Consider the following 57,671-nt stretch of genomic DNA (forward strand, 5'->3'; position numbering starts at 1 on the left):
TTTTCACATTTTATGCGTCGGCTGGTTTAGTATCAGGTGGGCGTTTGTTTGAAAACTCTTTCAACCTTGATTACAAAATTGGTTTATTTGTAACTGTCGGTGTCGTAGTTGCTTATACACTATTCGGTGGCTTTTTAGCAGTAAGTTGGACCGACTTTGTGCAAGGGTGTATTATGTTTATTGCGCTTGTATTAGTACCAATTGTTGCTTTTACAGATGTGGGCGGTGTAACAGAAACCTTCAATACGATTAAGCAAGTTGATGCATCGCGTTTAGATATGTTTAAAGGGACTACAATTCTTGGTATTATTTCATTTTTAGCATGGGGTCTTGGGTATTTTGGGCAACCGCATATTATTGTTCGCTTTATGGCAATTACCTCTATTAAAGATTTAAAAACTTCTCGTAGAATCGGTATCGGTTGGATGACGATTTCAATTATAGGTGCAATGCTTACTGGTCTAATTGGTATTGCTTATTACGCTAAAAATAATGAGACATTACAAGACCCAGAAATGGTCTTTGTAACATTCTCAAATATTTTATTCCATCCGTACATTACTGGGTTTTTACTATCAGCTATTTTGGCTTCGATTATGAGTAGTATTTCCTCGCAATTACTTGTTATTTCAAGTGCAGTAACGGAAGATTTCTATAAAACATTTTTCCGTCGGGACGCTAGTGATAAAGAACTTGTATTTATCGGTAGACTGTCAGTATTAGTAGTAGCTATGATTGCAGTTGTTTTAGCATATCATCCAAGTGATACAATTTTAACACTTGTCGGTTATGCTTGGGCAGGATTTGGTTCAGCATTCGGACCCGCTATTTTATTAAGTTTATATTGGAAGAGAACGAACAAATGGGGCGTTCTTGCTGGGATGATTGTAGGTGCAGTAGTTGTTATTACTTGGGTACAAATTCCAAGTTTAAAAGCCACTATGTATGAAATGGTACCTGGATTCTTCTGTAGCTTATTAGCTGTTATTGTTGTAAGTTTATTAACGAAAGAACCAGTGAAAGCAATTCATCGTGAATTTAATGAGATGGAAGCAGTGTTGGAAGAGGAAACGAAATAATTAGCGAAGAGAGTAAATGATAACTAGCATTTACTCTCTTTTGATTTAAAATGAAAATAAGTAACTTGTTGACAACTAAAAGTAAGTAACTTATAATAAATCTTAAGTTCAAGATAATTTATTTCCGAATAAAGATTTCAGATGGAGTAAATATTTTTTTGAAATTATCTCGAATTCGAGATGAATTCAGTGATATAGAAGATAATGCGTAATTTCACAGCTTATATCTCGAATTAAAGATAAAATCATAACGATGGATTTTACTTTGCAGTATGGACAAAATGAATAATGAATTTTAATGTATACAAGTTTTTAAAATGAAATAAAAAGGGGCGGAGAAAATGGAAAAGAAAACGATGGGAATTCATCACATTACAGCAATCGTAGGACACCCACAAGAAAATGTAGATTTTTATGCTGGTGTGTTAGGTTTACGTTTAGTGAAACAAACAGTGAATTTTGATGATCCAGGCACGTACCATCTTTATTTTGGTAATGAAGGAGGAAAGCCTGGAACAATTATTACGTTTTTCCCATGGGCAGGTGCTCGTCAAGGAATTATTGGTAACGGTCAAGTAGGCATTACGTCTTATGTCGTACCAAAGGGCGCAATGGAGTTTTGGGAAAATAGATTAGAAAAATTCGATATTTCGTATACAAAAATGACTCGATTTGGAGAGCTGTATTTAGAATTTGATGATCCACATGGTTTGCATATAGAATTAGTAGAAAGAGAAGAAGGCGAATTAAATAATTGGACTTTTGGAGAAGTTACGCCAGAAGTAGCAATTAAAGGATTTGGCGGTGCTGTTCTTTTATCTGCACAACCTCAAAAAACAGCTGAATTGTTAGAGCATGTTATGGGTCTTGAGAAAATTGGAGAAGAAGGTGAATTCGTTCGATTCCGTTCTTATGCTGATATTGGGAATATTATCGACTTGAGGCTATCGACAATCGGGCGTGGCCAAATGGGTGTTGGTACAGTCCACCATATTGCTTGGAGAGCGACTAACGATGATGATCAACTAGACTGGAAAGAGCATGTGTCTCGTTTTGGATATCACGTAACTCCTGTACAAGATCGAAATTATTTTAACGCAATTTATTTTAGAGAACACGGGGAAATCTTATTTGAAATTGCAACAGACCCTCCTGGTTTCGCTCATGACGAATCGTTAGAGACGATGGGTGAGGAATTAAAGTTACCGGAGCAATATGAACCACATAGAAAACAAATTGAACAAACACTTTTACCATTTGAAGTGAGAAATTTAGACGAAAAGTGATTGAAAGGGGAAAAGGATTATGATGAAACATATTTTTCAAAAAGGAAAAGATACGTCAAAACCAGTGTTGTTATTACTTCATGGTACAGGAGGTAATGAATTAGATTTATTACCACTTGCAGAAATAATTGATCGGGAAGCATCTGTATTAAGTGTTAGGGGGAATGTATTAGAAAATGGCATGCCACGTTTCTTCCGCCGATTGGCAGAAGGCATTTTTGATGAAGAGGATTTAATTTTCCGTACGAAGGAATTAAATGAATTTTTAGATGAAGCTGCAAAAACATATGAATTTGATAGAAATAACATTGTAGCTATCGGTTATTCAAATGGAGCAAACATTGCTGCAAGCTTATTATTCCATTACGAAAATGCATTAGAAGGTGCTGTGCTTCATCACCCAATGGTGCCTAGAAGAGGAACACAATTGCCTAATTTAGCAGGGAAATCCGTGTTTATCGCTGCTGGGACAAATGACCCGATTTGTTCATCAGGAGAGTCAGAGGAATTAAAGGTACTATTAGAAAATGCAAACGCTAATGTAACAATGCATTGGGAAAATAGAGGGCATCAATTAACAATGAGTGAAGTAGAAAAAGCAAAAGAATGGTATGACAAAGCATTTTAAAAAGAAGCATCTGCTAACAACTAGTAGATGCTTCTTTTTTTATTTACGACTGAATTGCAAGATGAGACGAAGAAAGTGGTAGCTGAATATCAACGATCGTACCTTTATTTAATTCGCTTGAAATGTGTAATTTACCATGATGTTCTTCAATTATTTTGTAACACATCATTAATCCTAGTCCTGTTCCCTTTTCTTTTAAACTATAAAATGGTTCACCTAGACGAGAGATACGATCTTCTGGGATACCGCAACCTTCATCGATAATCCGTATTAAAATGAAGGTATCATTTAATGGTTTTGTCTGGATGTAAATATTTCCGCCATTTGGCATCGCTTCTATCGCATTTTTTAATATATTTATAAAAACTTGTTTTAATTGGTTACCATCACATTGAATATCATGCTTGTAATCAAAATGATCCATAATAATATGAACACTATGCATAATAGCAGTTGGTAAAATAAATGTAACTACCTCTTCAATTAAAGTGTGTATGTTACAAGTTTGGATAGATAGTACTTGTGGTTTAGACATCGCCATAAATTGACTTGTGATAGATTCCATCTGTGAAATCTCACTTAACATAACATCGATATACCATTTCTGCTCCTCATTTATTTCAGGGAGTAGCAATGTTAGAAAACCTTTTAGAGAAGTGAGTGGATTTCGAATTTCATGTGCAATTCCAGCTGTCAGTTGTCCGACTACTGCGAGCTTTTCTGATTTCCGTAATAACTTTTCCGTTTCTTTTAGCTCGGTAACATCTCTTCCCATTACGATAAGACCTTTACGGGAGCCGTCAGAATGATAAAGTGGAACTTTCGATATACTTAAGATTAGATCGAAATCATCTCTATGAATAATAAATTCCTCGCCATGAAGAATTTGTCTTTGTTGCCATGCTAGTTCGTCGACTTCTTCACAATGTAAAAAAGCCTCTCGGTACGCTTCGTTATATTGAATGAGTTCACTATCTTTTTTCCCGTGGTAAGGTACATGATGGAAATTGAAACAAGAAAGTGCGTAGTCATTTGCCTCAAGCCAGCGTCCCTCATGATCCTTAAATATAACAAACGCAGGCATGGAGTTCACTAATGTACGTAACCTCTTCTCACTTTCTTTTAGCATATTCTCAATTCTTTCTGATTTTTCAAGAGGCTTCATAATGGCATATACGCCAGTTAGACGATTTTGGACAAAAATAGGAACTAGTTTTGTCACGACGTCTAATAAGAATCCATTTTTATGATAAATTGATAAGATATACTCTTGTTGATTATCCGCTCCAGTATTCTTTATATTTTGTAATACTTGCTCAGAAATACGAGCTTCTAAAATAGAGGTAATATTTTTCTGTTCTAATTCTAAAGAAGTGTAACCTAATATTTTTTCGGCAGAAGGATTTATATGTAGTATAACTCCCTCTAAATTTAATGAAATAATACTATCAGGATTGTGTTCGAACAGAGATGCGTACATTTCTGTTAATGAACGATTTTGTATATGGTTTCGCAAACGTCTAGAAATGTTCGGATGACGTTTTCTTTGAGTTGATGAATATTTTTTACGACTCATAATAGTTCCTCCGTACAAATAGCATCTAAAAAGATTTGTCTATTCATAACTATAATATAGATGTAATGTGTATTTCTATAAAAAATGGAAGTTATATAATAAATTTTGTTTTCTTTATTTTTTGCAAAGTGAGTACAAGGTGGTAATAAGGGGAGCTTATATTGTTTTATAAATCTTTTGTAAGTTACAAAAGTAGGTTTTCTTTATAACATTAGGGTAGAAGAGGGGGGAGAGAAAATGAGAAATTATATTCAAGGTATCGATCATGTGCAAGTAGCTGCGCCTGTAGGGTGTGAAGAAGAAGCAAGAGAGTTTTACGGTAATAAAATTGGTATGGAGGAAATACCGAAGCCAGAGAAATTAAAGAAGCGTGGTGGGTGCTGGTTTAAGTGTGGAAATCAAGAGATTCATATCGGAGTTGAGAAAAACTTCAATCCAGCTAAAAAGGCGCATCCAGCTTTTTATGTTTTAAAAATTGATGAATTTAAACAAGAGTTAATAAAGCAAGGCATTGAAGTAATAGATGATCATGCACGGCCAGATGTAATTAGATTTTATGTGTCAGATCCGTTCGGAAATCGAATTGAATTTATGGAAAATAAAAACTAGGTGGAAATCCACCTAGTTTTTTAACCTTTTCTAAACAATCCTAATACTTCAACCGTTTCGGTAATGTTTACGAATGCATGAGGGTCAATTTCGGAAATTGTTAATTTCATACTTGCTAATTCTTCACGAGAAACGACGGTCATAAGTACACGTTTTTTTTCGCTGGAATAAGCACCTTCGCCATCAAGTAATGTAATTCCACGTACAACAGTTGAAAGGAGTTGTTTTTTCATTTTTTCTGCTTCATTTGTTACAATCATAAGTGTAACCTTTCGATGTTTCGTATGAATAGCATCGATCACTTTACCAGTTACATAAATTGAAAGTAAGCTTGTAAGAGCAACATCCCAAGTGAAGAAGAATCCTGCAATTATTACAACGACTGCATTTAAAATAATAAGGAATCCACCAAGTTTAATGTCTCTTTTTCGAGACAATAGCATACCGATAATATCAAATCCACCAGTTGATCCATTACAGTTAAAAACAAGGCCGATACCAGCTCCGGCAATGACACCACCAAAGATAGATGATAAAAGTGGGTCTGTTGCTACGACTTTTACTGGAACGTAGTATAATGCAACAGATAATACAATAACAGAGATAACAGTGTTAAAAATCACTTTTTTTCCAAGACCTATGTAACCTAAAATAAGGATAGGTAAGTTTAATACAAAGTTAATAATACCCGTGTTTACAGGAGTTACAATCCCTAAAATAATAGCAATTCCGCCAATTCCACTACTTAAAATTTTGTGGGGGATAAGGAAAAGATTAAATGCAATCGCAATAATAATAGAACCGATAATAACACCAAGAAATCTGACCATTTCTTTCCCGTCCTTCACTAAAAAATTCATATTATTTCAAGATTATATATGATATTGAAAGTTTTGGGTAAAAACAGTTTATTTTGGAAAATTAGATTAATCAAAAGAATTCGAGTATTTTCTCATTTGAAAGGGGATACAGATATGAGGATAAAAACGTATCAACAGAAAAGCCCGTTGAAGCAAGAATGTGAGGATTCTTATTTTTGTAATGAAGAAAAAAAGATGTATGGTGTATGTGATGGTGCAACACCGCTCGTCCCGTTTCGTGATGAAAAGGGACATAATGGAGCATACATCGCTTCGCATTTATTTGCAAGTTATTTTGCTTCATTACGTGAAAATCATAGTTTGCAAGTTGCCGTTGCAAAAGCAAATGAAGCATTGCAAAGCAAAATGTTAGAGTATGAAGTAGATACGAGAAAGAAAGAGCATTTGTGGTGTACATGTATTGCGGCAGTTCAAATAGATGGTGAGAAAATTGAATACGCACAGTTAGGGGACTGTATGATTGTCGCAATACTTCAAAATGGAACGATGCAAGTATTAACGCAAGACACGGTTGAAGGAATTAGTAAACGAGCAAAAAAAAAGAGGGAAGAAGACCGTAATAAAGGGTTAACTGTACCAGAAGAACATGTTTTTCAAGATGTGCGAGAACAGTTAAAATATAATCGTTATCTTGCAAATATGCAGGACGGGTATTCTGTTGCAAATGGAATGAAAGAAGCGATACATTATTTACAACATGGTGAACTACATATAGATGAAGTGAGTGGGATTTTTATTTGTTCAGACGGATTATTCCACCCAGATTGGCCACTTGAACAAACTGTTGCATATATAAGAAAGAATAGTATAAGTGAATATGTAGCAATCATTGAAGAGCTAGAAGGGGAAAAGAGAATAAGACCAGATGATAAAACAATTATGATCATTGATTTTTAAGGGGAGGATGTTCAAATGGAAATTAAATGTGTTAATTTAACATTTCAAGATGAATTAGTTCCTTTAGAGAAAGTTAATAAACTGATTATCCACCATACATCCGAAGATGGATGGGATGTGTATAAAACACATGAATTTCATCAAAAAGTAAGAGGGTGGAGCGGGATCGGTTACAATTATTTTATTGAAGAAGATGGAACTGTAGTCGAAGGGCGAGGTTTACATATTGGAGCACATGCGAAAGATAATAATAGGGATACAATTGGAATATGTATGACGGGTAATTTTGATAAATATGATCCAACTACCGCACAAATGAATGCATTATATTCTTTATGTAAAATGTTTATGAAGCAGTTTGCTATAAAGAAAGAAAATATACTCGGTCATAGGGAGCTAGAAGGCGTTACAAAAAGTTGTCCTGGAAAGCATTTTTCTATGGTAGAGTTAAGAAACGGACTAACTTAAATATAGAGGAGTAACAAATGATGATGAATATAAAAATACCTAATGATAAAAAAGAAGAGCTTGTGGCACAAATTCAGCAATTTTTCGTTGAAGAAGATTTAGATGAAATTGGACGTTTCCAAGCAGAGCGATTAATAGAAGAAATGATTAAATTAGTAGGACCGTTTGCATACAATCAAGCAATTGGAGATGCTAGAAAGCTTGTAACAGAGAAACTATCTAATATTGAAGAAGATTTGTATGTGTTAGAGAAGAATGAAGGGAAGTAAAAAGAGCCATTTTGGCCGTATTCCGTCAATTATAAAATAAGTATTATGCCACGGCTTTTTCCGATGTTCTGTTTGGAAAAGGCCGTGAAGTTGTTTTTGGGCATATAAAATAAAGTTTCATTTTTTTTGTCAAAAAGAACCCTAGAACTAAAAATGTTATTCTTTCTTAACAAGCTAGATGAGAAAGAATAACGTTTTTTAGATTGAGATTAAAAATATATTATCTTAATTTTATCTTTTTTTAATAATTTATTTATAGGCAATTTATAGTTGCTATTTATAATTCCTATATATAGCAGCTATGGATACTACAAAGAAGAAATTTGGATGTGTAACCCTTTGTATCCAATTAGCTGTAATCAAAATTTAAAACATGAATTGCTCACATAGAATCTTCTTTTGGAAGATAAGTGGTGTAATTCTTTGTTAAATGAAGGAAGGGATTGGGAAGCTATGAATAAAACAATTTTAAAAACATGTATCATATCAGCAGTTTTAGGTGGAAGTTTATTAAGTGAAACGAATGGAGAGGTGAAAGCAGAAGAGGTTACACCAAACACGAATCATACTGGTGTATTCAAAGATGTTCCAAAGGGGCACTGGGCATATGAGGCGATTCAGCAATTAGCAGGTGAGAAAATCATTTTTGGCTATGATGATGGAAGATTTGGTTTTGGAGATAACGTAACACGCGAACAAGTTGCAGCTTTAATGTATCGTTATTTTAATATGGAAGAAAACAAAAATTATCAAAACCCATACGGTGACGTAAGTGAAGATTCAATAAGCTATATAAAGGAAATTTTATCTTTAACAGAAATGGGTGTTTTTAAGGGGGATGAGCATGGAAACTTTAGACCGAAGGCATCCTTAACACGCGCAGAAATGGCACAGGTTCTTACAAATGCTTTTCATTTAAAGGCAAAGAGTGATCATACTTTTAATGACGTTGCAACGAACTCATGGGCAAGAAATGCAATTAGTGCTGTTCAAACAAATAATATTGCAAAAGGAGTAGGAGGAGGGAAATTTGCTCCAAGTATGGATGTGACGCGTGAACAGTACGCACAATTTTTATACAATGCAATACAAGAAACAGAGAAAATTCAACAAACGAAAGGGCAACTACTAGCTAGCATACTTGGTGAAACAAACTGGAAAGGGACAAAAGTCTATGACAAAGATCATAATGATGTAACGAAAGAAAATCAAAATTTCATCGGGCTTGCAAAATATGATGCTAAAACTGCAAGGTATGAATTTTTTAATGCAAGTACAGGAGAGAGTCGTAATGATAGCGGTACCTTTTTTATAACGAATGATGGAAAGAAAAGGGTGTTAATTTCTGAAACGCAAAATTATCAAGCAGTTGTTGAATTAACGCAATTAGATAAGGAGAAATTTACATATAAAAGAATGGGGAAAGATGCAAAAGGGAACGATGTAGAAGTGTTTGTTGAACATGTTCCTTACCATGGAAAAGAACTTTCTTTCACGCGGCCTGATAAAAAGTTAGAAAGCTCGACGGGGAAAATAGTTACAGACGTTGATGGAGATGAAATTTTATCTAGTACACTATGGAATGGAACGGTGGTATTAGACGAACAGGGTAATGATGTAACAAAATACAACTCAAACTTAATCAGTCTAGCAAAATACGATAAAAATACAAATAAATACGAGTTTTTCAATGCGAATACAGGAGAAAGTCGTGGAGACTATGGTTTCTTTGATGTTGTACATGGTAATAAAATAAGGGCTCACGTTTCGTTAGGAAATAATAAATATGGTGCGGTCCTTGAACTGACTGAGCTAAATAAAGAGAAATTTACGTATACAAGAATCGGGAAAGATGCGAATGGAAAAGATATAAAAATCTTTGTTGAGCATGAACCGTATACAGGTGACCTAAAACCAAATTTCACAAAGTAATCTTTTACTCTAGCAAATGCACTATGTTAGTAAGAGAAAGCCTGAGCTATTAGGTAATTATACAGTAGAAGTAAAATAGTTATTTAAAGACAAATAGATGCCTTGAGGCATCTATTTGTCGGTTTAAAATGATTTTATGGGCAAATATAAAATACAAATTCTTTTTTCTAGGATCTAGTAACTCCCTACTTGCACAACCATATATCCTAGTTCTTTTTTATTTATTCTCTTTATGCTCTTTATATTCATGTACTTTCTCTTTTACATTACCAACCGTATCTTTAGCAGTGCCTTTCACTTTATCCCATTTTCCTTCAGCTTGTAATTTCTTATTGTCAGTTACTTTCCCGACAACTTCTTTTACTTCACCTTTTACTTTATCAATGGCACCTTCTACTTTTTCCTTTAAACCATGATCATTCTTAGTCATACATTTCTCCTCCTTGTAGTTTGATTAGAATTCTCTTTTCATGTTGCAAGTTGAATGATGTATCTAGTAATAGCGTAACAAATATAGTTTGAATATTCAAATGATTAATAGGATAGAAAAGGAATTGTCATGAAATGTATAAAATTGTAATGAGAAGAGAAAGCATGTAAATTACATGTCTTTTGCAGTCCATATTGATTTTGTATAAGCAATTTTCATATGGGCACGTTCCATATTATTTTGACTTCCGGTACCGAACCTTGCTTGTCCGACTATTAAATGACAGTTTTTCGCTAGGGCTTTTTCTATTCGTTTTTGAATTAAGGCAGTATGACAGCCTTTACGCTGAAATTCTGGCAAAGTAGCAGAAGCAGCTAATGAAGCAATCCCATTATTTATATACAGGACACCAATGCCTGCAGGAGTATTTTGAACTTCGGCTATGAAAAAATGCCAGCCAGGTTTATTGTAGAGAATTTCGTTATTTTGGCGTACGCCATCTTTTGTAAAGGGTGGCATGTTAAATCCACGTACATATATGTCTGCAAAAATATGAAATTCATTTTCTTTTAGTTGGCGTACTGAAATGTTAGAAGTAAGTAGGGATGGATCTTCTCTCGGTATACTATATAAAGCGGTATGGAAGCTGGATTGGTAAAATCCTTTTTGAGATAAGTATTGAAATAATTCAGCTGTACCTTGAGCGGGTGTAATTTCAAAACGACAAGGGATTTGTAGCGATTGATAATAAGAGATGATTTCATCTATCTCATCTGTATTTGTAAAGGTAAAGCCTTTTACTGTGTTAAAAGCAGGACCAAAAATTATTTTTGATGAAAAGGCAGTGGCATTCCCGAACTTTTTCATTTGTATTTGCATTGGATTTTCAGCTAACGCTTGTAGTGCTTGTAGTCTAGAAGAGAGCATATGTATTTCTGCGTTTTCAATTTCTTGAGCTGCATTGAGTGTCATAATTGTACTCATAATATTCCTCCGTCAATAAATATATTTCATAGTACATATACGATGTTTGTTCGGAGATTCCTGTTGAAATGTAAGAGAATAAGAGGTTTTTTGGAAGGGAAATGGAAGTGAACTGTCGAAGGGAGTGGAAACAGATTAAAGGTGGTGCTCTCATGAAACAGGAAGACGTGCAGACATGCTCTAATTGTGGTTCTCATAACATAGGAGAAGGGGAGTTTGTCGGTTATGCACAAATACGGAAAAAGGAGACGATGTTCACATCTTCACCAGTAGATGCTTATATTTGTACAGATTGTGGGAATATCCTTTTATTAAAAGTACGAAATTATGAAAAGTTTAAGCAGAAGCCGTTATGATTATGGAGAAGTGTTTTTATTAGGGAAGTTAGAAGAGTAATATTTTACATATATATATGAGTATGTCCTTATATAAAGAGATGACAACATATACTGTGTGGGATGCTTATTAATCGTTGCACGACATACAAAAATGTATAGAAGAAATTGTGAATCAATATGGGGAAGACAAATTAACCCTTATTGGAATACTTCATATCGAAAACTCCTTTAAATGAATAAGGGAGTTTTTGTTTTTTTTTGTGACAGTAATTACCTTTAATTGTTATAATTGGTTATTGGGAGAGGGTATTTTATTAACGCCATAATCATAGAAGAAAACTAGCTAAATCGTATAGAAAACGGCTATATAACACAATCGCAACCATAAGTTTACAAAGTGCAACTGCAGGAAGATAGAGATAAGGGTAATGTTTACATACAATTTAGTTAAGAAAACAAAGGGGGACACACATATGGGATTTGGTGAAAAGCTTTTTAAATTAAGAAAGGAAAAGGGCCTTTCTCAAGAAGCATTAGCTGAAAAATTAAACACAACAAGGCAAGCGGTTAGTAAATGGGAAAACGGTCAAGGTTTTCCTGAAACTGAAAAGTTAATAATGATTGGAAATGTATTTGAAGTATCACTCGACTATTTATTAAAAGAAACTGCTGAGCAAAGTAATGAAAATGTGGAGGGCTATTACGTAAGTCAGGAAATGGCAGAAGGGTATATAGTGTATGGGCAAAAAATTTCTAAATATATTGCGTTAGGATTTAGTTTGCTCATTTTATCGACAATACCGTATTTATTATTTAAAGAAAATGCAACAATGTCGACATTTCTTGTCATTATCATTGCTGTCCTTGGAATGGAGCAATGATGGTACCGGCAACGATAGAAGAGAGTCGATACAATGTATTGAAAAAAGAAGAACTACTATTTGATCAAAACTTTCTAAAAGAATTGACAAAAAGATATGAAGTAATTAAGAAGAAGTATGCTGCAGTAATGATCGTTGGATTTTGTTTTATAGCAGCAGGAGCGATACCATTTTTATTTGAGAAAAAGCATATCATTTCAGGAGAATTAGTGCAGTATTATCCGTACTGTGTTGTACTTATTGCGATTGGAGTCTATCTTTTTGTTCGTGTTGTAGGAGTGTGGGAGATATATCGAATTTTAGTAGAGAATAAAGAATATAGCAATCGTATTATTTTTAAAATGAAAAAGAAAGTAAGAAAAAAGGTAGATAGTTTATAAAAAATAAAAAACATGTTTCGAATCAATGTATTCAAAATATTTTTCTGTATTTTCTGAATTATTTATTTATTAATAATACAGAAAATAAAGAAAAATGTCACAATCACTTGAAGAAGTCAGAAAATACAGAAAAATGTCGCAATCACTTGTAGAAGTCTGTTATAATGAACGAAATGAAAACGCTTCAAAGGGGGATATAACCAATATGATGATGAATGTACCGTTAACAATTAGTTCTATGATGGAAAGAGCAGAAAAACTGTTTTCAAAGAAAGAAATTGTTTCACGGACACATGATACAGTTACGACGTTAACGTATAAGCAGTTAGGTGAAAGGACGAGAAGGCTTTCTAGTGCGTTACAAAAGCTTGGGATTAAAGAAGGCGAGCGTATAGGAACGTTAGCGTGGAATCATCATCGACATGTGGAAGCGTATTTTTCTATTCCTGGTATTGCTTCCGTTTTACACACAATTAATATTCGTTTATCTCCTCAACATATTTCATACATTATTCAGCACGCAGAAGATCGAATTCTACTTATAGATGAAGATCTCGTACCACTTGTTGAAAATATTCAATCACAATTATCAACTGTACAAGCCTACATTATTATGACTGATAAAGATGAACTTCCCAATACTACGCTAGAACCTGTATATCATTATGAAAAGCTATTAGAAGAAGGCAATCCAACTTTCCAATTTGTAAAAGATATTGATGAAAATACACCTGCTGGTATGTGTTATACGTCAGCGACTACAGGAAACCCAAAAGGTGTTGTATATACGCATCGTAGTACTGTATTGCATTGTATGGCACTCGGTTTAGCGGATACAGCTGCTTTATCGGAAAGTGATGCGGCGATGGCAATTGTACCGATGTTCCATGTGAACGCTTGGGGGCTTCCTTTTGCAGCTACTTGGTTTGGAACTAAACAAGTACTGCCAGGACCAATGTTTACTCCAAAAATTTTATTAGAGATGATTCAAGCTGAAAAAGTAACGATAGCAGCAGGTGTGCCGACAATTTGGCTCGGTGTATTACAAGAGTTAGAAAATAATAGTTACGATTTATCTAGTATAACGAGAATATTATGCGGTGGTGCTGCTGCACCGAAAAGCGTTATTAAAGCATTTGAGCAAAAATATAATGTTCCTTTCGTACATGCATATGGTATGACTGAAACAAGCCCACTCGTAACACTTGCACGTTTAAAAAGTTATGAAACAGAATTATCATATGAAGAGCAATTAGAAATCCGCTCAAAACAAGGGTATCTTGTCCCTGGTGTAGAGATGAAAGTAGTCGGTACAAATGGTGAAGTGAAGTGGGATGGTACGGAAATGGGAGAACTATGTTTACGAGCACCATGGATCGCTGAAAGTTATTATAACGATGAACGTACTGTCGAAGGTTTTCGTGATGGTTGGTTATATACAGGAGATGTCGTTACGGTTGACGAGGAAGGCTGCGTGAAAATTGTTGACCGTACGAAAGATGTTATTAAAAGCGGAGGTGAGTGGATTTCTTCAGTTGACCTTGAAAATGCATTAATGGCACATGATGCTATATTTGAAGCAGCTGTCGTTGCCGTTCCTCATCCGCAGTGGCAAGAGCGACCAATTGCCTGCGTCGTTCAAAAGAAAAATAGTACAGTAACAAAAGAAGAAATATATGAGTTTTTAAAACCACAGTTTGCGAAGTGGTGGTTACCAGATGATATTGTATTTATGGAAGAAATACCGAAAACATCTGTTGGGAAGTTTTTAAAACAGGCGCTTCGGAAAGAACTTGAGCATTTGCATAAAGAGAAATAATTGAAAAAATATTTGTAAACCTATATTTAAAACAAGTTGACAAAGGCTAAATAGAAAGATAATATAACTCCTATAATATGTTATCTGAAAATCATTTTAAGTTTACAAATAGGAGAAGCAAATATGAATACAAAAAACTTAGTTTTCGTCGCTTTATTTAGTTCTATTATGGGAGTGTTAGGGTTAATACCTCCAATTGCTCTTGCTATTACACCAGTTCCGATTACATTACAATCACTCGGTGTTATGCTTGCTGGTGGATTGTTAGGATCACGTCTTGGTGCGTTAAGTCAGCTTATTTTCTTACTTATAGTTGGAGTTGGAGCACCATTACTTGCTGGTGGACGCGGTGGTCCAGGCGTATTTGTTGGGCCAAGTGCAGGATATTTACTTGGTTATATCGTTGGAGCGTTTGTCATTGGTTATTTAATTGAGCGTTTACGTGAAGTTTCTATAATAAAGGTATTATGTATTAATATAATTGGTGGTATTTTCGTAGTTTATGTATTTGGTATTATTGTACAAGCTTTCTTTATGGATGTTTCTATATGGCAGACGATGAAAGTAAGTGCCGTATTTTTACCAGGTGATTGCATAAAAGCGATTATAGCAGCAATTCTTGTAACGAAATTACATCGTTCATTGAAACATATTATTACGCCTGCTCTCAAGAGTGGGAAATATACAAATGCGGGATAAGAAAGAGAAGAAACACGTTCATTGCGTGTTTCTTTTTATTATTTTGTAAAGAAAGGACGTCTCAAATGGGGATTACAAAAGAATATAAAAAGTATGCCTCTTTACAAACAAATAAAATAGCAATAAAGGAAAATGATCGAGTATTAACATTTAAAGAATGGTTTGAGTCAGTATGTAAAGTAGCAAACTGGTTGAATGAAAAAGAATCGCAGAATAAAACAATAGCAATTCTATTAGAAAATAGTATGGAGTTTTTACAACTATTTGCTGGTGCTGCTATGGCCGGATGGGTTTGTGTGCCGTTAGATATAAAGTGGAAACAGGATGAGCTCAAAGAAAGAATTGCGATCAGTAATCCGGCTATGATTGTGACAGAGCGATATAAGGTAAAGGATTTACCGGATGAAGAAGGAAGAGTAATTGAAATTGATGAGTGGAAAAGAATGATAGAGAACTCTCTGCCTGCATATGCCCCTGTAAAAGATGTACAACATGCTCCGTTTTATATGGGATTTACATCAGGATCGACTGGGAAGGCAAAAGCATTTTTACGTGCACAACAATCGTGGGTTCATAGTTTTGATTGCAATATACATGACTTTCATATGAAAAAAGAAGATTCTATTTTAATAGCTGGGACGCTCGTTCATTCTCTTTTTTTATACGGCGCAATAAGTGCATTATATGTAGGGCAAACGGTGCATATTATGAGAAAGTTTATTCCAGATCAAGTACTGGAAAAGTTAGAAACAGAAAATATTTCGGTCATGTATACAGTTCCAACAATGCTAGAATCTTTATATAAAGAAAATAGAGTAATAGAAAATGGGATGAAAATTATTTCGTCAGGAGCGAAATGGGAAGCTGAAGCGAAAGAAAAAATAAAGAGTATATTTCCTTATGCGCAAAAATATGAATTTTACGGTGCATCGGAACTAAGTTTTGTAACAGCACTTGTTGATGAAGAGAGCGATAGAAGGCCAAATTCAGTAGGAAAACCTTGTCACAATGTTCAAGTTCGAATATGTAACGAAGCAGGAGAAGGAGTACAGAAAGGCGAGATAGGAACTGTTTATGTGAAAAGTGATCAGTTTTTTATGGGCTACATATTGGATAAGGTTTTAGTTCCAGAGTTGACTACGGATGGCTGGATGACAGTGCGAGATGTAGGTTATGAAGATGAAGAAGGCTTTATATACATAGTGGGTAGAGAGAAGAACATGATTTTATTTGGAGGAATTAATATTTTTCCAGAAGAAATAGAAAGTGTATTACATGAACACCCAGCTGTTGATGAAATAGTTGTAATTGGTGTGAAAGATAGTTACTGGGGTGAAAAACCTGTCGCCATTGTAAAAGGAAGTGCTACGAGGCAACAATTAAAAAGTTTTTGCTTACAACGATTATCCTCGTTTAAAATACCGAAAGAATGGCATTTTGTAGATGAAATACCGTATACAGATAGTGGGAAAATCGCTCGTATTGCAGCAAAAAATATGATTGAAAACCGGGAGAAGATATATGAATAGAGCGGTTATTGTAGAAGCGAAAAGGACACCTATTGGTAAGAAAAATGGGATGTTGAAAGATTATGAAGTTCAGCAATTAGTAACGCCGCTTCTTACGTTTTTAAGTAAAGGAATTGAGAGAGAAATAGACGATGTCATATTAGGGAATATTGTGGGGCCGGGAGGGAATGTTGCAAGATTATCTGCTTTAGCGGCAGGACTTGGTTATCATATTCCTGGTGTAACGATTGATCGGCAATGTGGTGCCGGATTGGAAGCGATTCGCACCGCATGTCATTTCATTCAAGGCGGCGCAGGTAATTGTTATATTGCAGGAGGAGTAGAGAGTACAAGTACATCACCTTTTCAAAATAGAGCACGATTTTCACCAGAAACAATTGGTGATCCTAATATGGGAGTGGCGGCTGAATATGTTGCAGAGCGTTATAATGTAACGAGAGAAATGCAAGACGAGTATGCTTGCCTTAGTTATAAACGGACACTGCAAGCATTAGAAAATGGATATTTACAAGATGAAATACTTTCTTTTAATGGATCTTTAGATGAGGCTATAAAACGAGAAATGAATTATGAAAGAATGATTAAAAGAACTAAGCCCGCATTTTTACAAAATGGTACAGTAACGGCAGGTAATTCGTGCGGTGTAAATGACGGAGCATGTGCTGTTCTTGTAATGGAAGAGGGGCAAGCCCGAAAACTAGGATACAAGCCTGTTCTTCGTTTCGTCCGCAGTGCTGTAGTTGGAGTGGATCCAAATCTTCCGGGGACTGGTCCGATATTTGTGGTGAACAAATTATTAAACGAAATGAATATGAAAGTAGAGGACATTGATTATTTTGAAATAAATGAAGCATTTGCTTCAAAGGTTGTTGCTTGTGCAAAGGAGTTACAAATTCCTTTCGAAAAATTAAATGTAAATGGTGGTGCAATTGCGCTCGGTCATCCGTACGGTGCATCTGGAGCTATGCTTGTGACACGTTTGTTTTATCAAGCGAAAAGAGAGCATATGAAATATGGAATTGCGACGTTAGGAATTGGTGGTGGAATAGGGCTTGCGCTATTATTTGAGAAAGTAGAAAAATAGAAAGGGACTAGTTTTCTACTTTTTGAGGAACATAAGCATTGCTACCAGGTTTTGCTTTTATTTCATTCCAAGCAGCGATAGCATCAGCTTTTGATTTCCCTTTGTTATTTGGATTTTCGAAAAAGTCGTGAGTGAAACGATTGTATTCAAACTGCGCGCTAATAGTTGTTTTGTATGTAGGATCTTTTTTTCGTTCGTTTTCTTCATACCAAAACGTTAGCGCGTCTTCATATGTTTTTCCGACATTCTCTTTAAAAAACTTTTGAAGAGCTACTGTAAAGCGGAAGTTTGCTCCGATTTTTTCTTTGAAAAAAGCACGAACTTCTTCGCTGCAGCGGTGATTGTTAGTAATAATCGTTTGAAGAGAAAGTTCTTTATAAGAGAGGGAAGCTTTACTCACCTTTTGACGAGAGTTGTTTTTTAATATTTTACCAGTATGTAAATAATGTGAGATACGCTCGGTTATTTCAATCTTAGAGCCACTAGCTGGCAAGCCATGCTCACGACAAAATGTTTGGAGTTCTGCTTTTAACCAATAAAAGTTTTGGAAATCTTCAAGTGATATAGACTTTGTTAAAGGTGGACGCATAGATGTAACAACTTCTTTCTTCCATAATTTCCTTTAATTATAAAACGTATGTTCTTTTTGTGGAAGGATTAATTTGTAAATATAACGGGAAGAGGAGATTACATATGGAAAGTGTAATGCAAGTTCGTGTTACGGGAATTTTAATTGAAGATGAAAAAGTATTGCTAGTAAAGCAAAAAGTTGCTAATCGCAATTGGTCTTTACCTGGGGGAAGGGTAGAGAATGGTGAAACGTTAGAAGAAGCGATGATTCGAGAAATGAGAGAAGAAACAGGATTAGAAGTTAAAATTAAGAAGCTACTCTATGTTTGTGATAAACCAGATGCTAGTCCATCTTTATTACATATTACGTTTCTGCTTGAAAGGATTGAAGGTGAAATTACGCTACCTTCTAATGAGTTTGATCATAATCCAATTCAAGATGTGCAAATGGTACCGATTAAAGATTTAAGTCAATATGGTTTTTCGGAAACTTTTATAACTCTTATAAGTGAAGGTTTTGCAAGTGCAGGGAGTTATCAAGGCTTGAAACAAAATATAGGCTTGTAAATATAGTTGAAGGATAGCAGTTAGCTATCCTTCATAAACATGTTTTACACTTCTGACTGTAAAGAAGAAACAAGTTGATTTAAAAATTCGTCCCCGGTCATAACCGCTTTTCCGCCGCCGCGAGCACTCTTTTTATTTCCGCCACCTTTTCCTTCAATTGTAGGAAGTGCCTCTTTTAAAAGAGCATTCATATCGAGCGTGACTGTTTTTCCGCAAGCAAGGATACATTGTAATTTGTCTTCATTTTCAATAACGAAATATGTAATGGCATGCTCTTGTTGTTCTGTAATAATGGCAGAAAGTTTTGCGATTTCTTGCATAGAGCGATTTGTAAATACTTTAGAAATAAGTATGCCAGCATGTATTTCCGTAGGCTGTTGAAGTAGTTCATTTGCCTCTACAAATAATAATTTTTCATTCATTGTTTGTATTGCTTTTTCGTTTTCTTTTTGAGAAGTAAGCAGTTGTGCTACTTTTGCTGGAATATCACTCTCGCTACTGTTTAATTGTTTAGAAACATCCTTCATAATTTGTTGCTGTTGCCCCATAAGTTGTAGTGTGCGCCAGCCAGCTATAAACGTGAATCGTATGCCGCCTTTATTGCGCTCCCATCCTAGTACTTGAATAGGACCTACTTCACCTGTACGTTTCGGATGCGTTCCGCCACAGCCGTTGTAGTCGAAGTTTTCAATTATAACAACACGTATATTTTCTGTTATAGTCGGTTCTTTACGAAGAGGTAACGTTTTCGCTTCTTCTAAATTCATCCACAGGGTACGGATTGGATGGTTTTCAAAAACAATTTTGTTTGCAATTTTTATCGCCTTTTCAACTATTTCTGCATGAAGATTTTCTGTTTCTAAATCAATTGTTACCGTTTCTTTACCAAGGTGGAATCCAATCGTAGGTATGTTAAAATGGTCCCAAAAAGCAGCAGATAAAATGTGTTGAGCCGCATGTTGCTGCATATGGTCAAAACGGCGCTCCCAATTAATTTTACCTTCTACTTCTTCTGTATGTAATTGTTCGGTAATGAAGTGGCGGATTTCGTCATTGACTTCTTCAACATCGAGTACAGCAATTCCATTTAAAGTTCCAGTATCATGGGGCTGCCCGCCACCTGTCGGATAAAATGCTGTTTCATTTAAAACAACGTATAAGTTACCGTCTTTATCATAATCTTGCTTTATGACTTTCGTAGTAAAGTCTTTTTTATAAGCGTCAGTGTAATATAATTTTTGCTCCAATTTTCTTTCCCCTTTCCTGTTCACTAGTTTCATTGTAAAGCAATCGAAATTAGTTTCCTAATATTTCAGAAGAAAGAAACTATTTTTAGAATTTTCTTGCTATAATAAGAAGAAAATGCGGGGGTGGAATGAATATGTTATATGAAAACGGCGTAGATAAACTGCTTAGTTTAAGCAAAAATATTTCTGAATTGTATCGAGAATTAAATGAAATGACCCGGATTTTAACGGATTGTAATCGAGAAAGTGTGAAGTTTGATCGGTTATATGTAAAAGAGGTACTGTGGAAGAAAGAAGATGTAATAGAGAAATATGATCAGCTGCTTGTGCAACTTTGTATAAATGAATGCTTTGATTTAAAAAGTGTCATTACAGGGGAGTATAAGTATACATATGAAGAAGTAGAAAATATCGTTTTACAATTTAATGAGAAGTATAATGTCGTAATTTTAATTAAAGATGTTTGTAAAGAATTACAGTTTACATATGGCATAGATATGGAAATAACGAGAACAGCTCGGGTATCAACAGCTCAAGTATAAAAAGGGAAAAGAAAGCAGATCCTTTGCTTTCTTTTTTTTTGTAAGAACAGGGAGAGTAGGTTTAACGATGAAAGGGAAGTTACAAAATATTCATCCGTTAGGAATGACAATTATAATAGGGACTTTATTTGCGAGGTTCGCCACGTCAATGAGTATTCCTTTTTTAGCAATTTATTTAACGACTGTTAAAGGTGTATCAGCTGGAATGACGGGTGCTATTATCGGAACGAGTGCACTTGTTGGAGTGTTTGCTAGTTTTATCGGAGGGAATTTATCGGATCGATTCGGCCGAAACATGATTATAATATGGTCCATGATCGTTTGGGTGTTTGTATTTATAGGTTTTTCATTTGCAAATCATGTTCTAAGTTTCTTTTTATTAAATGCTTTGAATGGATTATGTCGGTCTTTTTTTGAGCCGACGTCAAGAGCATTATTATCAGATTTAACGAAACCAGAGTATCGTTTACTCGTATATAATTTGCGTTACGGTGCAATCAATGTTGGAGTAGCGATTGGCCCACTTGTCGGATTACAGATTGGAAGTGCAAAATCTACAATTCCTTTTTTAGTAGCAGCTGGAGTATATATTCTATATACAGCTATATTAGCATTCCAATTTAAGAAGTATCCAATTGAAAAAAAGAAAGTAAATACAGAAAAGCCTGTCACAATGTTAAATGCAGTTCGTATATTGCGAAAGGATGTCGTATTTTTAGTTGCCTTAGTCGGTATTATTTTGAGTAATTGTGGCTTTTCACACTTAACGACAACAGTATCTCAATATTTTGCAAATGCACATATATTTCAGGATGGAGTGAAATTATTTTCGTATATGTTAGCTTTAAATGCGATTGTTGTAGTCGTAATTCAATACCCTGTTATTCAAATATGTAAAAAGTATACACCGTTAACATCAATTATGGTTGGAACTTTATTTGTGAGCGGGGGGTTGTTTGGATTTGGAATAGCAGAATCTATGCTAGGTGCTGCTATTTGTACAATTATTTTTACAGTTGGAGAAGTTTTAATGTTTTCCATGACGGATGTATTTATTGATGATATAGCTGTTTCACATTTAAAAGGAACATATTTTGGAGCAATGGGATTTTCAGGGATTGGAGCAGTAATTGGTCCATGGTTTGGAGGAGTGCTTCTCGATTACTACGGGTATCAAAATGGGTTTGTAGTATTTTCAGCACTAGCTATATTTTCAACTGTAGCATTTCCTGTACTTGTAGCTACAAAAGGTTTATTGAAAAAAAGATATGATAGAAATTGTAATTTAGAATTAGATGCGAAATAAAATAAGCCCCAGCAGATGACTGGGGCTTATTTTTGTATTTATCCCGCTATTTGCGGGCAGTAAGAACCCATTGATTAAAGCTTTACTTTATTTTAATTCTCAATTTGAAAAAGAACTTTTTCTTCATGTTTATTAGCAACTTCATTTTTGGAAATATGAATGGCTAAATATCCATTCTCTAAGCAGGCTAGCATCTTTTTATAAATAATAGTAGTGGGTAAAGGGATGATCCGCTGCAAAGAAATATTTTTATGAAGTATGCAAATATTTAGGCCTGTCTCCATCTTTTTAATAACTACATTTTGTTCGGATACATTTGGTACATCTGTTTCCAAAATGTATTCTTGTTCAGTTTCACAAAGGTCAATATGAATTTGATTTGGGAAACTAAAGTTACTACAAGAATCAGAACAAAATTGATCCATCCATTCTTCGAAACCATCAACATGAAAAAGACAATCCTTCTTTTTCTTGCCCATGTAAGACACCCTCCGTAAAATCTCAATTCATACTATGTTATGCATGAATGAAGTAGGGGTGAAGAATAAATGGAAAAATATAAACATTGTATGTGGCAAAGGTAGCTAGTGTGAGCCTTTTGTTTTACATATCATGATGTGCATGATTTTTTTGGCGTGAATGGTTACGGTTTTTTACTTTATGAGATCCGCTTAATGGTTCAGGTTGTCCCTTTTTTTCTTTCGCTTCACGATTGTTTTTTCCCATTGTATGTGACACCTCCTCTTTCTCTTTAGAATGAGAGAAGTTTGCAAATTTATACGAGAATGTTTTTAGAAAAAAAGGTAAAGATAAATGGGACTAACTATTATGGAAAGGGGATTATATAATGCCATATCATAAAGATAAACAACAAGCTTTTCAAGCAGCGCAGCAAGGAGTTACACAAGCAGAACATGCATTTAATAACATTGTGAAAAATGATCCAAACTACGGTCATGATCTAAAAGAATTACGCCAAGAGGTTCAGGAAGCGTATGAACAGATTCAAAATGCGTTAGAAGTAGCTTCAGAAACACAACGTCCACAACTTGAGCAATACGAAAATAATCTCCAAAACATTATGCGAAATGTAGATCAATTAGAAAAGTAAATGAGGTTGTTGTGTATTCGACAACCTCCTACTTTAATGAACATTATGCTAAAACAGAAAATTTTTTTAGTGGTTTTTTCTTTATTATGCGCAGTACATATATTTCAAGTGGAAAAAGTGGAAGCGAAAATGTTGCTCAGAAAAGAGCTAGAACCAACTGGCTATGTAACGTGGGAAGTACCTAATAATGAAAAGATTATTGCCATTACATTTGATGATGGCCCAGATCCAACTTATACACCGCAAGTTTTACATTTATTACGTCAATATAAAGCAGAAGCAACATTTTTTATGATTGGATTTCGAGTTCAGCGTAATCCATATTTAGTGAAACAAGTGTTAAAAGAGGGACATGAAATTGGAAATCATACGATGAATCATTTATATGCGAGTAATTCATCGGATGAAAAATTAGAAAATGATATTTTAGATGGAAAGAAATTTTTCGAAAAATGGGTGAAAGAACCTTTACTATTCCGTCCACCTGGCGGATATATTAACGATGCTGTATTTAAAACAGCGAAAGAAGCAGGTTATCAAACTGTTCTATGGTCGTGGCATCAAGACCCGCGTGATTGGGCAAATCCAGGGGTTGAATCCATTGTAAATCATGTAGTAAAAAATGCTAAAAGTGGAGATATCGTATTGTTACATGATGGAGGAAATGATCGTAGTCAAACAGTAGCAGCATTAGCAAAAATTTTACCTGAGCTGAAAAAACAAGGATATCGATTTGTAACGGTTTCAGAATTACTACGTTATAAACATTAGAAAAAATCCCAAAAGGAAATGGACCTTTTGGGATTTTTCGTTACTGGTTCTTTTTACGTTTTTTATTATTTTGTCGCTCTGCTGGAGTTAAAGGCTCGTTTGCAAATTCTTCATTATAACCAGCACCTTGTCCTTGTGCAGATGCCGCATTCATTCCTGAAATAGTATGATTTGCTTTTCTTTTACCCATTTTATTTCACCTCTATAACTTTTTTGTATGTTGAATGATGAGCAGTTCATAGTATGTATGAACTGTAAGTAAAGCACTAATAGAGCACTTTACTTTATGGTAATAGTATTCATAAGGAGCGTGAACACTATTCAAATTTAGGAACATAAAGAAAACTTATGATAATCTATAAGTTTCTTATTATTTACTTATTTAGAAAGTTGTAATAAGATATTATCGTAAGGTATTGAAAAGTTTGTCTACATTTTATATTCAGACAACTTAGTCACGTTTAACAGGGGGGAAACATAATGGTCAAACATAATCCATTTCAATCACGTGCAACTTTTGAATTAGATGGAAAAACGTATCATTATTATGATTTGAAAGCGCTTGAAAACGCAGGGGTTGGCAACGTATCTCAATTACCATATTCCGTGAAAGTTTTACTTGAATCAGTACTTCGTCAAGTAGACGGACGTGTAATTACAGAAGAGCATGTTACAAATTTAGCGAAATGGGGAACGAAAGATGTGCAAGATATCGATGTTCCATTTAAACCATCTCGTGTAATTTTACAAGATTTCACTGGTGTACCAGCTGTTGTAGATTTGGCTTCGCTTCGTAAAGCAATGGCAGATATGGGCGGGGATCCTGATAAAATTAATCCAGAAATTACTGTAGACCTTGTAATTGACCACTCTGTACAGGTTGATAGAGCGGGTACGGCAGACGCGCTTGCATTCAACATGGACTTAGAGTTTAAACGTAATGAAGAACGTTATAAATTTTTAAGCTGGGCACAAAAATCATTTGATAACTATCGCGCAGTGCCACCAGCTACAGGTATTGTACACCAAGTAAACCTTGAATATTTAGCACCAGTTGTTCATGCTGTGAAAAATGCTGAAGGTGACTTAGTTGCATACCCAGATTCATTAGTTGGAACAGACTCACATACAACAATGATTAACGGTATCGGCGTTCTTGGATGGGGCGTTGGTGGTATTGAAGCAGAAGCAGGAATGCTTGGACAGCCTTCATACTTCCCAGTACCTGAAGTAATCGGTGTGAAATTAACTGGTACACTTCCAAGTGGTACTACAGCAACTGATGTTGCATTAAAAGTAACACAAGTATTACGTCAAAAAGGTGTAGTTGGTAAATTCGTTGAGTTCTTCGGTAATGGACTAAAGAGCATGCCTTTAGCTGACCGTGCAACAATTTCAAACATGGCACCAGAATACGGTGCAACTTGTGGATTCTTCCCAATTGACGATATTTCATTAGAATACTTACGTTTAACAGGTAGAGATGAAGAGCAAATTCGCATTGTTGAAGAATACTGTAAAGCAAATGGTTTATTCTATACAGCAGACAGCAAAGATCCAATTTACACTGATCTTGTTGAAATTGATTTAAATACAATCGAATCTAACCTTTCTGGACCGAAACGCCCACAAGATTTAATTCCACTTTCAGATATGAAAGATGCGTTCCATAAAGCTGTTGTAGCACCAGTTGGAACACAAGGACTTGGATTTAATGAGCAAGAGTTCGATAAAGAAGTGAAGGTTACATTAGAAGATAAAGAAGTAACGATGAAAACAGGTGCAATTGCAATCGCTGCAATTACAAGCTGTACAAATACATCAAACCCATACGTATTAATTGGGGCAGGTCTAGTTGCGAAGAAAGCAATTGAAAAAGGGCTTGTAGTACCTGAGTACGTAAAAACATCATTAGCACCAGGGTCTAAAGTTGTTACTGAATACTTAGATAAATCAGGTTTAACAACATATTTAGATCAATTAGGTTTCCAAACAGTTGGTTACGGTTGTACGACTTGTATCGGTAACTCTGGTCCGTTAGCAGAGGAGTTAGAAGAAGCAATCGCAGCAAACGATTTATTAGTAACATCTGTTTTATCTGGTAACCGTAACTTTGAAGGTCGTATTCATCCACTTGTAAAAGCAAACTACTTAGCATCACCACCACTTGTTGTGGCATATGCACTTGCAGGTACTGTTGATATTGACCTGAAAAATGATGCAATCGGTAAAGATGCAAATGGCAATGCTGTTTACTTCAACGACATTTGGCCATCAGCTAAAGAAATTGAAGATGTAGTTCAAAACGTTGTTACATCTGAACTGTTCAAGAAAGAATATGCACAAGTATTTAACAGCAATGAGCGCTGGAATGAAATCCAAACTTCAAATGAAGCTTTATATACTTGGGATAATGATTCAACTTATATTCAAAACCCACCGTTCTTTGAAGGATTATCTAAAGAGCCAGGTGAAGTTGAAACGTTATCAGATTTACGCATAGTTGGTAAATTTGGAGACTCTGTAACGACAGACCATATTTCACCAGCAGGTTCAATTGGTAAGCATACACCAGCAGGACGCTACTTATTAGAAAACGGCGTACAACCTGTTGACTTTAACTCTTACGGTTCTCGTCGTGGTAACCACGAAGTTATGATGCGTGGTACATTCGCGAACATCCGTATTAAAAACCAAATCGCACCAGGAACAGAAGGTGGATACACAACATATTGGCCAACTGGTGAAGTAACATCAATCTATGATGCTGCTATGAAATATAAAGAAGATGGCACAGGCCTTCTAGTTATTGCTGGTAAAGATTACGGTATGGGAAGTTCTCGTGACTGGGCTGCGAAAGGTACAAACTTATTAGGTATTAAAGCGGTAATCGCAGAAAGCTTCGAACGTATTCACCGTAGTAACTTAGTATTAATGGGTGTATTACCACTTCAATTTAAAGATGGCGAAAGCGCTGAAACGTTAGGTCTTGTTGGTAACGAGTCATTTGAAATTCAAATTGACAAAACAGTTAGACCACGCGATCTTGTAAAAGTAGTTGCAACTGATGCAGATGGCAACGAAAAACAATTTGAAGTAGTAGCTCGTTTCGATAGTGAAGTAGAAATTGACTACTACCGTCACGGTGGTATTCTGCAAATGGTTCTTCGTGAGAAAATTGAAGAGTCTAAAGTGTCGAACTAAATAATTGAAATGAACGATAAGGAAGCTAACAACTGTTAGCTTCCTTATTTTATGGAAAGGGATGAAACCATTTGGTTTCATCCCTTTCTTTTTACTATAATAATGGAGGGAACATCATGAAAGAATATAAAAGAATATTGTTACCGTTACAGAAAGAAAAATTATTAGTAATAGCAGCTGTATGTAGTGGATGCTTTGCTGCTATTTTAAATTTATCTCGTCCACTATTCATGGGATTAATTGTAGATAACCTTATTCAACGAGAGTTAAAGGAGGTGTATCTTTACATTACTTTGTTTGCAGCTAGCCGCTTGTTGATGTGGGTGAACAATCTTTCATTTGATTATGTAAGTTCAAAAGCGAGTCAGCGAATATTACGAGAGAAGCGTATAGATGTATTGCGTCATTTCTTCTCATTACCGTTTGAAGAGAGTGAGAAGATTAAGGGAGGAGAGTTAGAGACATTAGTTGTGTCTGATATTCCGAACTGGGTCAGATTATATGGATCTATATTAATAGAATATATACACGCTATTGCCCAATTTATTGGCGCAATCATAGCACTACAACATATAGATATAAAGTTCATATTGTGGGTAGCTCCGTTTTTATTTTTAAGTGCAACGGTTCCGATGTTGATGGGGAAAAAGGTAAGAAATATCGCCAGCATTGCTCAAAGAAATCAATCAAGTGTTGTAGAGATGGTGTCACAGTTTGTAAAAGGAGCACAAGATTTACGTAGTTTGCAAAAAGAAAAATGGGCCATTTGCTTATTTAAGGGAGTAACGGCACAATCTTATAAAACAGAAGTAAAGAAGACGATGATGCAACATTGCATTGGAGTAGTTGGAACCGTGATTGAAACAGGGGCATATATCGTTGTTCTCATTATAGGCGCGCAGAAAATAATGAAGGGGGAAATGGAAGTTGGTTCAATTGTTGCCGTGTTAGCCACAATTGAAATGCTCTTTTTTCCAGTCCGCTACGTTGGCGATTTATTAATGATGACACAAGTTGCAGTCGCTTCGGCAAATAGAGTTTTTTCCTTTTTAGATAAACGAGTGGCAAATAGTAAGGTAGAAAGAGCGATGGGGATGACGGTAACAAATGTTTCATTTCAGGAGAGTAATGAAGAGAAATGCAGAATTCATAATATTGATTTGCAAATTAATCCTGGTGAACTCGTTATGATTGTAGGAGAAAGTGGTGCAGGAAAGACGACACTTTTAAAATTAATGATAGGGTTGTATAAACCATCTAACGGTAGCGTTGTTTATTTTGGTAATGAGGCTCGTATGACGACAGTGTGGCAAGAACCTCGTTTCTTTCGGACGACAGTAAAAGAGAATATGTATTTCGGGGGAAAGTATCTAGAAAATCAGTTAGAAAAAAATATGGAACTTGTAAATGTGAAACCGATTATTAGTGATTTACCTAGGGGGATTGAAACTGTACTACATAAAAGCGGGGAAGAGTTTTCGGGAGGAGAAAGGAAACGTCTTGCATTATTACGCGCTATTGGTTCAAATCCGAATCTTATTATTTTAGATGAACCGACTGCGGGATTAGATCCGGGCAATCAAGAAACTGTTTGGAATATGATAGAAGGATTAGGAAGAGGGGTCACGAGAATTGTGGCAACACATGATGTAGAGAAAGCGATACTAGCAGATCGTGTTGTTATAATGAGAGAAGGAAGTATTGTTGCATGTGGAAGTCCTGAAAAATTAATAAATAGTCATTCGTTTTTACAGAGATATGAATAAAGATAAGAGCACTGCTCTTATCTTTATTCAGCATCATTTATTTGATACTCGATAGATTCGGAGTGATTCAGATCAACGTTAAAAGTAGCAGTCATAAGGAAAGTTGCAATTCCGAGAATTAAGAAAAGGACGAATGAGACTAGAGAGACGTAGAGACAAATACGCCCTACTTTCTTTTTTTCAAGATCTTTACTAAAGAGTGAAATGATCCATGTAATAATGCCGATTGGGTATAAAAGAAAACTAAGAATATATAATGTTGTTTTTTCGAATGAATTCATAAACAATCCCCCTTTTGTTGAAGGTTGTATAACTACGAGAGTAAATAGGTAAGTGGGTCAATAAGAAGATAAAACACCTCATCTGTTTTTCTAATTATATGATAAAAAGGAAAAAACTTCACTTTAAATAAGAATATTCTAATTATTTTGACTGTGAATATTTCCAAGCTTGTCCGTATAAGCTAAAATAAGGTATATAGTATTTGGGTAATTAGGTTAATAAGAAGATAAATACGTTAGGGTGATATAAAATGTGGCGGAAGCTTACGATTATCGTAGTGTTACTTTGTTTAGCGGGATATGCAGCTTATGAACAGTTTGGTAAAAAAGACCAGGCGGTACAAGGGGAGCAAGAAAAAAGTGAAGCTGCTATGAAAGAGATGATTGCAAGTAATGGTATCGAAATAGGGAAGAGTGCGCCAAACTTTGAATTAACGAAGTTAGATGGAACGAATGTAAAGTTATCAGATTTGAAAGGAAAGAAAGTGATTTTAAACTTTTGGGCAACGTGGTGTGGACCTTGCCAGCAAGAAATGCCGGATATGGAGGCTTTCTATAAAGAGCATAAAGAAAATGTAGAAATTTTAGCAATAAATTATACGCCTTCAGAAAAGGGCGGGGGAGTAGAAAAGGTAAGCAATTTTGCAAAAGAAAAAGGAATTACTTTTCCTATTTTATTGGACAAGAACATTGATGTGACAACAGCGTATAAAGTAATTACGATTCCAACTTCGTATTTTATAGATACGAAAGGTGTCATTCAAGATAAGTTTATTGGACCGATGACGCAAAAAGAGATGGAGAAACGGATTGCTAAATTAAAATAATGGTGAAAAGGTAGAGGTGGAAAGTTACCATTTCTGCCTTTTCTTTTTCACGTAGTGATAGCAGCATGTTATGATAAAAGAAATATAAACGTTTAGAGGTAAAGGAGTGTTTGGAGTGGGGAATATATCCTTACCGTTAGATTATGTTGTAATTGATTTTGAAACAACAGGATTTAACCCTTATAATGATAAAATTATTCAAGTAGCAGCAGTGAAATATCGTAATCATGAACTAGTAGATCAATTTGTTTCCTATGTGAATCCAGAGCGTTCAATTCCGGACCGAATAACGAGTTTAACAGGTATTACAAATTATCGTGTTTCAGATGCACCGACGATTGAAGAAGTATTACCTTTATTTTTAGCATTTTTACATACAAATGTTATTGTCGCTCATAATGCATCTTTTGATATGCGTTTTTTAAAAAGTAATGTAAATATGCTTGGGCTGCCTGAACCTCAAAATAAAGTGATTGATACTGTGTTTTTAGCGAAGAAATATATGAAGCACGCACCTAATCATAAACTTGAAACGTTAAAGCGAATGCTTGGCATTCGTTTAAGTTCTCATAATGCATTTGATGATTGTATTACTTGTGCAGCTGTTTATCAAAAATGTGCATCTATTGAAGAAGAAACAAACAGGAAATCGAATACAGAAGTACTTGATGAAACAGTAGTATATGAAGCAGTAAAAAAGATACTTGTACGAAATAAACGTGATATCGAATGGATTCGTTGTATGAATGTAGGAAGCTATTTAGATATAAAAGCTTTTTATCCAGTTATGAGAGTAAAAGTAAAAGGGCGAAAGAAATACGTATTAACAGAGATATTAGAAGATGATGTGAAAGAAATATGTACGAGTTTAAATTGTGAACCCGCGTTAAAAAGTGAAGTTGGTAATACGAGAATTATGCTTAATAGCTTAGAGGATGTCCTGAAATTAGAAAGTTATATTTTAGGACAGTATGATTTCGTACTGCAAGCGCTAAGTGAGTATAAACAAAGTGAAATGAATGCAGATGAAAAGCTAAAAGAATATTTAAATATAATGGTATAAAAAACTCCGTGTACAAGAAGTTGTGCACGGAGTTTTTTTAGGAGTACTAAAACATAAAATTTTCTTACAAATCTGATTAAAGAGTTTTTCATTTGCTCATACTATGTATAGTAAGAATGCGAAGGAGAGAGGGTGAACAGCATGAGAAGAAGTCGTCGTAAATCATTTGACGAACTTGTGAAAGAAAATAAACAACAATTATTAAGTGATCGTGATGCAATCGATCGCATTGAAGAGCGTATTGAAAAACGTTATGAAATGCAACTTTTTAAGCAAGCTGAATAATTCTTAACACTAGTACGATACTAGTGTTAAGGAGGCGATAGTAATGGGTAATCCGAAAAAGAATTCAAAAGACTTTGCACCGAATCATATTGGAACACAATCAAAAAAAGCTGGTGGCAATAAAGGAAAGCAAATGCAAGACCAAACAGGCAAACAACCGATTGTTGATAACGGTTAAAAAAGGGAGAATGTTGTCATTCTTCTTTTTGTGACGGATTTTTAATAGTCAAAAAGGGCTGACTTATGTCAGCCCTTTTTCGTAATCGTAAAATTTTCAACGAGTAAACGCCAATTTTGCGGGAAGGGTAAGCCAATCTTCCAGTAACTAATACCGCCTATACCTTGTTCTTTCATTAAATTGAATTTGCTTTGAACAGACCGTGAATCTTCAAACCAAACTTCGTGTTGAACACCATTTTCATCAAAATAATTAAAATGAGGAGCTTGAGCTGTGAAATCATAGCGGATGGGGACATTGTATTTACGAGCTAGTGCGACAGCTGCGACAGAGCTAATTGCTTTTGCAGGCGGATTGCCTTGTTTGAACGGAAGTTTCCAATCGAATCCGTATAAGTTTTGCCCCATCATAATTTTTTGGGGAGGCATTTGAGATTTTGCATATTGAAGTACTTCTTTTACAGGACCGATAGGAGAAATAGCCATCGGTGGCCCGCCTTGCCAACCCCAGTCATATGTCATAATGACGACGAAATCAACAATTTGCCCTTGTGCTTTATAATCGTGAGCTTCGAAAAATTTTCCCTTTTGATTTGAACTTGTTTTCGGTACAAGCGTTGTACTCAATGTGTATCCGTTAGGTAAGCGTGTTTTTACATTTCGTAAAAAACGATTATACGCTTCGCGATCTTCAGGTGCTATACTCTCGAAATCAAAATGAATGTCTCGCATACCGTACTTCTCAGCTGTTTGTAAAATGTTAGTAATAAATTTGTTTTGAATCGATGCATCGCGTAAAATAACCGATGTCAGATCGGCACTGAAATTTCCATTTTCAATATTTGTAATAACGAGCATCGGGATGGTTTTGCCTTGCGTTGCAATATTAGCGATTTTAGCTGTTTCAGTTGGTTCTTTTAACGTACCATCTCTTTTTGCCTCGAAACTGAAGTAAGCCAAATATGTTAAAAATGGATTAATGGCACGCGTAGCGTTAACCAAACTTTCTTTTATTGGTATTGTTGAAGGTTGTAAATAAGCGATGGATTCTACTGCGCGTTTTGTCCCTTTTGGTATATATAATTGCTGTCCAACATGGAGAATGGATTTTAAAGATAAGTTATTAACCTTAGCTAAACTAGCGAGAGGTACGTTATATGTTTGAGAGATTCGATATAGGCTATCGCCAGGCTGTACATAATAATTATTCCCTTTCGTATTAACGATCAGTGCCTGACCTACAACGAGTGTTTCAGCTGGATTTAGTCCATTGTCCTTTACTATTTCGTCAGGTGTTGATCCGTACTTTGATGCCAAGCTATATACGCTATCACCGCTACGAACAGTTACAATTTGAATCATATGCTTGCTCCTTTCAGTAAAAGATTCACTGTTTTTATTTTATTTTTGATGTCACTGTATTATGATTAAATGTATGCAAGGTAGCAGAAGTGAAAGAAGGCGAATACATATGTTTGTAGCAGAACATGAAGTTGAAATCCGTTATGCGGAAACAGATCAAATGGGTGTTGTTTACCATTCAAACTATTTGGTGTGGCTTGAACTAGGTCGCACGAAACTTATACAAGATTTAGGATTTTCATATGTTGAAATGGAGAAAGAGGGAATTATTTCTCCTGTGTTAGATTTGCAAATTTCATATCGTAAAGCGATGCGTTACGGAGAAAAAGCAATTGTGAAAACGTGGATTGATACTGTTAGTCCGCTTCGCGTTGTATATGGTTATGAAATATATAACGGTGAAGGTGAACTTTGTATTACTGCAAGTACGACGAATATTTGCGCGAAAAAAGAAGGGTTCAGGCCTGTATCATTTAAAAAGTTATATCCAGAGTGGTATGCGAAATATGAGGAAATTAAGAAAAAATAAAAAAGCGTGGCAGAAGCCACGCTTTTTTATTTTTCATAATTAAATTGCGGGAAATCATCACCGTCGTTAAATGTAACAGCTAAATTATGTCCATCGAAGAACCACTCATCATCGCCTTCAATAAAGAAGTTAATACCTTCTTCTTGAGTTTGAACAGCAGGATGTGCAGGATCATCTTTACGAATACCTAAAGAAAGTCCTTTTTGCACAGTACTGCAACCGCCGTATTGTACGAAAAGGCGTAGTGTTTCACCCGATTGTAAGTTTAATTCGTTTTTATACCATTGTGCTGCTTCTTTTGTTACGGAAAGATTCATGTATAGTTCCTCCAAATTATGTTGCTTTTTCTTTAGTATAAAAAATAACGCAAAAAGACGCTATTAATATGCTTCACGTTTTCTTTTTGCGTTATGTGGGTTACGATCTTATTTTTGCTTTTTTGAAAAGTTTGCTTTCGGTTCAGTTTTATTTATAATTCGCCCGATATTTGCACGATGTTTATAAATAACCATACCTGCTAATAAACACATCGCAATAATGAAGATTTTATCCCCGCTAACAATGGATGCAATAACAGCAACGACGGCTGTTACCATAGAAGAAAGTGATACGTATCTTGTTGTAAATAAAAGGCTGAAAAAGACAACAGCTAATATTGCAAAAACAACTGGAGAGTAGCATAATAGCACGCCAGCAGAAGTTGCAACAGCTTTACCACCACGGAATTTCGCGAAAATCGGATACACATGTCCAAGAACAGCTGCTAATCCGAACCATAGTGGGTGAACATCTAAACCGAAAATAATCGGTAGACTTGTTGCTAATGTACCTTTTAAAATGTCAGCAATTGTAACGATAAAACCTGCTTTTTTCCCTAGTGTGCGGAATGTATTTGTTCCGCCTAGATTACCGCTTCCGTGCTCACGAATATCGATTCCGTAGCCGATTTTTCCAACGACTAGTGCGAATGGAATCGAGCCAAGTAAGTAGGCAACGATAAATAAAAGATATGTAATAACCATAAGTTCAGTCTCCTTTATTCAAATGTGTTGATAAAGGGTAAAAAGAGTTTTTCCCGTATATTGTACCATACATTTGTAAAGAGCACATTTCTTTTTTGTAAATGAAAAATTCATTATTTCGTGAAAAAAATTTCACAGGAATGTTACATTTCTCACAGAAACACCAAGACTATATGTAGTAACATTTTAATCAAAAGACAACAACATATTGGTGGAGGGTTATAAATGTTACAACGAAATGTACGTGGAGAAGAATTAATGAGAGTGTTTGAGACGATTGTCCACGGTAGTGAGCAAGATTTAATGCAAGAAAATGCAAATGTAGATGGTCGCTCTCCAATGGGAGTAATGGGAACGTTCGCATCAGAGAGTGCGAAATATTATGCAGTTGAAAATTTATTGTCAGATCAAGTGAAAAAAGCAATAAATCAAAATATATTATATCCACATGACTTAGATTTTTATGCGACAGGAACGACGACTTGTTCGCAAATTCCGTTAGCGCAAATGCTTGCGGACGGTTTTCATACCGGACATGGGCATATGAGACAACCGCAGGATATTAAAAGTGCATTGGCTCTTTCGTCTATTATTTTTCAGGCGAATCAAAATATGCAGCACGGTGGTCAATCATTTGCACTCTTTGATATTGATTTAGCTCCATATGTGAGAAAAACAGTAGCGAGACATAAGAAACGATTACAGTCATATCCGCTTACGAAAGAACAAATAGAAGAATTTGCATGGAAAGAAACAGAAAATGATACGTATCAGGCGTGTGAAGCTTTCGTTCATAATTCAAATAGTATGCACAGTAGGGGCGGGGGACAAGTACCGTTTATTTCTATTAATTATGGAACAGACACATCAAAAGAGGGACGGTTATTAGTTAGACAACTTTTAAAAGCGACACAAGCTGGTCTTGGTAAAGGAGAAACACCAATTTTTCCGATTCAAATTTTTAAAATGAAAAAAGGTGTGAACTTTGAAGAATGTGATCCGAACTATGATTTATTTGAATTAGCGTTAGAGACAACGGCTGAACGATTATTCCCTAACTTTTCATTTTTAGATGCGCCATTTAATGCAGTGCATTATGACGGACGACCGGAAAGTGAAGTATGTTATATGGGATGTCGTACCCGTGTCATGTCTAACATACATGGAGAAGAAACAGCGATTGGAAGAGGCAATTTATCATTTACGTCTATCAACTTAGTGAAATTAGCGTTAATTAGTGGTTCAAAAGAAGCATTTTTTGAAGCGTTAAATTATTACTTAGATTTAGGGATTAAGCAATTATTAGAGAGATTTGAGTATCAATGTACGAAGCGAGCAAGAGATTTTCGATTTTTATATTCACAAGGTGTATGGCGCGGTGGAGAGAAGTTACAGCCTGAAGATTCTGTAGCATCCATTTTAAAGCAAGGGACGTTAAGTCTTGGTTTTATCGGTCTTGCGGAGTGTTTAGTAGCTTTAACAGGAAAGCATCATGGAGAAGATGAAGAATCATGGAGACTCGGATATGAAATCATTTCCTTTATGAGAGATAGAATGGATAAAGCAACGGAAGAACATGAACTGAATTTCTCAGTAATTGCAACTCCTGCAGAAGGGTTATCAGGGAAGTTTGTGAAAAAAGATAGAGAAGAATTTGGTGTGATTAGCGGTATAACGAACCATAATTATTATACGAATTCATTCCATATCCCAGTTTACTATAGCATTCAAGCGATAAATAAAATTCGTTTAGAAGGACCTTTCCATGCTCTATGTAACGGGGGACATATTACGTATATTGAGCTAGACGGAGCAGCTATGCATAACAAACAGGCGTTAAAACAAATTGTACGAGCGATGGCAAATCATGGCGTTGGATACGGTTCAATTAATCATCCTGTTGACCGTTGTAAGTGCTGCAGTTATCACGGAGTTATTGGAAATGAATGCCCAAGTTGCGGAAATGAAGACGAAGCTAATATAGAAAGAATTCGCCGTATAACAGGTTATCTTGTAGGAGATATGTCGAAGTGGAATAGTGCGAAACGTAGTGAAGAGATGGATCGGGTGAAGCATAAATGAAAGTGATGAACATCATTCATGATAGTGTAGTAGATGGGGAAGGGTTGCGGACAGTCGTGTTTTTTGCGGGCTGTCCGCATCGTTGTTTCGGTTGCCATAATCCAAAATCGTGGAATATTTGTAATGGAACTGAAATGACAGTAGAAGAAATTGTGAACGAGATTGCAAGTAATTCATTAACTGATGTAACATTTTCAGGTGGAGATCCATTCTTCCAAGCTGCTGAAGTGAAAAAAGTAGCAAAAGCTGTGAAAGACTTGAAAAAAAATCTATGGATGTATACAGGTTATACGTTAGAAGAGATACAGAGTTCTCAAAATAATGATATGATAGAGTTGTTACATTATGGGGATGTTTTAGTCGATGGAAGGTTTGAAATCGAGAAAAAAGATTTAACACTTCCATTTCGCGGAAGCTCCAATCAACGTATTATTCGATTGAAAGAGTAAAAAGGCGGGATAGATTATATGAATAAAACAGTATTACTTGTTGAAGATGAAAGAAGATTACGTGAAATCGTTAGTGATTATTTTCGTAATGAAGGCTTTGAAGTAATCGAAGCAGAAGACGGAAAAATAGCGTTAGAATTATTTGCAGAGCATGAAATTGATTTAATTATGTTAGATATTATGTTACCAGAAATAGATGGATGGTCTGTTTGTAGACGAATTAGAAAAGAATCAGCAGTACCGATCATTATGTTGACAGCACGTTCAGATGAGGATGATACACTACTAGGGTTCGAATTAGGTGCAGATGAGTATGTAACGAAACCTTTCAGCCCGAAAGTGTTAGTAGCTCGTGCGAAGACGTTATTGAAACGCGCGGATGGTGTGGTAGGAGTAGCGGAAGAAAATACTATGTCTTTAGCTGGAATAGAAGTGAATCGTCTATCTAGAACCGTTTTAGTAGATGGAGAAGAAATTATATTGACACATAAGGAATTTGAACTTCTTGTTTATTTAATGGAGAACAAAGGAATTGTGTTGTCACGTCAACATTTATTAGATCAGTTATGGGGATATGATTACTACGGTGATGACCGAACGGTTGATACTCATATTAAAAAACTACGAAATAAGCTAGGAGATAAAGCGAAGCATATCGGTACTGTTATTCGAGTGGGTTACAAATTTGAAGAATAACCTTTAAATTACTATGCGCTTTGGCTTTGGGATATAGCAAATTTATACTCTCTTTTGTAGGTGGAATGTACAAAAAATACTTTTCTTGTCTACAATGTTAGATAAGAGTATTTTTTTAATTGGATTTCACGATGAGTTCACAAGAAGGACACAAAACGTGACTATACTGAAAATACGAATTCACCAGAGAGGGGAAGTAAACATGGGATATTACGACGGACCAAATTTAAATGAAGAGCATAGTGAAACGAGAGAAGTGAGAAAATCAGGTAGTAAAAAAGGTTATTTTTTCACAGGTTTAGTCGGAGCTGTAGTTGGGGCTGTCACAATTAGTTTTGCGGCACCATATATGCCATGGGCTCAAAATAATGGAGCGGCTGTATCATCATTCAGTTCGGATTCAAAAGTTGAAGGTACTGTAGTTCCTGTTGTCAATAAAGCAAAAAATGAAACTGATTTACCTGGTATGATTGAAGGCGCGAAAGATGTTGTTGTAGGTGTTATTAATATGCAACAAAGTGTTGATCCATTTGCAATGCAACCGACAGGCCAAGAGCAACAAGCTGGCTCAGGATCAGGTGTTATTTATAAAAAAGTAGGAAATAAAGCGTATATTGTAACGAACAACCATGTAGTAGATGGAGCGAATAAACTTGCTGTAAAACTAAGTGATGGTAAAAAGGTAGATGCAAAACTTGTAGGGAAAGACCCTTGGTTAGATTTAGCGGTTGTAGAAATTGATGGATCTAATGTAAATAAAGTTGCCACTTTAGGTGATTCAAGTAAACTTCGTGCGGGTGAAAAAGCGATTGCAATTGGTAACCCACTAGGGTTTGATGGAAGTGTAACGGAAGGTATTATTAGTAGCAAAGAACGTGAAATTCCAGTAGATATCGATGGCGATAAGCGTGCAGATTGGAATGCTCAAGTTATTCAAACAGATGCAGCAATTAACCCAGGTAATAGTGGTGGTGCGTTGTTTAACCAAAATGGTGAAATAATTGGGATTAATTCAAGTAAAATTGCACAACAAGAAGTTGAAGGAATTGGATTTGCTATTCCAATTAATATTGCAAAGCCAGTTATTGAATCACTTGAAAAAGACGGAGTAGTGAAACGTCCAGCTCTTGGAGTAGGTGTCGTTTCATTAGAAGATGTGCAAGCTTATGCAGTAAATCAATTGAAAGTACCGAAAGAAGTAACAAACGGCGTTGTATTAGGTAAAATTTACCCAATATCACCTGCAGAAAAAGCTGGTTTAGAGCAATATGATATTGTAGTATCATTAGATGATCAAAAAGTAGAAAATTCACTTCAATTCCGTAAATATTTATATGAAAAGAAAAAAGTAGGCGAGAAAGTAGAAGTTACATTCTATCGTAACGGTCAAAAAATGACGAAAACAGCTACTTTAGCAGATAATTCAGCTACAAAGAATCAATAATTGAAATAAAAGAAAGTCTCTTTCATATTGAAAGAGACTTTCTTTATCGGCTATACTAAAGGAATAGGAGGGATAAATTATGACAATTGAAAACCCAACTCGTACGGAAATTGGTGAAGTATTAAAGAAAAGCAAAACGATTGCAGTTGTTGGATTATCGGATAAGCCAGAACGTACATCGTATATGGTTTCAAAAGCAATGCAAGATGCTGGGTATCGCATTATTCCAGTAAACCCAACAGTAGATGAGGTGCTTGGAGAAAAAGCAGTTTCTTCACTAAAGGATATTAAGGAACATGTTGATATTGTAAATGTATTCCGTCGTTCAGAATTTTTAATGGATGTTGCGAAAGAGTTTGTAGAGATTGATGCAGATGTTTTTTGGGCACAATTAGGAGTACAAGATGAAGATACATATAAACTTTTGCAAGAAAAAGGCTATACTGTAATAATGGATCGTTGCATTAAAGTAGAACATGCGATGACAAAATAGTATAGGTTTTAAAGAGAGAAAGATTGATTCAGCCCTCTTTATAAATAAGTAGGGCCGATGAACGAGGTGTTCATCATGAGATTTTTTAAAGGCTGTTTTTGGGGATTGTTACTTGTTATCCCATTTTGGATATTGATCATTTGGATCATGATAAAGGTTTGGAATGTATAATCTTGGCATACATATCCATTTCTCGTTGACAAACGATTATTTTTCTGAAATAGTAGCCTAGAGGAATCCTTGTGAAAAAACAAGGATTTTTCTATTGAAAATGGTATATAAAAGAGATAAGATAACTTGCCAAAACTATAGTCGAGGCGTTATTCTATAATAGAAACATATGTTCTGATTTGATTAGGAAAGGGGCAAGGAGTTTGGCAAAGCATCAGTTCCAATATAATGAAGATGCAATTCAAGTGCTAGAAGGACTTGAAGCCGTTCGAAAACGCCCGGGTATGTATATCGGGAGTACGGATAGCCGTGGATTGCATCATTTAGTATATGAAATAGTAGATAACTCCGTTGATGAAGCGTTAGCGGGATTTGGCGACGAAATTTCTGTCGTAATACATAAAGATAATAGTATTAGCGTTATTGATAAAGGGCGAGGAATGCCTACGGGAATGCATAAACTTGGGAAACCTACACCTGAAGTTATTTTAACTGTACTTCATGCCGGTGGTAAGTTTGGTCAAGGTGGCTATAAAACAAGTGGTGGTTTACACGGTGTTGGGGCATCAGTTGTAAATGCCTTGTCAGAATGGTTAGTAGTGACGATTAAACGTGACGGAAATATTTATGAACAACGCTTTGAAAATGGTGGTATTCCTGCAACGACACTGGAAAAGATCGGGAAGACGAAAGAGTCTGGTACGACAATACATTTTAAACCAGATACAACGATTTTCAGCACAACAAATTACAATTACGAAACATTATGTGAAAGATTACGTGAATCTGCATTCTTATTAAAAGGGATGAAAATCTCAATAAAAGATGAGCGAAATGATTTAGAAGATGTCTTTCATTATGAAACAGGAATCGAAGCTTTCGTTTCATACTTAAATGAAGAAAAAGATTCAATCCATCCGGTTGTATATTTTACTGGTGAACAAAATGGAATTGAGGCAGAGCTAGCTTTTCAATTTAACGATGGCTACTCAGAAAATATTCTTTCGTTTGTAAATAATGTACGTACAAAAGATGGTGGAACACACGAAGCTGGGTTTAAGACAGCAATGACTCGTGTGTTCAATGAGTATGCTCGTAAAGTATCGTTATTAAAAGAAAAAGATAAAAACTTAGAAGGTACAGATATTCGTGAAGGTGTAGCGGCTATCGTTTCTGTACGTGTACCAGAAGAAGTACTTCAGTTTGAAGGGCAAACGAAAGGGAAACTTGGTACAAGTGAAGCTCGTTCTTCAATTGATGCAATTGTATCTGAGCATTTAGCTTACTTTTTAGAAGAAAACCCGGATGTTGCTACACTTCTTGTGAGAAAGGCAGTTAAAGCAGCGCAGGCACGTGAGGCTGCTCGTAAAGCGAGAGAAGAAGCGCGTACTGGTAAAAAGAAAAAGAAATCAGAAGGTACATTAAGTGGTAAGTTAACACCAGCACAATCACGTAACCCGCAAAAAAATGAACTGTACCTAGTAGAGGGTGACTCTGCGGGTGGTTCCGCGAAACAAGGTCGAGACCGACGTTTCCAAGCGGTATTACCGTTACGTGGTAAAGTAATCAATACAGAAAAAGCAAAACTTGCTGATATCTTTAAAAATGAAGAGATTAATACAATTATTTACGCTATTGGCGGTGGTGTAGGGAATGAATTCGCTGTTGAAGATATTAACTACGATAAAATTGTAATTATGACCGATGCTGATACAGATGGTGCGCACATTCAAGTATTGTTACTAACGTTCTTCTACAGATATATGAAACCACTTATCGAAGCTGGCAAAGTATTTATTGCACTTCCTCCTTTATACAAAGTAAGTAAAGGAAAAGGTAAGAGTGAAGTGATTGAGTATGCATGGTCTGATGAAGAATTAGATGGTGTAACAAAAAAGGTCGGTAAAGGCTACATGCTGCAGCGCTATAAAGGACTTGGCGAAATGAATGCAGACCAATTATGGGAAACGACGATGAATCCTGAAACACGTACGTTGATTCGTGTGAAAATTGACGATGCATCAAGAGCGGAGCGCCGAGTTACGACATTGATGGGTGATAAAGTAGAACCTCGCCGTAAATGGATCGAACGAAATGTACAATTTGGTATGCAAGAAGAAGGAAACATTTTAGAAAATGAAATGATTATGGAGACGGAGGTGGAATAACATGCAGGCAGAGAAGTTTCATGACCTCCCGCTTGAAGACGTGTTAGGTGACCGCTTTGCACGTTATAGTAAATATATTATTCAAGATCGCGCGCTTCCAGATGCGCGTGACGGTTTAAAACCGGTGCAAAGACGTATTTTATATTCTATGTATGTAGAAGGAAATGTACATGATAAAGCATTTCGTAAATCAGCTAAAACAGTTGGTAATGTTATTGGTAACTACCATCCACACGGTGATTCCTCTGTATATGAGGCGATGGTACGTTTAAGTCAAACTTGGAAAGTACGTAATGTTTTAGTTGAAATGCATGGTAATAATGGTAGTGTGGATGGCGATCCAGCAGCGGCAATGCGTTATACGGAAGCACGATTATCACCAATCGCATCTGAGTTATTGCGTGATCTCGATAAAGAAACAGTAGAATTCGTGTCAAATTTCGATGATACGAGTGAAGAACCTGTTGTACTTCCAGCGATGTTCCCGAACTTACTAGTGAACGGATCGACAGGAATTTCAGCTGGTTATGCAACAGAAATTCCTCCGCATCACCTTGGGGAAGTAATTGATGCGACGATGATGCGTATTGATAAGCCGAATAGTACTGTTGATGATTTATTAACAGTTATGAAAGGACCAGATTTCCCGACAGGTGGTATTATTCAGGGGATTGATGGTATCAAAAAAGCGTATGAAACAGGAAAAGGTAAAATTATTATTCGCGGAAAAGCTGAAGTTGAAACAATCCGTGGTGGGAAGCAACAAATCGTTATTACAGAAATTCCGTATGAAGTAAATAAAGCGAACCTTGTTAAAAAAATGGATGAATTACGTCTAGATAAAAAACTAGATGGAATTGCTGAAGTACGTGATGAGACAGATCGTACAGGTCTTCGCATCGTTGTAGAGTTAAAAAAAGAAGTAAATGCTGAAGGTATTTTAAATTATTTATATAAGAACACAGATTTACAAATTCCATATAACTTTAATATGGTAGCGATAAATAATCGTCGTCCGACACTTATGACATTACCTAAGATTTTGGATGCGTATATTGGGCATCAAAAAGAAGTTATTACGAGACGCTCACAATATGAATTAAGAAAAGCAGAAAACCGTCAACATATTGTAGAAGGTTTAAAGAAAGCATTATCGATTTTAGATGAAGTGATTGAAACAATCCGTGCTTCTAAGGATAAACGTAATGCAAAAGATAATTTAAGTACGAAATTTGGATTTACAGAAGCGCAATCAGAAGCAATTGTTTCGCTGCAACTATATCGTTTAACGAATACAGATATTACGGCGCTAGAACAAGAAGCAGACGAGCTTAATAAGAAGATTATAGAGTTACAGTCAATTTTACAAAGTGAAAAAAGACTTCTTCAAGTTATTAAAACAGATTTGAAGAGAGTCAAGAAAACATATAGTGATGATCGCCGTGCTATTATTGAAGAACAAATTGAGGAAATTAAAATCGATGTGGAAGTTATGATTCCGCAGGAAGATGTCATCGTTACTGTAACGAAAGAAGGATATGTGAAACGAACAGGTTGGCGTTCACATAATGCATCGAACGGAAAAGACTTCGGTATGAAAGAGGGTGACATCTTACTGGAGCGATTCGATACGAATACGACAGAGACAGTCCTCTTATTTACGAATAAAGGAAACTATATATATCTGCCAGTATATGAAATGCCAGAAATTCGTTGGAAAGATTTAGGTCAACACGTTGCGAATCTCGTTTCACTCGAGCGGGATGAAATGATTATTTGGGCGACCGTCGTACCGAATTTTGAAGAAGAAAAACGATTTATCGTATTTGTTACACGAAATGGTATGATTAAGAAAACAGAATTAAACCAATATAAAGTTCAGCGTTATTCAAGAGCGTTCGTCGCTGTGAATTTGAAAAAAGATGATTATGTTGTAGATATATTTGCAACAGATGGAACGAGTGATATTGTTCTTGCAACCTATGGTGCATATGCACTTATTTTCCATGAAGATGAAGTAAGTCCAGTCGGTGTAAGGGCCGCTGGTGTAAAAGCAATTAACTTAAAAGAAGATGATTATGTCGCTTCGGGTAAACCGTTACATGGTGACAAAGATCAACTTATTCTTGTTACGCAGCGAGGTGCTGTAAAACGTCTAAAAGCATCAGAAATTGAGAAATCAACGAGAGCGAAGCGAGGTCTTGTTATTTTTAAAGAGTTAAAACGTAATCCATACCGTATTGTCGGTATTGAAATTGTTCGAGATGATGAACTAGTATATATGAAGACTGAGAAACATATTGTAGAAGAAATTGATCCGAAAGCGTATCGAAATAAAGACCGGTATAGTAACGGTAGTTTAGTACTAGATGTTAATGATACTGGTGAAGTTATTGAAACGTGGACAAAAAAACGACCGGAGTAAAAAAGCATCTTGCTATGAATAATGGCAAGATGCTTTTTTCTAGGCAAATTATTATGTAAATAATAATAATCTTGTTATAATAACTGAATGAAATCGTTCTCATAAAGTGGGACTTTAATCAATCGGACTTTTACGAGCAGTTGATTCCTCAACTAATTTCTTTGCTTTCGCTGAATTTTGAGGTAGGAATCTTACTGTCCGTTAAAGCGGGACAGATGGAGGGGCAACATGGAAAAAATAGGTGTAGGCATTGTAGGATTTGGATTTTCTAGTACAACATTTCACATCCCATTATTACAAACGATAGAAGAATATGATATTCGTGCTATTTTATCTTCAAAAGAAGAACTAGTGAAGCAAGCATTACCAAATGCTGAAGTTGTTGGCACAATTGAGGAATTAGTAAATCGTGCTGATATTGACTTAGTGGTCATTACTTCACCGAATACAACTCATTTTCCATATGTAAAAGAAGCAATTTTACATGGTAAGCATGTAGTTGTGGAGAAGCCATTCGTTGTTTCAATTGAAGAAGGCGAAGAACTAATTTCATTAGCAAAACAGCATAATGTGGTGTTAAGCGTGTATCATAATCGCCGTTTTGATAATGATTTCTTAACGATAAAGAAATTGTTAGAAGAAAATAGAGTAGGGAATCTATACGCATATGAAGCACATTTCGATCGTTTTCGCCCGAATGTACGTGATCGCTGGAGAGAAAAGAATTTACCAGGATCAGGTATACTGTATGATTTAGGATCGCATTTAATTGACCAAGCATTATCATTATTTGGGAAACCAGATGCGATAAGTGCAGATGTAATCAAACAACGACCAGGTGCAGAAATTGATGATTACTTCCATGTTATACTTCACTACGGTGTTAAACGTGTCACTTTACATAGTAGCAGTTACGTAAAGCAAGAAGGTCCACACTTTACACTGCATGGAGATAAAGGTTCTATCGTGAAATACGGTATGGATTCACAGGAAGAACAATTAAAAAATGGAATGAAGCCAGGCGATAACGGTTATGGAGTAGATGCTGAAGAGAAATTTGCTACTTTACATACGGAAGAAAAGCTAGAGCGTATTCCAACAGAAGTTGGCTGTTATGACATGTATTATAAAGGTGTAAGAGATAGTATAGTAAATGGTGAGAAACCACCTGTAACAGCACAAGAAGGCTTAGAAGTTATTCGACTTATTCAATTAGCGATTGAAAGTAGTGAAACCGGTAGAGTCATCACTGTAAAGTAAAAAAGACACGAATTTCGTGTCTTTTTTATTAGGAATATGTGAATATGGATAATTATTTAGTTTAATCGTTTGTCATACATTAGCTGGATTTGTATGCCGTAAGGATCTTCAATAATCCCATATGCTTCACTAAATATATTTTTTTCTAGCGGAGAGATTATCTTCACATGCTTATCGGAAATTAAATTATTATAAAACCTTTGTATTTCTTCTAAATTAGCGCTTTGAATGCAAAGTGACATGTTATTTCCAACGTTATAACGTTCATTAGGCTTCATTGTATCTTCTGCTATCATTAGCTTTGTATTCCCAATTTGTAAAACAGAGTGAGCAATATAATCTTTATTTTCACTTGTAATTTTAAAAGAACTATCTCTTTTGGCCAGTTCTCCATACGTAACAATCATTAACTGCGTAGCTTCTAAATTACGTGTGTAAAAATTAATTGCCTCCTTTGCTTGCCCATTCATTGAAAGAAAAATAGCTATTTCTAATGTCATAAATATATAACTCCTTTATTAGTTAATAATTATAATATAGACTAAAAAGGTTCCAATACATGACATCTTTTTGGGAGGGAAATATGAAAAAAACGGAACGAATAAATGATATGCTTATTTTCTTAAATAATAAAAGATATTTTAATTTAAAAGATTTAATGGCTAGATATGATATTTCTAAAAGTACCGCGTTGCGAGATATTCAATCATTGGAAGAAATAGGTGTACCAATATATTCTGAACTGGGTAGAAATGGAAGTTATAAAATTATAGAAAATAGTGTGTTATCGCCAATTTATTTTAGTGTGGATGAAATGTATGCGTTATACTTTTCGATTCTTACGCTAAATGGATACAAGACAAAACCATTTAATGTAGAAAGTATTGCGCTTGAAAATAAATTTAAACATGTATTACCTGATAATGTGAGTGAAAATATTTCAATCATGGAAAGAACGCTTTCTTTTGAAGTAACAAATCATAGTAATTTTAGTCCGTTCTTAAAAGAAATTTTACAGGGGATTTTTGCTGAGCGAGTTTATCATTTAACATATTTAAAAAAAGATGAGGAAAAAGTATTGGTCGCCCAATTTATTCGAATCGAATCTAAATTTGGCCAGTGGTATGCTAAAATCTTTAATTTTGAGACAAATAATGTTCAAATAATTAGATGTGATAAAATTCTTTCTATTGAGGAAACAAGCAATACGAATCCAAAAAATCTTGAAGAGTTGTTAAGTTATCTTACAACTTTTCACAGAAAGCCGGATGCAATTGATTTTCGTGTCATTGTTAATCAAAAAGGAAAAGATATTTTTGATAAAGAGAATTATCCTTCCATGAGGATACAAAAAGAAAATGAAAATTATAGTATAACAGGCTATTTTAACAAACAAGAAGTTGAGTTTATTTCAAGTTACTTTCTGAATTTCGGTGAAACAATTATCTCAATTCAGCCAGTTATGCTAAAAGAGTTAATCTATAATAAGGTATTATCTATAAAGCAGCATTTAACTGCTTTAAGATAAAGTTAGTTTTAATCATTTTATTGACATGAAAAAGCCCTTGAGATTTAAATATCCAAAGGGCTTTTTTTGTGATGGTATTTGTTCTTTAGAAACATTATTTTTCTAGGACGGACAGTCCATAAAAGAACATCGTAACGATATCTTGTATATGTTTTTCGCGATCTCCTTCAAGAAGCTGAGCCCCGAAATCATCACCTAGTTTAGTGAACATTTGAATGTATAGTAACATCATTTCTTTAGTAAGGTGAGGGTTAATTTCATTTTTTTGCTGTGCTTGTTCTAGTATTTCTAAATACCAAGGCAGGATTTTTTCGTTTTGATAACTATAAATAAACTCTCGGAGCTCTTCATCTCTTTGCATCATTTGTAGTAACATATCCGGCTGAAATAACCCACCAGTATTCATTTTTCTTACAATCATTTTTTGCATCATCTCATGAAAAGGTAATTTTTCCTCTGCAAGATCTTTATAATATTGAAATTCAGATATGATAAATTCTTGTATAAGCTCTCTAAATAATGCATCTTTACTTCCGAAATGATTATAAATGGTAACTTGAGAAACATTTGCTTCTTTTGCAATATGTTCTATTTTCACTTCATTAAATCCACGTTCTGAAAATAATAAGAAGGCTGCCTCTTTAATGGCACGTTTTTTCTTTTCTTTCACTTTTTCAAAGCCGTTCAATGCAATCACCTCAATTAAAATATACAAGAAAAAATAATGGAAAACAATAATTTTGAAATATGGACATATAAATATTTCAAAAAATTGTTGCGAATATGAAAGATGAGGAGTACAATAATTTTGAAATATCACATATTAAATATTTCAAAAAATGAGGTGGAATTATGATTTCAGTTCAAAATGTCACAAAACAGTTTTCAAATGGAAAAGGTTTGTTTCATATTACATTTGATGTAAAAGAAGGGGAAGTATTTGGTTACTTAGGACCAAATGGTGCTGGGAAATCCACAACAATTCGTAATTTAATGGGATTTATAAAACCGACAGCTGGTAAAGCGACAATTTTTGGATTAGATTGTTGGAATGAAGCGGCGAAAATCCAAAGGAAAGTTGGGTATCTGCCAGGTGAAATTTCTTTTATTGAAGGAATGAACGGATTAGATTTTTTAAAGTTAATGCAAGGAATGCGCGGGTTAAAGGATACGAAAAGACGAGATGAATTAATAGAACGTCTACAATTTGATGTGAAAACACCGATTCGAAAAATGTCTAAAGGAATGAAGCAAAAAGTAGGAATTGTTGCTGCTTTTATGCATGATCCGGAAGTGTTAATTTTAGATGAACCAACATCAGGACTCGATCCACTTATGCAGCAAGTGTTTATCGATTTAATATTAGAAGAAAAGCAAAGAGGGAAAACAATCCTTATGTCATCGCACATTTTTACTGAGATTGAGAGAACTTGTGACAGAGTGGCTATAATTAAAGATGGTCGCCTTGTAACGGTTGAAAATATTCATGATTTACAAAGCTTGAGACGACAGGTAATAGATGTAACCGTATCATCGCAAGAAGAGATTGAATCTCTTACACAATGTAATTTGCAATTTGAAGCGGTGAAAGGTAGAGAAGCATCGATTATTGTGCAAGGAAACTATCAAACTGTTTTACAAACACTTTCAAACTATAATGTAACGGCGCTTCAAACGAGAGCAATGGATTTAGAACATTTATTTATGCATTATTACGATAAGAAAGAAGGGGTAAAGCATGAATAAGCAATTGTTTTTAGCTAGTTTGAAAGAAACACAAAAAAGTATTTTGAGTTATGCAACTGGTGCAGCTCTATATTTATGGTTATTAATTTGGATCTTCCCTTCAATGGTATCAGCGAAAGGGTTAAATGAATTAATAAGTGCTATGCCTGATAGTGTGAAAAAAATTGTTGGAATGGAAAGTCCGATTCAAAACGTAATGGATTTTTTAGCTGGCGAATATTATAGTCTATTGTTTATTATCATATTAACAATTTTTTGTGTAACAGTTGCAACGCATTTAATTGCTCGTCATGTAGATAAAGGAGCGATGGCATACTTGCTAACAACACCTGTATCTAGAGTGCAAATTGCAATCACGCAAGCGGCTATTCTCGCATTAGGGCTACTAATCATAGTAACTGTTACGTATGTAGCGGGTATAGTAGGTGCAGAGTGGTTTCTACAAGATAATAACTTAAATAAAGAATTATTCCTGAAGATAAATATAGTCGGTGGGTTAATATTTTTAGTCGTTAGTGCGTATTCATTTTTCTTTTCTTGTATATGTAATGACGAAAGAAAGGCACTTAGCTACTCAGCAAGTTTAACTATTTTATTTTTCGTAACGGACATGGTAGGTAAATTAAGCGATAAGTTAGAGTGGATGAGAAATATATCATTATTTACGCTATTTCGTCCGAAAGAAATTGCTGAGGGAACATATAATATATGGCCAGTGAGTATAGGTTTAACTGCTGGAGCACTTTGTATTTTCATAGTAGCAATTGTAGTGTTTAGGAAAAGGGATTTACCGTTGTAAAGTAGAAAGTCCACTGAGAAAGTGGGCTTTTTTTGATGAGGAGGAAACGAATGAATCATTTGTTCCGGGTTAAACTATATGTAAATGATATTGAGAAGTCATTATTGTTTTATGAAGAAGTAATTGGTTTACAGTTGTATAAAAGAAGTATGCATGCAGCACGCTTTAATCACGATCAGTTTTCTCTGTTACTAGCTACTGATTCAACATTGAGTGAAAATCACTATTTTTACAATCGAAAAGACATGAAGGGGAATGGCTTTGAACTAATTATTGTTGTCAATCGGATTGAAGAAGTATATGAACGTTGTAAAGAGAAGCGATGCACAATACAAGAAGAAATTCAAACTTATCCGTGGGAGATGCGGGGATTTAAAGTTGTCGATCCAGATGGATATTTCCTTAGAATTACATCTGAGTAAAGGTAAACATGAAGAATGTTTACCTTTTTTTATGGAAATATTCAAAAAAATGAACCTTTTTCTAGGCTCATCCGTCTAATACATGTAAAGTTAAATTTGAAGTGAGGATGAAACAGGAGGAGCAATTGTGAAAGTAATCCCTTTATATAAAATGATTGTAAAAGAAGAAACCGATGTTTCCTTAGCGAAAAAAGGTGATCATGAAGCGTTTATGGCGCTTATACATACAGAAAAAATGAAGATGTATCGTATTGCAAAGGCTATGTTACGTGATGAGACAAATATAGAGGATGCGATACAGGCAACAATTTTAAAAGCCTATGAAAATATAAAAAAATTAAAGAAAGAAGAGTTTTTTCAAACTTGGTTAATTCGAATTTTGATAAATGAGTGTAACAACATTATTAGATCATACAAAAAGATAATGGTAATAGAAGAAAATGATTACAATATGAGTGCTTGTGATCAGTATGAAGATATAGATTTGTGTAATGCGATTCAATCATTACATGAAGAGTTAAGAGCGGTTACGGTGCTTTTTTATTATGAAGATATGAATCAAGAAAGTATAGCGAAGCTTTTAGAAGTGCCAAAAGGAACAGTGAAATCGAGATTGTCACGCGCGAGGGAACAATTGCAAAAGCGATTAAAGATGGAATAGGAGGTGTATAGGATGGATAACGAAAAATTATTTGATGAGAAAATAAAAAAGAGAATAAAAGAAGAGAATGTTATAGTACCACCAGAGTTAAATGAAAAGATTAATCGTACACTACATAATCTTCCGGTAAAAAAGAAAGGTTACAAAGTTTATATGATGGCTATAAGTGCTGCGGTTCTAACACTGTCCATTGTGTCTATGTCGGAGTTTTCTGATCAAATTTTTGCTCAAAATGGTGGGGTATTTGAATATGTAAAGAAAAAGGCGTTTTCTGATTATGAAAATGAAGAAGAAATAAAATCGAACGTAAACTATCCAGATAAAGAAAAGATTCATGAAAAGATGCTGGATTCCATTGATCATTTTAAAAATATTTCAGGACAATTTGAGGAATATTATAGTTCGTCAAGAATCGCTACAACATACAAATATGCGATTGATACGGAGCAACAAAGAGGTATCTCTTCGAAAGAAGATAAGCTAACGAAAAAACGAACAATTATATATAACGAGGGCAAGAAAAAAGAATTTGATGATGAGAAGTATACATATAGAGAGACAAAATGGAGCCCGAAGGAAAGAAACTATGAACTATTAAAATTAAATCCTACGGAAAGATTATTGAGAAAATCAGGTGAAAAGAAACGATATGATGACGAATATGTGGGATTTGCGAAGTATAGTATGCAATCAGAATTTGCTGAGCTATTAATCCGATATAAAGATTGGAATTATAAAGAAACGAAGTATCTTGGACTTGATTGCTACAAAATAGAAGGGACAATAAACATAGAAATGCCTGTAAGTACATCTGAAGATGTAAGAGGGAAATTTGAAATGGTTGTAGAGAAAAATACGGGGATTATGCTAAAGTTCCTTAGTTTCCACGAAGGTATGATTCAATATTCGATTACAACTGAATGGATACAAATAAACAAAGGGTTGAAAGAGAATGTATTTCAAAAGGATAGTACTAATTATGAAAAATTGAAAAATATATTAGATGAATAGAAAACGGAGGGAACGATATGGAGAATATCTCTTCTTCAAGAGAAAAGAAAAATAAAAGAAAATATAAAAAGACAACGATAATAAGTGTCTTGTTAGTAGTATTACTATTTGGCGGAGTTGGATATGGTACTTATGTATATATGAAAACTTCTAATCTCGTACAAAAGTCTAGTTTAAATTTAGCGCGTGGTGAAAAATCACATTTACGTGAGGAAACTGTAAAGCCAATTGCAAACAATGTTTCACTTTTAATTATGGGAATTGATGAAAATCAAGAACGACAAAAGGAGTATAATGGTGCTTTCCATACAGATGCACTACTGTTAGCTACTTTTAATAAAGATGATAAGACAGTGAAATTAACGAGCATACCACGTGATACATATACATATGTTCCAGTTGAAAAGAAAAAAGATAAAATAACGCATGCATATGGAAGTGGTTTCGTTAAAAATGGTAAAGATGGAGGACCGCAAGCTTCAGTGGAAGCAGTAGAAAAGTTGTTACAAGTGCCTGTTGATTATTTTGTGAAGTTTAATTTTAATTCATTTACTAAAATTGTTGATGGATTAGATGGAATTGAAGTAAATGTCCCAGTTGAATTTACGGAGCAAAATAGTAAAGATGAACCTGACGCAATCCATTTGAAAAAAGGACTACAAAAATTAACAGGGGAAGAAGCACTTGCACTGGCAAGAACGCGTCATATTGATAGTGATGCAATGAGAGGTCAGCGCCAACAACTTGTTATTGAAGCGATGTTAAGTAAATTAAAAAGTGTAGGCTCGATTACGAAGCTAGAAAAAATAGTTGAGGCGATTGACGGCGATTTTAAAACAAATTTAGTAATGGATGATATTTTATCTTTTTATAAATACGGTTTAAATGGTTCAGTTGAAAAGATTCAATTAGGCGGAGATGATTTATATTTACCTAACGGTCCAAATGGGCAACGTGTATATTATTATAACCCTAATAAAAAAGATCTACAGAGTTTGAGTAATACGCTTAGAACACATCTAGGATTAAGTGAAAAGCAGATTGAGGAGAATTAAAGCAGGCATAAGGTCTGCTTTTTTATTACGTTTAATAGTATGACATTTAAATCTGAATATTATATACTATTTTCAAATTATTAATAATAGTGTAACATAATGATGTGGTTTAAGTTAAATAGCAGGGGGGCTATTACATAAAATACATCATTAGCAATTATTGAAATCGTATGGGAGAAATGAACGAAACAGGGGAGTATTAAAAATGAGAATTGTAAAGAATTTAACATTCCAAGTTATTGTGGCAATTATTTGTGGTATTGCAGTAGGGGCAATTTGGCCTAGTGTTGGACAAGAGATGAAGCCAATTGGTGAAACATTCATCAATATGATTAAAATGGTTATTGCACCGATAATCTTTTTAACGATTGTGCTTGGTATTGCAAGTATGGGAAGTATGAAAAAGGTAGGTCGTGTTGGTGGGAAGGCACTATTATATTTTGAAATCGTTACAACAGCGGCTTTACTTATTGGTATCATCGTAGCGAATGTTGTACGTCCCGGAGATGGATTAGATCCTTCGAAACTAAAGGGCGGAGATGTTTCACAATATGTACAAAGCGGGCAAGAAATGCAGTGGATGGATTTCTTTTTACATATTGTGCCGTCTAACATGTTTGAAGCATTTGCAAAAGGTGATATTTTACAAGTTCTGTTCTTCTCCATTTTATTCGGTGCAGGGTTAACAATGCTCGGGAAAAATGGACAACCTGTTATCGACTTTTTTGAAAGATTATCGAAAGTATTTTTTAATATTTTATCTATTGTTATGAAGTTAGCGCCAGTTGGAGCATTCGGTGGAATGTCGTTTACAATTGGTAAATATGGTTTAAGTACGTTAATACCACTTGGTAAACTAATGATTTGTGTATATACGACAATGGCATTATTTGTTTTTATTGTTTTAAATTTTATTTGTAAACTGTACAAATTTAGTTTGTGGAAATATTTAGCACATATTAAAGAAGAATTACTTATTGTTCTAGGGACATCATCATCAGAATCAGTACTGCCGCGAATGATGACAAAGATGGAAGACTTCGGGTGTTCTAAGCCAGTAGTAGGTTTAGTCATTCCGACAGGTTACTCTTTTAATTTAGATGGAACGACGATTTATTTATCGATGGCAACTATATTTTTAGCTCAAGTTTTTCACGTCGATCTTTCACTAGGTCAACAATTAACTATAATAGCTATTTTATTAGTTACATCTAAAGGGGCAGCAGCAGTAACAGGTGGAGGTTTTATAGTACTAGCATCTACTTTATCTGCAATGAATGTTATCCCGTTAGAAGGGTTAGCGCTATTACTTGGTGTAGATCGTTTCATGTCAGAAGCACGTGCTATCGTGAATTTAATTGGTAACGGTATTGCGACTGTAGTTGTTGCAAAAAGTGAAAATGAATTTGATGAAGAGAAGTATACGAGAGTAATAGAGGAAATGAAAAAAAAGAAAATGGCCGGATAAAAAAGTCAGCAAAGCTGACTTTTTTATTTTTGTAGAAAAGAGGTTTGTTACGATATACATTATTTATTAACAATAATTTACAAGTATTTTATAGTGTAGGGAGATAAAGACTATTAAATCAATACATAGAATTCAATGAGATATAGTGTTTCGAAAGAGTATGGAATTTTTATGAATATTACTGTAAAAAAATAATTTTTTAAAAATTTTCAATAATAACACTTTACAAAACTCGAAAAATTAGTAGAATAATAGTTAATAAGAATCTTCTGATAAATATATAAAGAAAAACGGAATTATCAGAAAATTCTTAAATGAGAGCGTTAAGAATTAGGGAGGGTACAGAAAGTGAAAAAGAAAAAAATGAAAAAACTAACAGCAGTTGTAGCACCAGTTTTAGCAATGAGTATGGCATTGACAGCATGTTCTACATCAGGTGGAGATAAGAAGACAAGCACAAATTCTAGCTCTGGCGGGGATAGCAAATCAGAAGAAAAATTAGCAGCGAAACAAGTACTAAATCGTACTGAAACAAATGAGATTCCAACAATGGATACTTCTAAAAGTACAGATACTTTAGGTTCTCAAATGTTAGGGAACACAATGGAAGGTTTATACCGATTAGATAAAGAAAACAAACCAATCCCAGCTGCGGCAGAGTCAAGCACGAAGAGTGAGGATGGTAAAAAATATACATTTAAATTACGTAAAGATGCAAAATGGTCAAATGGTGATCCTGTAACAGCGAAAGATTTCGTATTTGCATGGCAACGTCTATTAGATCCAAAAACAGCTGCTGAGTATGCATTTATCGCATTCCCGATTAAAAATGCAGAAGCAATTAGCCAGGGGAAAGCAGAAGTTTCTACATTAGGTGTAAAAGCGGTTGATGATCTTACACTTGAAGTAGAATTAGAACAAGCGGTACCATACTTCTTAAACTTAGTAGCATTCCCGTCGTATTATCCACTAAATGAAAAGTTCGTTAAAGAAAAAGGGGATAAATACGGTTTAGAATCTGATACAACAGTTTATAACGGTCCATTCGTTCTTACTGATTGGAAACACGAACAAGGATGGAAACTAAAGAAGAATGATCAATATTGGGATAAAAAGACTGTGAAATTAGATGAGATTAACTTTAGTGTTGTAAAAGAGCCAGCAACTCGTGTAAATTTATACGATAGTGGCCAAATTGATTTCTCTTTATTGACTGGAGAATTCGTTGACAAATATAGAAATAATAAAGAGGAGTTTGGAACATATTCAGAACCAAGTACATTTTTCATACGTTTAAATCAAAAACGTGGTGGGCAAGATACACCATTAAAGAGCCAAAAATTACGCGAAGCAATTGCTTTATCAATTGATAAAAAGAATTTAGCAAATGTTATTTTAAATGATGGATCGAAACCGGCTGATTACTTAGTACCTAAAGGGTTAGCAAATGGACCGGATGGGAAAGATTTCCAAGATACATTTAAAAATGGTATTAAGCCAGATGCGAAAAAAGCAGCTGCTGCATGGGAAGAAGCGAAAAAAGAACTTGGAAAAGATCAAGTTACAATTGAGTTTTTAAACTATGATACTGGTAATGCGAAAAAAGTTGGGGAATATGTAAAAGATCAAATTGAGAAAAACTTAAAAGGTGTAACAGTAAATATTAAACTGCAGCCGTTTAAACAAAAACTAAAATTAGAATCGGAGCAAGATTATGATATTTCATATGGTGGATGGAGCCCAGACTATGCAGATCCAATGACATATTTAGATATGTTTGAATCTAATCACTCTCATAACCAAATGAGCTACTCTGATGCGAAATATGATGAAATGGTTAAAAAAGCCGGTGGAGAGTTAATGAGTGACGCGAAGAAACGTTGGGAAGAACTAGGGAAAGCTGAAAAATTATTACTCGAGCAAGATGTAGCACTTGTACCATTATATCAAAATGCTAGATCTTATGTAATGAAACCGACTGTAAAAGGGGTTGTTAAACATAATATTAGTCCGGAGTACAGCTTTAAATGGGCTTATGTAACTGAAAAATAATAAAAAAGCATTCCGAAAGTAGACTACTTTTGGAATGCTTTTTTATTATGAGATTAAATTGTAAACAAATCAATAAGCACAAGGGGAATGGTACTTATATAGTGAATAGGAAGAATTTGTATAGTGATAATTATAAAAAATAATTTTTAGAATATTTTAAAAATAACTTTACAAAATCTGAAAAGTTAGTAGAATATTAATTAATAAGAATTTTCTGATAACTAGTTATTAGAGAATCTATCAAAATTAGTTTCGTACATATAATTGGGGAGGGTACAAAAATGAGGAAAAAGATGAAAAAGTTCACGGCGGTTGTAGCGCCAGTTTTAGCAATGAGTATGGCGTTGACAGCGTGTTCTGGATCTGGTGGGGAGAAGAAATCAACTACGACGTCTAGTGGTGGTGGGGAAGAGAAAAAATCTGATATTAAATACGCAGCGAAACAAGTATTAAATCGTACAGAGAATCAAGAAATTCCGACGATGGATGTTTCAAAATCTACTGATACATTAGGTTCTCAAATTTTAGGGAACACAATGGAAGGTTTATATCGATTAGATAAAGATAATAAGCCAATCCCAGCTGCTGCAGAATCTAGTACGAAAAGCGAGGATGGAAAAAAATATACATTTAAGCTACGTAAAGATGCAAAATGGTCAAACGGTGATCCTGTGACAGCGAAAGATTTCGTATACGGATGGCAACGCTTACTTGATAAAAATACAGCGGCAGAATATGCGTTTATCGCTTTCTATATTAAAAATGCAGAAGCAATTAATAAAGGTGAAAAACCTCTAACAGATTTAGGAGCAAAAGCAGTAGATGATTATACACTAGAAGTAGAATTAGAAAAACCAGTACCGTATTTCTTGAATTTAATGGCATTCCCATCGTACTATCCTTTAAATGAAAAGTTCGTAAAAGAAAAAGGAGATAAGTTCGGTTTAGAAGCAGATACAACGTTGTATAATGGACCGTTCGTTATGGCTTCATGGAAACATGAACAAGGATGGCAGTTAAAGAAAAATGATCAGTATTGGGATAAAAAGACTGTGAAATTAGAAGAAATTAACTATAGTGTAGTAAAAGAAGTTGCGACGAAAGTAAACTTATATGATACAGGATCAATTGATTTCACACTATTATCAGGAGAATTCGTTGATAAATATAAATCAAACAAAGAAGAGTACGGTGAGTATTCAGAAGCAAGTACATTCTTCTTACGTTTAAATCAAAAGCGTAACGGACAAGATACACCGTTAAAGAGCAAAAAACTTCGTGAAGCAATCGCATTATCAATTGATAAAAAAGGATTAGCAAACGTAATTTTAAATAACGGTTC

At 34.9% G+C, this 57,671-nt stretch carries 58 protein-coding genes and 1 pseudogene (2 of these 59 cut by a window edge); 44 read left to right on the forward strand and 15 right to left on the reverse strand.

What is annotated here, in order from left to right; all coding sequences use genetic code 11:
* The 3 genes from putP to DM800_RS02960 form a co-directional block, all read left to right on the forward strand.
* Window positions 1–1,079, forward strand: partial view of a sodium/proline symporter PutP gene (gene putP, locus DM800_RS02950; protein WP_048544125.1) — the 3' portion only. The gene continues 400 nt to the left of window position 1, outside the view; the window shows 1,079 of its 1,479 coding nt (coding positions 401–1,479); the start codon falls outside the window, past its left edge; its stop codon occupies window positions 1,077–1,079.
* A 341-nt stretch (window positions 1,080–1,420) separates the two neighbouring features.
* Window positions 1,421–2,365, forward strand: coding sequence for a ring-cleaving dioxygenase (locus tag DM800_RS02955; RefSeq protein WP_147786366.1), 945 nt, complete (start codon window positions 1,421–1,423; stop codon window positions 2,363–2,365).
* A 19-nt stretch (window positions 2,366–2,384) separates the two neighbouring features.
* The gene (locus DM800_RS02960; RefSeq protein WP_147786367.1) at window positions 2,385–2,993 is read left to right on the forward strand and encodes an alpha/beta hydrolase; all 609 of its coding nucleotides are present in this window, start codon (window positions 2,385–2,387) and stop codon (window positions 2,991–2,993) included.
* Between the two features lie 43 nt (window positions 2,994–3,036).
* Here DM800_RS02960 and DM800_RS02965 read toward each other — a convergent pair whose 3' ends face one another.
* Window positions 3,037–4,569, reverse strand: a complete 1,533-nt coding sequence (locus tag DM800_RS02965) for a BA3702 family sensor histidine kinase (protein ID WP_147786368.1) — start codon at window positions 4,567–4,569, stop codon at window positions 3,037–3,039.
* A gap of 237 nt (window positions 4,570–4,806) precedes the next feature.
* Between DM800_RS02965 and DM800_RS02970 the strand changes: the two genes are divergently transcribed.
* Entirely contained in the window at window positions 4,807–5,178 is a 372-nt protein-coding gene (locus tag DM800_RS02970; protein WP_147786369.1) for a VOC family protein, read from the forward strand.
* 20 nt (window positions 5,179–5,198) lie between these two features.
* On the opposite strand, the gene DM800_RS02975 is transcribed toward DM800_RS02970, so the two are convergent.
* The gene (locus DM800_RS02975) at window positions 5,199–6,038 is read right to left on the reverse strand and encodes a YitT family protein (RefSeq protein WP_002008275.1); all 840 of its coding nucleotides are present in this window, start codon (window positions 6,036–6,038) and stop codon (window positions 5,199–5,201) included.
* A gap of 114 nt (window positions 6,039–6,152) precedes the next feature.
* Between DM800_RS02975 and DM800_RS02980 the strand changes: the two genes are divergently transcribed.
* From DM800_RS02980 to DM800_RS02995, 4 genes are all read left to right on the forward strand, one after another.
* Window positions 6,153–6,956, forward strand: a complete 804-nt coding sequence (locus DM800_RS02980; RefSeq protein WP_088064202.1) for a protein phosphatase 2C domain-containing protein — start codon at window positions 6,153–6,155, stop codon at window positions 6,954–6,956.
* Window positions 6,957–6,971: 15 nt separating this feature from the next.
* Window positions 6,972–7,424 (forward strand): peptidoglycan recognition protein family protein, encoded by a 453-nt coding sequence (locus tag DM800_RS02985; protein ID WP_098857919.1) that lies wholly within the window; start codon window positions 6,972–6,974, stop codon window positions 7,422–7,424.
* Window positions 7,425–7,441: 17 nt separating this feature from the next.
* Window positions 7,442–7,693 carry a DUF2164 domain-containing protein gene (locus DM800_RS02990; RefSeq protein ID WP_001994665.1) on the forward strand — a complete coding sequence of 84 codons (252 nt, stop codon included), beginning with the start codon at window positions 7,442–7,444 and terminating at the stop codon, window positions 7,691–7,693.
* A gap of 453 nt (window positions 7,694–8,146) precedes the next feature.
* Entirely contained in the window at window positions 8,147–9,625 is a 1,479-nt protein-coding gene (locus DM800_RS02995) for a DUF4822 domain-containing protein (protein WP_147786370.1), read from the forward strand.
* Between the two features lie 217 nt (window positions 9,626–9,842).
* Here the strand turns inward: DM800_RS02995 and DM800_RS03000 are convergent, their stop codons facing one another.
* A complete protein-coding gene (locus DM800_RS03000; RefSeq protein ID WP_016077378.1) occupies window positions 9,843–10,055 on the reverse strand; it encodes a CsbD family protein in 213 nt (70 codons plus the stop codon).
* Window positions 10,056–10,226: 171 nt separating this feature from the next.
* The gene (locus tag DM800_RS03005) at window positions 10,227–11,039 is read right to left on the reverse strand and encodes a GNAT family N-acetyltransferase (protein WP_147786371.1); all 813 of its coding nucleotides are present in this window, start codon (window positions 11,037–11,039) and stop codon (window positions 10,227–10,229) included.
* Window positions 11,040–11,140: 101 nt separating this feature from the next.
* Between DM800_RS03005 and DM800_RS03010 the strand changes: the two genes are divergently transcribed.
* The 6 genes and pseudogenes from DM800_RS03010 to DM800_RS03035 all read left to right on the forward strand — a co-directional run bounded on the left by DM800_RS03010 (window position 11,141) and on the right by DM800_RS03035 (window position 17,769).
* Window positions 11,141–11,395, forward strand: a complete 255-nt coding sequence (locus tag DM800_RS03010) for a hypothetical protein (RefSeq protein ID WP_370512819.1) — start codon at window positions 11,141–11,143, stop codon at window positions 11,393–11,395.
* 455 nt (window positions 11,396–11,850) lie between these two features.
* Window positions 11,851–12,638: pseudogene (locus DM800_RS03015) on the forward strand (helix-turn-helix domain-containing protein).
* A 205-nt stretch (window positions 12,639–12,843) separates the two neighbouring features.
* Window positions 12,844–14,457 carry a long-chain fatty acid--CoA ligase gene (locus DM800_RS03020; RefSeq protein WP_147786372.1) on the forward strand — a complete coding sequence of 538 codons (1,614 nt, stop codon included), beginning with the start codon at window positions 12,844–12,846 and terminating at the stop codon, window positions 14,455–14,457.
* Between the two features lie 123 nt (window positions 14,458–14,580).
* On the forward strand, window positions 14,581–15,156 hold the full coding sequence (locus tag DM800_RS03025; protein ID WP_001093321.1) for a biotin transporter BioY: 576 nt from the start codon (window positions 14,581–14,583) through the stop codon (window positions 15,154–15,156).
* Window positions 15,157–15,221: 65 nt separating this feature from the next.
* Complete coding sequence (locus DM800_RS03030; RefSeq protein WP_098146494.1) at window positions 15,222–16,685, forward strand: acyl-CoA synthetase; 1,464 nt, start codon at window positions 15,222–15,224, stop codon at window positions 16,683–16,685.
* Window positions 16,678–17,769: an acetyl-CoA C-acyltransferase gene (locus DM800_RS03035; protein ID WP_147786373.1), complete on the forward strand. Its 1,092-nt coding sequence runs from the start codon at window positions 16,678–16,680 to the stop codon at window positions 17,767–17,769. The genes DM800_RS03030 and DM800_RS03035 overlap by 8 nt, the downstream gene beginning before the upstream one ends.
* A gap of 7 nt (window positions 17,770–17,776) precedes the next feature.
* Here DM800_RS03035 and DM800_RS03040 read toward each other — a convergent pair whose 3' ends face one another.
* Complete coding sequence (locus DM800_RS03040; protein WP_147786374.1) at window positions 17,777–18,358, reverse strand: DUF6434 domain-containing protein; 582 nt, start codon at window positions 18,356–18,358, stop codon at window positions 17,777–17,779.
* 104 nt (window positions 18,359–18,462) lie between these two features.
* On the opposite strand from DM800_RS03040, the gene DM800_RS03045 reads away from it, so the two are divergent.
* Entirely contained in the window at window positions 18,463–18,906 is a 444-nt protein-coding gene (locus tag DM800_RS03045) for an NUDIX hydrolase (protein ID WP_088064192.1), read from the forward strand.
* 44 nt (window positions 18,907–18,950) lie between these two features.
* Here DM800_RS03045 and DM800_RS03050 read toward each other — a convergent pair whose 3' ends face one another.
* Window positions 18,951–20,153, reverse strand: coding sequence for an alanyl-tRNA editing protein (locus tag DM800_RS03050; protein WP_147786375.1), 1,203 nt, complete (start codon window positions 20,151–20,153; stop codon window positions 18,951–18,953).
* 134 nt (window positions 20,154–20,287) lie between these two features.
* On the opposite strand from DM800_RS03050, the gene DM800_RS03055 reads away from it, so the two are divergent.
* Together DM800_RS03055 and DM800_RS03060 are read left to right on the forward strand one after the other, a co-directional pair.
* Window positions 20,288–20,695 (forward strand): hypothetical protein, encoded by a 408-nt coding sequence (locus DM800_RS03055; protein WP_137035270.1) that lies wholly within the window; start codon window positions 20,288–20,290, stop codon window positions 20,693–20,695.
* Between the two features lie 67 nt (window positions 20,696–20,762).
* Window positions 20,763–22,001, forward strand: coding sequence for an MDR family MFS transporter (locus tag DM800_RS03060; RefSeq protein WP_147786376.1), 1,239 nt, complete (start codon window positions 20,763–20,765; stop codon window positions 21,999–22,001).
* Window positions 22,002–22,093: 92 nt separating this feature from the next.
* Here the strand turns inward: DM800_RS03060 and DM800_RS03065 are convergent, their stop codons facing one another.
* Window positions 22,094–22,480 carry an Hsp20/alpha crystallin family protein gene (locus tag DM800_RS03065; RefSeq protein ID WP_142334101.1) on the reverse strand — a complete coding sequence of 129 codons (387 nt, stop codon included), beginning with the start codon at window positions 22,478–22,480 and terminating at the stop codon, window positions 22,094–22,096.
* A 124-nt stretch (window positions 22,481–22,604) separates the two neighbouring features.
* Window positions 22,605–22,727, reverse strand: a complete 123-nt coding sequence (locus DM800_RS03070; protein ID WP_000517650.1) for a small acid-soluble spore protein P — start codon at window positions 22,725–22,727, stop codon at window positions 22,605–22,607.
* Between the two features lie 121 nt (window positions 22,728–22,848).
* On the opposite strand from DM800_RS03070, the gene DM800_RS03075 reads away from it, so the two are divergent.
* Complete coding sequence (locus tag DM800_RS03075; RefSeq protein ID WP_001146292.1) at window positions 22,849–23,112, forward strand: hypothetical protein; 264 nt, start codon at window positions 22,849–22,851, stop codon at window positions 23,110–23,112.
* Window positions 23,113–23,157: 45 nt separating this feature from the next.
* On the forward strand, window positions 23,158–23,883 hold the full coding sequence (pdaB, locus tag DM800_RS03080) for a polysaccharide deacetylase family sporulation protein PdaB (protein WP_106383428.1): 726 nt from the start codon (window positions 23,158–23,160) through the stop codon (window positions 23,881–23,883).
* 40 nt (window positions 23,884–23,923) lie between these two features.
* Here pdaB and sspO read toward each other — a convergent pair whose 3' ends face one another.
* Window positions 23,924–24,073: an acid-soluble spore protein SspO gene (sspO, locus tag DM800_RS03085; protein WP_000518053.1), complete on the reverse strand. Its 150-nt coding sequence runs from the start codon at window positions 24,071–24,073 to the stop codon at window positions 23,924–23,926.
* A gap of 290 nt (window positions 24,074–24,363) precedes the next feature.
* Between sspO and acnA the strand changes: the two genes are divergently transcribed.
* Both acnA and DM800_RS03095 read left to right on the forward strand, forming a co-directional pair.
* Window positions 24,364–27,087, forward strand: a complete 2,724-nt coding sequence (gene acnA / locus DM800_RS03090) for an aconitate hydratase AcnA (protein WP_048544062.1) — start codon at window positions 24,364–24,366, stop codon at window positions 27,085–27,087.
* A 116-nt stretch (window positions 27,088–27,203) separates the two neighbouring features.
* The gene (locus DM800_RS03095) at window positions 27,204–28,853 is read left to right on the forward strand and encodes an ABC transporter ATP-binding protein (RefSeq protein ID WP_147786377.1); all 1,650 of its coding nucleotides are present in this window, start codon (window positions 27,204–27,206) and stop codon (window positions 28,851–28,853) included.
* A 23-nt stretch (window positions 28,854–28,876) separates the two neighbouring features.
* On the opposite strand, the gene DM800_RS03100 is transcribed toward DM800_RS03095, so the two are convergent.
* Complete coding sequence (locus DM800_RS03100) at window positions 28,877–29,134, reverse strand: hypothetical protein (protein ID WP_046954569.1); 258 nt, start codon at window positions 29,132–29,134, stop codon at window positions 28,877–28,879.
* Between the two features lie 251 nt (window positions 29,135–29,385).
* Between DM800_RS03100 and DM800_RS03105 the strand changes: the two genes are divergently transcribed.
* The 4 genes from DM800_RS03105 to sspN all read left to right on the forward strand — a co-directional run bounded on the left by DM800_RS03105 (window position 29,386) and on the right by sspN (window position 31,487).
* The gene (locus tag DM800_RS03105) at window positions 29,386–29,961 is read left to right on the forward strand and encodes a TlpA family protein disulfide reductase (protein WP_000269060.1); all 576 of its coding nucleotides are present in this window, start codon (window positions 29,386–29,388) and stop codon (window positions 29,959–29,961) included.
* Between the two features lie 115 nt (window positions 29,962–30,076).
* Complete coding sequence (locus tag DM800_RS03110; RefSeq protein WP_088122827.1) at window positions 30,077–31,024, forward strand: 3'-5' exonuclease; 948 nt, start codon at window positions 30,077–30,079, stop codon at window positions 31,022–31,024.
* Between the two features lie 141 nt (window positions 31,025–31,165).
* Complete coding sequence (locus tag DM800_RS03115; RefSeq protein ID WP_001254698.1) at window positions 31,166–31,309, forward strand: FbpB family small basic protein; 144 nt, start codon at window positions 31,166–31,168, stop codon at window positions 31,307–31,309.
* 43 nt (window positions 31,310–31,352) lie between these two features.
* Complete coding sequence (sspN, locus tag DM800_RS03120) at window positions 31,353–31,487, forward strand: acid-soluble spore protein SspN (protein WP_000527987.1); 135 nt, start codon at window positions 31,353–31,355, stop codon at window positions 31,485–31,487.
* A gap of 68 nt (window positions 31,488–31,555) precedes the next feature.
* On the opposite strand, the gene DM800_RS03125 is transcribed toward sspN, so the two are convergent.
* Window positions 31,556–32,848: a glycoside hydrolase family 18 protein gene (locus DM800_RS03125; protein WP_046957740.1), complete on the reverse strand. Its 1,293-nt coding sequence runs from the start codon at window positions 32,846–32,848 to the stop codon at window positions 31,556–31,558.
* 109 nt (window positions 32,849–32,957) lie between these two features.
* On the opposite strand from DM800_RS03125, the gene DM800_RS03130 reads away from it, so the two are divergent.
* Window positions 32,958–33,377, forward strand: coding sequence for an acyl-CoA thioesterase (locus DM800_RS03130; RefSeq protein WP_000495804.1), 420 nt, complete (start codon window positions 32,958–32,960; stop codon window positions 33,375–33,377).
* A 26-nt stretch (window positions 33,378–33,403) separates the two neighbouring features.
* Here the strand turns inward: DM800_RS03130 and DM800_RS03135 are convergent, their stop codons facing one another.
* A complete protein-coding gene (locus DM800_RS03135) occupies window positions 33,404–33,694 on the reverse strand; it encodes a HesB/YadR/YfhF family protein (protein ID WP_001054448.1) in 291 nt (96 codons plus the stop codon).
* 108 nt (window positions 33,695–33,802) lie between these two features.
* Window positions 33,803–34,399: a glycerol-3-phosphate 1-O-acyltransferase PlsY gene (plsY, locus tag DM800_RS03140; protein ID WP_000237189.1), complete on the reverse strand. Its 597-nt coding sequence runs from the start codon at window positions 34,397–34,399 to the stop codon at window positions 33,803–33,805.
* 225 nt (window positions 34,400–34,624) lie between these two features.
* On the opposite strand from plsY, the gene DM800_RS03145 reads away from it, so the two are divergent.
* The 8 genes from DM800_RS03145 (at window position 34,625) to DM800_RS03180 (ending at window position 45,587) form a co-directional block, all read left to right on the forward strand.
* Window positions 34,625–36,481 (forward strand): anaerobic ribonucleoside triphosphate reductase, encoded by a 1,857-nt coding sequence (locus DM800_RS03145; protein ID WP_147786378.1) that lies wholly within the window; start codon window positions 34,625–34,627, stop codon window positions 36,479–36,481.
* Window positions 36,478–36,930: an anaerobic ribonucleoside-triphosphate reductase activating protein gene (gene nrdG / locus DM800_RS03150; protein ID WP_000867068.1), complete on the forward strand. Its 453-nt coding sequence runs from the start codon at window positions 36,478–36,480 to the stop codon at window positions 36,928–36,930. The genes DM800_RS03145 and nrdG overlap by 4 nt, the downstream gene beginning before the upstream one ends.
* 18 nt (window positions 36,931–36,948) lie before the next feature.
* The gene (locus DM800_RS03155; protein WP_001044678.1) at window positions 36,949–37,626 is read left to right on the forward strand and encodes a response regulator transcription factor; all 678 of its coding nucleotides are present in this window, start codon (window positions 36,949–36,951) and stop codon (window positions 37,624–37,626) included.
* A 202-nt stretch (window positions 37,627–37,828) separates the two neighbouring features.
* The gene (locus DM800_RS03160; protein WP_147786379.1) at window positions 37,829–39,070 is read left to right on the forward strand and encodes a S1C family serine protease; all 1,242 of its coding nucleotides are present in this window, start codon (window positions 37,829–37,831) and stop codon (window positions 39,068–39,070) included.
* Between the two features lie 79 nt (window positions 39,071–39,149).
* The gene (locus DM800_RS03165; protein ID WP_048565897.1) at window positions 39,150–39,563 is read left to right on the forward strand and encodes a CoA-binding protein; all 414 of its coding nucleotides are present in this window, start codon (window positions 39,150–39,152) and stop codon (window positions 39,561–39,563) included.
* A 374-nt stretch (window positions 39,564–39,937) separates the two neighbouring features.
* A complete protein-coding gene (parE, locus tag DM800_RS03170; protein WP_001062189.1) occupies window positions 39,938–41,902 on the forward strand; it encodes a DNA topoisomerase IV subunit B in 1,965 nt (654 codons plus the stop codon).
* 1 nt (window position 41,903) lies between these two features.
* Window positions 41,904–44,327 (forward strand): DNA topoisomerase IV subunit A, encoded by a 2,424-nt coding sequence (parC, locus tag DM800_RS03175; RefSeq protein ID WP_147786380.1) that lies wholly within the window; start codon window positions 41,904–41,906, stop codon window positions 44,325–44,327.
* A 228-nt stretch (window positions 44,328–44,555) separates the two neighbouring features.
* Complete coding sequence (locus tag DM800_RS03180; RefSeq protein WP_147786381.1) at window positions 44,556–45,587, forward strand: oxidoreductase; 1,032 nt, start codon at window positions 44,556–44,558, stop codon at window positions 45,585–45,587.
* Window positions 45,588–45,643: 56 nt separating this feature from the next.
* On the opposite strand, the gene DM800_RS03185 is transcribed toward DM800_RS03180, so the two are convergent.
* Window positions 45,644–46,087 (reverse strand): VOC family protein, encoded by a 444-nt coding sequence (locus DM800_RS03185; RefSeq protein WP_060487384.1) that lies wholly within the window; start codon window positions 46,085–46,087, stop codon window positions 45,644–45,646.
* Window positions 46,088–46,146: 59 nt separating this feature from the next.
* Here DM800_RS03185 and DM800_RS03190 point away from each other — a divergent pair, with 59 nt between their 5' ends.
* The gene (locus DM800_RS03190) at window positions 46,147–47,115 is read left to right on the forward strand and encodes a helix-turn-helix transcriptional regulator (RefSeq protein WP_147786382.1); all 969 of its coding nucleotides are present in this window, start codon (window positions 46,147–46,149) and stop codon (window positions 47,113–47,115) included.
* Between the two features lie 94 nt (window positions 47,116–47,209).
* Here the strand turns inward: DM800_RS03190 and DM800_RS03195 are convergent, their stop codons facing one another.
* On the reverse strand, window positions 47,210–47,830 hold the full coding sequence (locus DM800_RS03195) for a TetR/AcrR family transcriptional regulator (RefSeq protein WP_147786383.1): 621 nt from the start codon (window positions 47,828–47,830) through the stop codon (window positions 47,210–47,212).
* Between the two features lie 137 nt (window positions 47,831–47,967).
* On the opposite strand from DM800_RS03195, the gene DM800_RS03200 reads away from it, so the two are divergent.
* The 9 genes from DM800_RS03200 to DM800_RS03240 all read left to right on the forward strand — a co-directional run.
* The gene (locus DM800_RS03200) at window positions 47,968–48,861 is read left to right on the forward strand and encodes an ABC transporter ATP-binding protein (RefSeq protein ID WP_060487381.1); all 894 of its coding nucleotides are present in this window, start codon (window positions 47,968–47,970) and stop codon (window positions 48,859–48,861) included.
* Window positions 48,854–49,660 carry an ABC transporter permease subunit gene (locus tag DM800_RS03205; protein ID WP_147786384.1) on the forward strand — a complete coding sequence of 269 codons (807 nt, stop codon included), beginning with the start codon at window positions 48,854–48,856 and terminating at the stop codon, window positions 49,658–49,660. The genes DM800_RS03200 and DM800_RS03205 overlap by 8 nt, the downstream gene beginning before the upstream one ends.
* Before the next feature lie 50 nt (window positions 49,661–49,710).
* Window positions 49,711–50,082 (forward strand): VOC family protein, encoded by a 372-nt coding sequence (locus tag DM800_RS03210; RefSeq protein WP_048544029.1) that lies wholly within the window; start codon window positions 49,711–49,713, stop codon window positions 50,080–50,082.
* A gap of 127 nt (window positions 50,083–50,209) precedes the next feature.
* Entirely contained in the window at window positions 50,210–50,743 is a 534-nt protein-coding gene (locus tag DM800_RS03215; protein WP_000864733.1) for a sigma-70 family RNA polymerase sigma factor, read from the forward strand.
* Between the two features lie 12 nt (window positions 50,744–50,755).
* Window positions 50,756–51,754, forward strand: coding sequence for an anti-sigma factor (locus tag DM800_RS03220; RefSeq protein WP_147786385.1), 999 nt, complete (start codon window positions 50,756–50,758; stop codon window positions 51,752–51,754).
* 17 nt (window positions 51,755–51,771) lie between these two features.
* The gene (locus DM800_RS03225; protein WP_147786386.1) at window positions 51,772–52,809 is read left to right on the forward strand and encodes an LCP family protein; all 1,038 of its coding nucleotides are present in this window, start codon (window positions 51,772–51,774) and stop codon (window positions 52,807–52,809) included.
* Window positions 52,810–53,014: 205 nt separating this feature from the next.
* Window positions 53,015–54,277, forward strand: a complete 1,263-nt coding sequence (locus DM800_RS03230) for a dicarboxylate/amino acid:cation symporter (RefSeq protein WP_060487376.1) — start codon at window positions 53,015–53,017, stop codon at window positions 54,275–54,277.
* A gap of 348 nt (window positions 54,278–54,625) precedes the next feature.
* Window positions 54,626–56,329 (forward strand): peptide ABC transporter substrate-binding protein, encoded by a 1,704-nt coding sequence (locus DM800_RS03235; protein ID WP_147786387.1) that lies wholly within the window; start codon window positions 54,626–54,628, stop codon window positions 56,327–56,329.
* Window positions 56,330–56,610: 281 nt separating this feature from the next.
* A protein-coding gene (locus tag DM800_RS03240; RefSeq protein ID WP_147786388.1) for a peptide ABC transporter substrate-binding protein crosses the window boundary here: on the forward strand, window positions 56,611–57,671 show its 5' portion. It continues 646 nt past the right edge of the window; only the first 1,061 of its 1,707 coding nucleotides appear in the window; its start codon is at window positions 56,611–56,613; the stop codon falls past the right edge of the window.

The organism is Bacillus sp. AY18-3 (assembly GCF_008042305.1).
GTDB classification, from domain to species: Bacteria; Bacillota; Bacilli; order Bacillales; family Bacillaceae_G; genus Bacillus_A; species Bacillus_A wiedmannii.

Coding starts and splice junctions, on each gene's coding strand:
- DM800_RS03000 (WP_016077378.1), bottom strand. CDS start 10,055: ATGACTAAGAATGATCATGGTTTAAAGGAAAAAGTAGAAGGTGCCATT.
- DM800_RS03100 (WP_046954569.1), bottom strand. CDS start 29,134: ATGAATTCATTCGAAAAAACAACATTATATATTCTTAGTTTTCTTTTA.
- DM800_RS03225 (WP_147786386.1), top strand. CDS start 51,772: ATGGAGAATATCTCTTCTTCAAGAGAAAAGAAAAATAAAAGAAAATAT.
- DM800_RS03020 (WP_147786372.1), top strand. CDS start 12,844: ATGATGATGAATGTACCGTTAACAATTAGTTCTATGATGGAAAGAGCA.
- DM800_RS03185 (WP_060487384.1), bottom strand. CDS start 46,087: ATGACATTAGAAATAGCTATTTTTCTTTCAATGAATGGGCAAGCAAAG.
- DM800_RS02965 (WP_147786368.1), bottom strand. CDS start 4,569: ATGAGTCGTAAAAAATATTCATCAACTCAAAGAAAACGTCATCCGAAC.
- DM800_RS03205 (WP_147786384.1), top strand. CDS start 48,854: ATGAATAAGCAATTGTTTTTAGCTAGTTTGAAAGAAACACAAAAAAGT.
- DM800_RS03025 (WP_001093321.1), top strand. CDS start 14,581: ATGAATACAAAAAACTTAGTTTTCGTCGCTTTATTTAGTTCTATTATG.
- sspN (WP_000527987.1), top strand. CDS start 31,353: ATGGGTAATCCGAAAAAGAATTCAAAAGACTTTGCACCGAATCATATT.
- DM800_RS03230 (WP_060487376.1), top strand. CDS start 53,015: ATGAGAATTGTAAAGAATTTAACATTCCAAGTTATTGTGGCAATTATT.
- DM800_RS03210 (WP_048544029.1), top strand. CDS start 49,711: ATGAATCATTTGTTCCGGGTTAAACTATATGTAAATGATATTGAGAAG.
- DM800_RS03075 (WP_001146292.1), top strand. CDS start 22,849: ATGCCATATCATAAAGATAAACAACAAGCTTTTCAAGCAGCGCAGCAA.
- plsY (WP_000237189.1), bottom strand. CDS start 34,399: ATGGTTATTACATATCTTTTATTTATCGTTGCCTACTTACTTGGCTCG.
- DM800_RS03190 (WP_147786382.1), top strand. CDS start 46,147: ATGACATCTTTTTGGGAGGGAAATATGAAAAAAACGGAACGAATAAAT.
- DM800_RS03115 (WP_001254698.1), top strand. CDS start 31,166: ATGAGAAGAAGTCGTCGTAAATCATTTGACGAACTTGTGAAAGAAAAT.
- acnA (WP_048544062.1), top strand. CDS start 24,364: ATGGTCAAACATAATCCATTTCAATCACGTGCAACTTTTGAATTAGAT.
- DM800_RS03125 (WP_046957740.1), bottom strand. CDS start 32,848: ATGATTCAAATTGTAACTGTTCGTAGCGGTGATAGCGTATATAGCTTG.
- sspO (WP_000518053.1), bottom strand. CDS start 24,073: ATGGGTAAAAGAAAAGCAAATCATACTATTTCAGGAATGAATGCGGCA.
- parC (WP_147786380.1), top strand. CDS start 41,904: ATGCAGGCAGAGAAGTTTCATGACCTCCCGCTTGAAGACGTGTTAGGT.
- DM800_RS03005 (WP_147786371.1), bottom strand. CDS start 11,039: ATGAGTACAATTATGACACTCAATGCAGCTCAAGAAATTGAAAACGCA.
- DM800_RS02960 (WP_147786367.1), top strand. CDS start 2,385: ATGATGAAACATATTTTTCAAAAAGGAAAAGATACGTCAAAACCAGTG.
- DM800_RS02995 (WP_147786370.1), top strand. CDS start 8,147: ATGAATAAAACAATTTTAAAAACATGTATCATATCAGCAGTTTTAGGT.
- nrdG (WP_000867068.1), top strand. CDS start 36,478: ATGAAAGTGATGAACATCATTCATGATAGTGTAGTAGATGGGGAAGGG.
- DM800_RS03200 (WP_060487381.1), top strand. CDS start 47,968: ATGATTTCAGTTCAAAATGTCACAAAACAGTTTTCAAATGGAAAAGGT.
- DM800_RS03160 (WP_147786379.1), top strand. CDS start 37,829: ATGGGATATTACGACGGACCAAATTTAAATGAAGAGCATAGTGAAACG.
- DM800_RS03180 (WP_147786381.1), top strand. CDS start 44,556: ATGGAAAAAATAGGTGTAGGCATTGTAGGATTTGGATTTTCTAGTACA.
- DM800_RS03220 (WP_147786385.1), top strand. CDS start 50,756: ATGGATAACGAAAAATTATTTGATGAGAAAATAAAAAAGAGAATAAAA.
- DM800_RS02980 (WP_088064202.1), top strand. CDS start 6,153: ATGAGGATAAAAACGTATCAACAGAAAAGCCCGTTGAAGCAAGAATGT.
- DM800_RS02970 (WP_147786369.1), top strand. CDS start 4,807: ATGAGAAATTATATTCAAGGTATCGATCATGTGCAAGTAGCTGCGCCT.
- DM800_RS03030 (WP_098146494.1), top strand. CDS start 15,222: ATGGGGATTACAAAAGAATATAAAAAGTATGCCTCTTTACAAACAAAT.
- DM800_RS03165 (WP_048565897.1), top strand. CDS start 39,150: ATGACAATTGAAAACCCAACTCGTACGGAAATTGGTGAAGTATTAAAG.
- DM800_RS03060 (WP_147786376.1), top strand. CDS start 20,763: ATGAAAGGGAAGTTACAAAATATTCATCCGTTAGGAATGACAATTATA.
- DM800_RS03130 (WP_000495804.1), top strand. CDS start 32,958: ATGTTTGTAGCAGAACATGAAGTTGAAATCCGTTATGCGGAAACAGAT.
- DM800_RS03105 (WP_000269060.1), top strand. CDS start 29,386: ATGTGGCGGAAGCTTACGATTATCGTAGTGTTACTTTGTTTAGCGGGA.
- DM800_RS02975 (WP_002008275.1), bottom strand. CDS start 6,038: ATGAATTTTTTAGTGAAGGACGGGAAAGAAATGGTCAGATTTCTTGGT.
- DM800_RS03010 (WP_370512819.1), top strand. CDS start 11,141: ATGGAAGTGAACTGTCGAAGGGAGTGGAAACAGATTAAAGGTGGTGCT.
- DM800_RS03040 (WP_147786374.1), bottom strand. CDS start 18,358: ATGCGTCCACCTTTAACAAAGTCTATATCACTTGAAGATTTCCAAAAC.
- DM800_RS02955 (WP_147786366.1), top strand. CDS start 1,421: ATGGAAAAGAAAACGATGGGAATTCATCACATTACAGCAATCGTAGGA.
- DM800_RS03035 (WP_147786373.1), top strand. CDS start 16,678: ATGAATAGAGCGGTTATTGTAGAAGCGAAAAGGACACCTATTGGTAAG.
- DM800_RS03065 (WP_142334101.1), bottom strand. CDS start 22,480: ATGGGCAAGAAAAAGAAGGATTGTCTTTTTCATGTTGATGGTTTCGAA.
- DM800_RS02990 (WP_001994665.1), top strand. CDS start 7,442: ATGATGATGAATATAAAAATACCTAATGATAAAAAAGAAGAGCTTGTG.
- DM800_RS03145 (WP_147786378.1), top strand. CDS start 34,625: ATGTTACAACGAAATGTACGTGGAGAAGAATTAATGAGAGTGTTTGAG.
- DM800_RS03070 (WP_000517650.1), bottom strand. CDS start 22,727: ATGGGAAAAAACAATCGTGAAGCGAAAGAAAAAAAGGGACAACCTGAA.
- DM800_RS02985 (WP_098857919.1), top strand. CDS start 6,972: ATGGAAATTAAATGTGTTAATTTAACATTTCAAGATGAATTAGTTCCT.
- DM800_RS03055 (WP_137035270.1), top strand. CDS start 20,288: ATGTTATATGAAAACGGCGTAGATAAACTGCTTAGTTTAAGCAAAAAT.
- pdaB (WP_106383428.1), top strand. CDS start 23,158: ATGCTAAAACAGAAAATTTTTTTAGTGGTTTTTTCTTTATTATGCGCA.
- DM800_RS03135 (WP_001054448.1), bottom strand. CDS start 33,694: ATGAATCTTTCCGTAACAAAAGAAGCAGCACAATGGTATAAAAACGAA.
- DM800_RS03095 (WP_147786377.1), top strand. CDS start 27,204: ATGAAAGAATATAAAAGAATATTGTTACCGTTACAGAAAGAAAAATTA.
- DM800_RS03045 (WP_088064192.1), top strand. CDS start 18,463: ATGGAAAGTGTAATGCAAGTTCGTGTTACGGGAATTTTAATTGAAGAT.
- DM800_RS03155 (WP_001044678.1), top strand. CDS start 36,949: ATGAATAAAACAGTATTACTTGTTGAAGATGAAAGAAGATTACGTGAA.